This window comes from Burkholderia singularis (assembly GCF_900176645.1).
GTDB lineage: Bacteria > Pseudomonadota > Gammaproteobacteria > Burkholderiales > Burkholderiaceae > Burkholderia > Burkholderia singularis.
The window spans coordinates 1-57,671 of sequence record NZ_FXAN01000051.1 but is presented as its reverse complement, the minus strand read 5'-3'; the positions used below and the strand labels follow the sequence as shown (position 1 = coordinate 57,671).

General features: G+C 63.2%; 45 protein-coding genes and 1 pseudogene (1 of these 46 running past the window's edge). 20 read left to right on the top strand and 26 right to left on the bottom strand.

Translation table 11 applies throughout. The features are described 5' to 3' along the window. The 3 genes in view from BSIN_RS10910 to BSIN_RS10900 are tightly spaced (at most 3 nt apart) and all read right to left on the bottom strand, a layout consistent with a single transcriptional unit that may run on beyond the window. Nucleotides 1–2,018 carry the 5' portion of an Hsp70 family protein gene (locus BSIN_RS10910; protein WP_089340508.1) on the bottom strand. Its footprint begins 850 nt before the window's first position, so 2,018 of the gene's 2,868 nt are visible here — the first part of the coding sequence; the start codon lies at nt 2,016–2,018; its stop codon lies beyond the left edge, outside the window. A 3-nt stretch (nt 2,019–2,021) separates the two neighbouring features. Further along, nucleotides 2,022–3,869, bottom strand: a complete 1,848-nt coding sequence (locus BSIN_RS10905) for an Hsp70 family protein (RefSeq protein WP_089340507.1) — start codon at nt 3,867–3,869, stop codon at nt 2,022–2,024. Next, complete coding sequence (locus BSIN_RS10900) at nt 3,866–4,447, bottom strand: DUF2760 domain-containing protein (RefSeq protein WP_089340506.1); 582 nt, start codon at nt 4,445–4,447, stop codon at nt 3,866–3,868. Before BSIN_RS10900 ends, BSIN_RS10905 begins: the two co-directional genes overlap by 4 nt. A 468-nt stretch (nt 4,448–4,915) precedes the next feature. On the opposite strand from BSIN_RS10900, the gene BSIN_RS10895 reads away from it, so the two are divergent. Continuing rightward, on the top strand, nt 4,916–6,088 hold the full coding sequence (locus BSIN_RS10895; protein WP_089340518.1) for an alpha-hydroxy acid oxidase: 1,173 nt from the start codon (nt 4,916–4,918) through the stop codon (nt 6,086–6,088). Between the two features lie 108 nt (nt 6,089–6,196). On the opposite strand, the gene deoC is transcribed toward BSIN_RS10895, so the two are convergent. Next, nucleotides 6,197–6,874: a deoxyribose-phosphate aldolase gene (gene deoC, locus BSIN_RS10890; RefSeq protein WP_089340505.1), complete on the bottom strand. Its 678-nt coding sequence runs from the start codon at nt 6,872–6,874 to the stop codon at nt 6,197–6,199. A gap of 139 nt (nt 6,875–7,013) precedes the next feature. On the opposite strand from deoC, the gene deoR reads away from it, so the two are divergent. Beyond that, nucleotides 7,014–7,784: a DNA-binding transcriptional repressor DeoR gene (deoR, locus tag BSIN_RS10885; RefSeq protein ID WP_089340504.1), complete on the top strand. Its 771-nt coding sequence runs from the start codon at nt 7,014–7,016 to the stop codon at nt 7,782–7,784. A 22-nt stretch (nt 7,785–7,806) separates the two neighbouring features. On the opposite strand, the gene BSIN_RS10880 is transcribed toward deoR, so the two are convergent. The 3 genes from BSIN_RS10880 to rbsK form a co-directional block, all read right to left on the bottom strand. Beyond that, on the bottom strand, nt 7,807–8,877 hold the full coding sequence (locus BSIN_RS10880) for an aldose 1-epimerase family protein (protein WP_089340503.1): 1,071 nt from the start codon (nt 8,875–8,877) through the stop codon (nt 7,807–7,809). A 2-nt stretch (nt 8,878–8,879) separates the two neighbouring features. Beyond that, entirely contained in the window at nt 8,880–10,226 is a 1,347-nt protein-coding gene (fucP, locus tag BSIN_RS10875) for an L-fucose:H+ symporter permease (protein ID WP_089340502.1), read from the bottom strand. A 69-nt stretch (nt 10,227–10,295) separates the two neighbouring features. Next, entirely contained in the window at nt 10,296–11,222 is a 927-nt protein-coding gene (gene rbsK / locus BSIN_RS10870) for a ribokinase (protein ID WP_089340501.1), read from the bottom strand. A 251-nt stretch (nt 11,223–11,473) separates the two neighbouring features. Here rbsK and BSIN_RS26475 point away from each other — a divergent pair. Together BSIN_RS26475 and BSIN_RS10865 are read left to right on the top strand one after the other, a co-directional pair. Further along, nucleotides 11,474–11,844: pseudogene (locus BSIN_RS26475) on the top strand (IS3 family transposase); the annotation flags it as partial. A 220-nt stretch (nt 11,845–12,064) separates the two neighbouring features. Continuing rightward, on the top strand, nt 12,065–14,029 hold the full coding sequence (locus BSIN_RS10865) for a hypothetical protein (protein WP_256583745.1): 1,965 nt from the start codon (nt 12,065–12,067) through the stop codon (nt 14,027–14,029). A gap of 406 nt (nt 14,030–14,435) precedes the next feature. Here BSIN_RS10865 and BSIN_RS26200 read toward each other — a convergent pair whose 3' ends face one another. Then, on the bottom strand, nt 14,436–14,882 hold the full coding sequence (locus BSIN_RS26200) for a hypothetical protein (protein WP_218192416.1): 447 nt from the start codon (nt 14,880–14,882) through the stop codon (nt 14,436–14,438). A gap of 225 nt (nt 14,883–15,107) precedes the next feature. On the opposite strand from BSIN_RS26200, the gene BSIN_RS10855 reads away from it, so the two are divergent. The 15 genes from BSIN_RS10855 (at nt 15,108) to BSIN_RS10785 (ending at nt 30,459) form a co-directional block, all read left to right on the top strand. Next, nucleotides 15,108–16,217 carry an NAD(P)-dependent alcohol dehydrogenase gene (locus BSIN_RS10855; RefSeq protein ID WP_159935948.1) on the top strand — a complete coding sequence of 370 codons (1,110 nt, stop codon included), beginning with the start codon at nt 15,108–15,110 and terminating at the stop codon, nt 16,215–16,217. Between the two features lie 34 nt (nt 16,218–16,251). Continuing rightward, the gene (locus tag BSIN_RS10850) at nt 16,252–16,689 is read left to right on the top strand and encodes a DUF4334 domain-containing protein (RefSeq protein ID WP_159935946.1); all 438 of its coding nucleotides are present in this window, start codon (nt 16,252–16,254) and stop codon (nt 16,687–16,689) included. 161 nt (nt 16,690–16,850) lie between these two features. Further along, nucleotides 16,851–18,896 (top strand): rubber dioxygenase RoxA, encoded by a 2,046-nt coding sequence (gene roxA / locus BSIN_RS10845; RefSeq protein ID WP_218192415.1) that lies wholly within the window; start codon nt 16,851–16,853, stop codon nt 18,894–18,896. A gap of 136 nt (nt 18,897–19,032) precedes the next feature. Continuing rightward, a complete protein-coding gene (gene ccmA, locus BSIN_RS10840; protein ID WP_256583744.1) occupies nt 19,033–19,653 on the top strand; it encodes a cytochrome c biogenesis heme-transporting ATPase CcmA in 621 nt (206 codons plus the stop codon). A gap of 1 nt (nt 19,654) precedes the next feature. After that, nucleotides 19,655–20,323 (top strand): heme exporter protein CcmB, encoded by a 669-nt coding sequence (gene ccmB, locus BSIN_RS10835; protein ID WP_089340497.1) that lies wholly within the window; start codon nt 19,655–19,657, stop codon nt 20,321–20,323. A 10-nt stretch (nt 20,324–20,333) separates the two neighbouring features. After that, nucleotides 20,334–21,098, top strand: coding sequence for a heme ABC transporter permease CcmC (ccmC, locus tag BSIN_RS10830; RefSeq protein ID WP_089340496.1), 765 nt, complete (start codon nt 20,334–20,336; stop codon nt 21,096–21,098). Then, nucleotides 21,095–21,271, top strand: a complete 177-nt coding sequence (gene ccmD / locus BSIN_RS10825; RefSeq protein WP_083237280.1) for a heme exporter protein CcmD — start codon at nt 21,095–21,097, stop codon at nt 21,269–21,271. Before ccmC ends, ccmD begins: the two co-directional genes overlap by 4 nt. Next, on the top strand, nt 21,268–21,735 hold the full coding sequence (ccmE, locus tag BSIN_RS10820; protein ID WP_089340495.1) for a cytochrome c maturation protein CcmE: 468 nt from the start codon (nt 21,268–21,270) through the stop codon (nt 21,733–21,735). Before ccmD ends, ccmE begins: the two co-directional genes overlap by 4 nt. Continuing rightward, nucleotides 21,732–23,723: a heme lyase CcmF/NrfE family subunit gene (locus BSIN_RS10815; RefSeq protein WP_089340494.1), complete on the top strand. Its 1,992-nt coding sequence runs from the start codon at nt 21,732–21,734 to the stop codon at nt 23,721–23,723. The genes ccmE and BSIN_RS10815 overlap by 4 nt, the downstream gene beginning before the upstream one ends. Further along, complete coding sequence (locus tag BSIN_RS10810) at nt 23,720–24,250, top strand: DsbE family thiol:disulfide interchange protein (RefSeq protein WP_089340493.1); 531 nt, start codon at nt 23,720–23,722, stop codon at nt 24,248–24,250. Before BSIN_RS10815 ends, BSIN_RS10810 begins: the two co-directional genes overlap by 4 nt. Beyond that, nucleotides 24,243–24,698 (top strand): cytochrome c-type biogenesis protein, encoded by a 456-nt coding sequence (locus BSIN_RS10805; RefSeq protein ID WP_089340492.1) that lies wholly within the window; start codon nt 24,243–24,245, stop codon nt 24,696–24,698. The genes BSIN_RS10810 and BSIN_RS10805 overlap by 8 nt, the downstream gene beginning before the upstream one ends. Beyond that, nucleotides 24,695–25,468: a tetratricopeptide repeat protein gene (locus BSIN_RS10800; RefSeq protein WP_089340491.1), complete on the top strand. Its 774-nt coding sequence runs from the start codon at nt 24,695–24,697 to the stop codon at nt 25,466–25,468. Before BSIN_RS10805 ends, BSIN_RS10800 begins: the two co-directional genes overlap by 4 nt. Before the next feature lie 314 nt (nt 25,469–25,782). Then, nucleotides 25,783–27,867 carry a lipoxygenase family protein gene (locus BSIN_RS10795; protein ID WP_256583742.1) on the top strand — a complete coding sequence of 695 codons (2,085 nt, stop codon included), beginning with the start codon at nt 25,783–25,785 and terminating at the stop codon, nt 27,865–27,867. A gap of 284 nt (nt 27,868–28,151) precedes the next feature. Further along, complete coding sequence (locus BSIN_RS10790; RefSeq protein WP_089340489.1) at nt 28,152–29,324, top strand: acyl-CoA dehydrogenase family protein; 1,173 nt, start codon at nt 28,152–28,154, stop codon at nt 29,322–29,324. Between the two features lie 106 nt (nt 29,325–29,430). Continuing rightward, on the top strand, nt 29,431–30,459 hold the full coding sequence (locus BSIN_RS10785; RefSeq protein WP_089340488.1) for a phosphotransferase: 1,029 nt from the start codon (nt 29,431–29,433) through the stop codon (nt 30,457–30,459). A gap of 69 nt (nt 30,460–30,528) precedes the next feature. Here BSIN_RS10785 and BSIN_RS10780 read toward each other — a convergent pair whose 3' ends face one another. The 7 genes from BSIN_RS10780 to BSIN_RS10750 all read right to left on the bottom strand — a co-directional run bounded on the left by BSIN_RS10780 (nt 30,529) and on the right by BSIN_RS10750 (nt 38,754). Then, nucleotides 30,529–31,350 (bottom strand): enoyl-CoA hydratase-related protein, encoded by an 822-nt coding sequence (locus BSIN_RS10780; protein ID WP_369828169.1) that lies wholly within the window; start codon nt 31,348–31,350, stop codon nt 30,529–30,531. A gap of 28 nt (nt 31,351–31,378) precedes the next feature. After that, on the bottom strand, nt 31,379–32,557 hold the full coding sequence (locus tag BSIN_RS10775; RefSeq protein WP_089340486.1) for an acetyl-CoA C-acetyltransferase: 1,179 nt from the start codon (nt 32,555–32,557) through the stop codon (nt 31,379–31,381). A gap of 46 nt (nt 32,558–32,603) precedes the next feature. Beyond that, entirely contained in the window at nt 32,604–33,386 is a 783-nt protein-coding gene (locus BSIN_RS10770; protein WP_089340515.1) for an SDR family NAD(P)-dependent oxidoreductase, read from the bottom strand. A 37-nt stretch (nt 33,387–33,423) separates the two neighbouring features. Next, nucleotides 33,424–35,571, bottom strand: a complete 2,148-nt coding sequence (gene fadB / locus BSIN_RS10765) for a fatty acid oxidation complex subunit alpha FadB (protein WP_089340485.1) — start codon at nt 35,569–35,571, stop codon at nt 33,424–33,426. Between the two features lie 93 nt (nt 35,572–35,664). Next, nucleotides 35,665–36,636, bottom strand: a complete 972-nt coding sequence (locus BSIN_RS10760) for an NAD(P)H-dependent flavin oxidoreductase (protein WP_089340484.1) — start codon at nt 36,634–36,636, stop codon at nt 35,665–35,667. Then, nucleotides 36,633–37,541 (bottom strand): enoyl-CoA hydratase-related protein, encoded by a 909-nt coding sequence (locus tag BSIN_RS10755; RefSeq protein WP_089340483.1) that lies wholly within the window; start codon nt 37,539–37,541, stop codon nt 36,633–36,635. The genes BSIN_RS10760 and BSIN_RS10755 overlap by 4 nt, the downstream gene beginning before the upstream one ends. 7 nt (nt 37,542–37,548) lie before the next feature. Beyond that, nucleotides 37,549–38,754: an acetyl-CoA C-acetyltransferase gene (locus BSIN_RS10750; protein ID WP_089340514.1), complete on the bottom strand. Its 1,206-nt coding sequence runs from the start codon at nt 38,752–38,754 to the stop codon at nt 37,549–37,551. A 302-nt stretch (nt 38,755–39,056) separates the two neighbouring features. On the opposite strand from BSIN_RS10750, the gene BSIN_RS10745 reads away from it, so the two are divergent. Further along, a complete protein-coding gene (locus BSIN_RS10745) occupies nt 39,057–41,648 on the top strand; it encodes a winged helix-turn-helix domain-containing protein (protein ID WP_256583740.1) in 2,592 nt (863 codons plus the stop codon). Between the two features lie 122 nt (nt 41,649–41,770). On the opposite strand, the gene BSIN_RS10740 is transcribed toward BSIN_RS10745, so the two are convergent. From BSIN_RS10740 to BSIN_RS10690, 11 genes are all read right to left on the bottom strand, one after another. Then, nucleotides 41,771–43,387 (bottom strand): GMC family oxidoreductase, encoded by a 1,617-nt coding sequence (locus BSIN_RS10740; RefSeq protein ID WP_256583739.1) that lies wholly within the window; start codon nt 43,385–43,387, stop codon nt 41,771–41,773. A 35-nt stretch (nt 43,388–43,422) separates the two neighbouring features. Next, nucleotides 43,423–44,565: an acyl-CoA dehydrogenase family protein gene (locus BSIN_RS10735; RefSeq protein ID WP_369828168.1), complete on the bottom strand. Its 1,143-nt coding sequence runs from the start codon at nt 44,563–44,565 to the stop codon at nt 43,423–43,425. A gap of 10 nt (nt 44,566–44,575) precedes the next feature. Next, nucleotides 44,576–46,135 (bottom strand): long-chain-fatty-acid--CoA ligase, encoded by a 1,560-nt coding sequence (locus tag BSIN_RS10730; RefSeq protein WP_089340480.1) that lies wholly within the window; start codon nt 46,133–46,135, stop codon nt 44,576–44,578. Nucleotides 46,136–46,276: 141 nt separating this feature from the next. Further along, nucleotides 46,277–47,839 carry a class I adenylate-forming enzyme family protein gene (locus BSIN_RS10725; protein WP_369828167.1) on the bottom strand — a complete coding sequence of 521 codons (1,563 nt, stop codon included), beginning with the start codon at nt 47,837–47,839 and terminating at the stop codon, nt 46,277–46,279. A gap of 234 nt (nt 47,840–48,073) precedes the next feature. Continuing rightward, nucleotides 48,074–49,492 carry a coniferyl aldehyde dehydrogenase gene (locus tag BSIN_RS10720; protein ID WP_089340479.1) on the bottom strand — a complete coding sequence of 473 codons (1,419 nt, stop codon included), beginning with the start codon at nt 49,490–49,492 and terminating at the stop codon, nt 48,074–48,076. A 50-nt stretch (nt 49,493–49,542) separates the two neighbouring features. Next, the gene (locus tag BSIN_RS10715) at nt 49,543–50,478 is read right to left on the bottom strand and encodes an electron transfer flavoprotein subunit alpha/FixB family protein (RefSeq protein ID WP_089340478.1); all 936 of its coding nucleotides are present in this window, start codon (nt 50,476–50,478) and stop codon (nt 49,543–49,545) included. A gap of 53 nt (nt 50,479–50,531) precedes the next feature. Beyond that, nucleotides 50,532–51,281 carry an electron transfer flavoprotein subunit beta/FixA family protein gene (locus tag BSIN_RS10710; RefSeq protein ID WP_089340477.1) on the bottom strand — a complete coding sequence of 250 codons (750 nt, stop codon included), beginning with the start codon at nt 51,279–51,281 and terminating at the stop codon, nt 50,532–50,534. A 42-nt stretch (nt 51,282–51,323) separates the two neighbouring features. Beyond that, nucleotides 51,324–53,723 (bottom strand): efflux RND transporter permease subunit, encoded by a 2,400-nt coding sequence (locus BSIN_RS10705; RefSeq protein WP_089340476.1) that lies wholly within the window; start codon nt 53,721–53,723, stop codon nt 51,324–51,326. Beyond that, the gene (locus tag BSIN_RS10700) at nt 53,720–54,832 is read right to left on the bottom strand and encodes a WD40/YVTN/BNR-like repeat-containing protein (RefSeq protein WP_256583746.1); all 1,113 of its coding nucleotides are present in this window, start codon (nt 54,830–54,832) and stop codon (nt 53,720–53,722) included. The genes BSIN_RS10705 and BSIN_RS10700 overlap by 4 nt, the downstream gene beginning before the upstream one ends. Nucleotides 54,833–54,908: 76 nt before the next feature. Beyond that, the gene (locus BSIN_RS10695; RefSeq protein ID WP_089340474.1) at nt 54,909–56,258 is read right to left on the bottom strand and encodes a DUF1329 domain-containing protein; all 1,350 of its coding nucleotides are present in this window, start codon (nt 56,256–56,258) and stop codon (nt 54,909–54,911) included. 25 nt (nt 56,259–56,283) lie between these two features. Next, a partial coding sequence (locus tag BSIN_RS10690; RefSeq protein WP_143757410.1) for a DUF1302 domain-containing protein occupies nt 56,284–57,671 on the bottom strand: 1,388 nt, incomplete at its 5' end.

Sequence of the window (57,671 nt, the reverse complement as noted above, 5' to 3'; positions counted from 1 at the left end):
AGCTGCGTGCGCAGCCGCCCGGTCTCCTTGCGCTCGACGTTCGCGAGGCGTGCGCCGAACGACCGGTCGATCCATTCGATCGCCTTGTCCAATTGCGCACGCGGGACCGCCGCAGGCGCGCGAGAGGCGTCCTCGGCATCGGCGGCGCGCTCGCGCCGCAGTTGGAATTCGAGGTGCCAGCGTTGCGATGGGTCGTCGGTGGCGATGCAGTGCATGTCGAGCGTGCCGACTTCGGTCAGTGAAGTCGTCAGCCTGACGCGCTGCTCGCGAGCGCGATTCGCGTCGCGCTGCCCGACGACGGCCGCCACCGGCGGCAGGCGGACGAATTCGCCGGCCGTCAGCTCAGCGAGTTCGCCGGGCCGCCACGCGCGATCGGCGACGGTCGACGCGAGATGGAAGCGCACCGGCTGGCCGAGCTGCAGCGCGAACACGCGATCGTCGAGGCGCACCTCGCGGCCTTCGTCGGTGCCGCGCGGCAGCACGCATACGCCGCGCGGTGCGCGCGCGGCGTCGCCGTCGTTATCGCTATCGTCGAGCACGAGAAAGTAGCTGCGCGGCGAGCCGCCGCCGATACGCGGCGCGTGCCCGGCGCGGGCAAGCGCATACGCCACCGCGCCGCGGGCGACGGCCACGTCCGGATGGTCGTTGTTCAGCACCTGCAACGGCTTGCCGCGCCAGCCGCCGAGCACGCCCGCGAGCCGCCCGGCAAGCGTCGTCGAGCGAAACACGCCGCCGTTGAGCAGCAGCGTATCGGGGATCGGCACCGCTGCGTCGGCGCACGCGGCGGCATCGGCAGCCGATGCGTCCGGCGCGCCGAGCGCATCGCGCGATTGGGCGGCCAGCCGGTTCAGGAACGCAGCGATATGCCGCGTGACGGCCGCATCGGCGGCATAGGGCAGGCCGAACTCAACGAGCGCCGCGCGCGAGCGGCGCGGCAGATCGTGCGCGTCGCCGGCCGGGAAAAATCCGTCGACGACGATCCGCTCGGCTTCGGCGCGGCTCAACTGTGCCGTGCGCGCGCCGCCGACGAGCCGCGAGCCCGAGCCGAGCAGCGTGATGCCGACCGAATCGGGCGGCTCGTCGCCGAGCAGACGCTCCTTCGCCGCGCGGCACCGCTCGACAAGCTGCGACAAACTCGCCGCCGACAGGCGCACGCCGTCCTGCGCGATGCGCGTCTCGACGAGACGCGCGAGCGCGAGATCCATGTTGTCGCCGCCGAGCATCAGATGATCGCCGACGCCGATGCGCGTCAATTGCGGCTCGCCGCCGTCGATCCGCACCTTGATCAGCGTGAGATCGGTGGTGCCGCCGCCGACGTCGCACACCAGCACGAGCCGCGTTTGCGCGAGCGATTCGCGCAACGTCGCGCGATGGCGGTACAGCCAATCGTAGAACGCCGCCTGCGGTTCCTCCAGCAGGCGTAGCGCGGGCAGCCGCGCAAGCCGCGCGGCCTCGAGCGTGAGCGCCCGCGCGCCGTCGTCGAACGACGCGGGCACCGTCAGCACGACGTCCTGATCCTCGAGCGGCGCGTGCGGAAAACGGCGGTTCCATGCGGCGCGCACATGCGCGAGGTAGCTCGCGCTCGCGGCCACGGGCGACACTTTGTGCTCGGCATCGGCCGCGCCCCACGGCAGAATCGGCGCGAGCCGGTCGACCGCCGCGTGCGACAGCCAGCTTTTCGCGCTGGTCACGAGCCGCCCCGGCACCTGCGCGCCGAGCGAGCGCGCCAGCGTGCCGATCACGGCGGGCGGCGGGGCGTTCGCACCGCGCGCGGCGTCATTTTCACCGTGCTCGCCGTGAGCATCGGCGTCGCGCCACGGCAGCCTCAGCGCGCCGGGCGCGAACTCGTCCGGCGCAGGGTGATAGCGCGCGGACGGCAGCAGCGGCCGCGCACCGACTTCGCCCGGCGCGACGAGCTGCTCGACGTCGAACACGCGAATTGCGCCGCCCGCCGCCTCGGCATAGGCGACGACGGTGTTGCTCGTGCCGAGATCGATGCCGACGATGAATGGTTTCATCGCTCAGGCGTTCGCGCCGCCGCGCACGTCGAACTCCACCTTCCAGCGTTCGTTCGTGCCGCTCGGCACCGCTTCGAGTTCGAGCGTGCCGGCCTCGGTGACGCGCGCGTGCAGCTTGACCGGCACGATCTCGCCGGGCGTGCGCCCTTCGGGCGGCAGCGTGGCTTCGATCTGCTCGAGTTCCTGCAACTCGTCGGCAGACCAGAAATCGAGCAGCGTGCCGACCTGATCCTGGCGGCGCACCGACGAGCCGAAAAACCGGAATTGCACCGGCTCGCCCACCACCAGGCCGAATTCCTGCGGCGGCAGCGCCGCCTCCGAACCTTCCTCGATGCCGAACGGCGCGACGCAGAGGGCCTGAATCGGCGGCTCGAGCCCCGGCACGGCCGGCATGGCCGATTCGACCGCGACGTAATACGCGCGCGCCGTGCCGCCGCGAATGCGCACACCCTTGCCGCGCTTCACGTAACCGTAGTAGGCCGCGCCGCGCGCCACCGCGAGATCGAAATCGGCGCCGCCCAGCAGGCGGGCCGGCGCCGCGCCCTCGGCCGCGAGCCAGCCGTTGAGCGTGCCGAGCACGCGCTCGACGAGCAGCGATGACTTGAACACGCCGCCGTTGAACAGCACGGCGCTCGGATGCAGAAAGCTTGCCGACGCGGGCTGCGCGTGCTGCAAGCCGTCGAGATCCGCGAGCGCGGCAACCTGGCGGCCGAGGAACGCCGCGAGGTGCCGCGTGATGCCCGCGTCCTGCGCGTAGGGCAGGCCGAGCTGCGTCAAGCCCGCGCGCGTGCGGGCAACGGGCCGCGCCGCCGCGTCGACCTGCGGTAAGAAGCCCTCCAGAATCGTCTGCGTCAACTCGGCGCGAGTCAGCTCGGTGCGAATCGAGCCGCCGATCAGCTTCGAGCCGCGGCTCGGCACGACGAGCGGCACCGCGTCCGCCGACGGATCGCCCAGCAGCGTTTCCTTCGCGCCGCGGCATGCGTAGGTGAGCGCGCGCAACTGCCACGGGTCCGCCTGCGTGCCTTGCGCGGCCAGCTTGCGCGCGACGACATGCGCCAACGCCAGATCCATGTTGTCGCCGCCGAGCAGGATGTGCTCGCCCACCGCGACGCGGTGCAGCTCGAGGTTGCCGTCGCGTTCGACGACCGCGATCAGCGACAAGTCGGTCGTGCCGCCGCCGACGTCGACGACGAGGATGATGTCGCCGACTTTCACCTCCTTGCGCCATGCGCCGCCGCTTTGCTGGATCCAGCTATAGAGCGCCGCTTGCGGCTCCTCGAGCAGCGTCATGCGCGCGCAGCCCGCCGCCTGCGCGGCCTCGGCGGTCAATTCGCGCGCGGCCGGATCGAACGACGCGGGGATCGTGACGGTAATGTCCTGCTGATCGAACGGCGCGTCGGGATGCGCGTGGTTCCACGCGTCACGCAGGTGCGTCAGATAGCGCGCCGAGCTGTCGAGCGGCGACACGCGCGCGACTTCCGGCGGCGCATCGCTCGGCAGGATGCCGGCGCGGCGATCGACGCCCGGATGGCACAGCCAGCTCTTCGCGCTCGACACGAGACGAATCGGCGTGCCCGCGCCGCGGCTGCGCGCCAGTTCGCCGACCGCGAAATCGCGCTCGGCCGCCCACGGCAGCGCGAGATCGCCCGGCGCAAGCTCGTCCGGGTGCGGCAGATACAGAAACGACGGCAGCAAAGACGGCGACTCGAGTGTGCCCGGCGCGACCAATTGCGTGATCGGCAGCACGCCGAGATGAGTTTTCTCGCCGTCGCTGGCCGTGAGATCCACGTATGACAGCGCGCAATGGGTGGTGCCCAGATCGATGCCGATCGAATAACGCGGCTCGTTCACAGTTCCACCTCCGCCGGCGCGATGATCGTCGCGTCGTGTCCGTTGTTGAGCTTGGGCAGCCTCACCGCGTCGACGCGCCAGCCGCGATGGCCGATGCTGCCGTGAAACGGCGGCTTGCCGACGACGTTGCCGGTCAGGCGGATCGCGGCGGCGTCGAACCCTTCGGGAATCGTCACGCGCGTGCCTTCGGCCTCGTCACGCACCGGGCGAATCGTGAAGTGCTCGCGCAGCGCCTTGCGGCAGCCGTCATGGACTAGGCGCGCCGCGGCGCCGATATCCGCGTCGGCGTAACCGGCAATGTCTTCCTCGACGAAATCGATCAGGCGCGCGTCGCGCTGCAGCAGCGCAAGCAATTGCAGCGCGGCGTCCGGGCTGGCTTGCACGATATCGGCGGGCGCGGGCGCAGCCGCGGCGGGTTGAGCGGGCGTGACGGGCGCGGCGTCGGGTGCAGCGGCGTCGGCTTCGCCGTCGCGCAGCCGGCGGGCGCGGCTCGCGAGCGCGCGATCGCCGAGCACGGAAAAGAATAGGCCGAAGGCAAGTGACAGCCTGCCGGCAAATGAAATGTTCGGTTCGGTCATCGGAAAAACTCCATTGGGCCCGTCGGTGACGAGCTATCGCGCCGGCCCCGGAACGAACCGGGCCCGCCGGCGGCGGGCCTCGGTCCGGCCCGCTCCGGCCTCTCGTCCATCCGGGCCGGGCAGCGCAAAACCTCTATTTTGCCTTGATCTGATGCTGAGCCGGTTGCCGCGCGCATCGGCACGCCCGTTCGCGCGGATTTCCACGTCCGCGCGCGGGCGATGCCGGCCGCGTGCATTCGGCTCCCCGGCCCGGATTTCGGCCCGGATCCGCGCAGCGCTACGCGGCGCTGGGCAGGCGGCGGCATGCGGCGCGCTGTCGCATGCCGCCGCGCCGTGCGGCAAAGCGCACGCCGGCAGCCGGCGCGTGCGGCGCGCCGCCGCGCGGCCTTGCGCTTCACGCCGCGGTTTGCCGGCCGCGCCCGATCGGATATCTTCACGCGTATCGAGCCGACACCCCGGAAGACCAACATGAAGAATGCATTGACCATCGACGATCTCAAAGCCTGCGCGCGCCGCCGCGTGCCGAAACTGTTTTTCGATTACGCGGACAGCGGTTCGTGGACCGAGGGCACTTACCGCGCGAACGAGACGGATTTCGAGGCGATCAAGCTGCGCCAGCGCGTGCTCGTCGACATGAGCAACCGGTCGCTCGCGACGACGATGGCCGGCCAGAGCGCGTCGATGCCCGTCGCGATCGCGCCGACCGGTCTGACCGGCATGCAGCACGCAGACGGCGAAATTCTCGCCGCGCAGGCGGCCGAGGCGTTCGGCGTGCCGTTCTCGCTGTCGACGATGAGCATCTGCTCGATCGAGGACGTCGCCACGCACACGGCAAAGCCGTTCTGGTTCCAACTGTACGTGATGAAGGACCGCGATTTCGTCGCGGCGTTGATCGAGCGCGCGAAGGCGGCGCGCTGCTCGGCGTTGATCGTGACACTCGATTTGCAGATTCTCGGTCAGCGGCACAAGGATCTGCGCAACCGCCTGTCCGCGCCCCCGAAGCTCACGCCGCTGCATTTGTGGCAGATGGCGCGTTGCCCGCGCTGGTGTCTCGGCATGGCGCGCACGCAGCGCCGCTCGTTCGGCAATATCGTCGGGCATGCGCGCAACGTGTCGGATTTGTCGTCGCTGTCCGCGTGGACCGCCGAGCAGTTCGATCCGCGGCTGTCGTGGCGGGATATCGAATGGATCAAGTCGCGCTGGAACGGCAAGCTCATTCTGAAAGGCATTCTCGACGAGGACGATGCGCGCGCCGCGGCCGACAGCGGCGCGGATGCGCTGATCGTATCGAACCACGGCGGGCGTCAGCTCGACGGCGCGCCGTCGTCGATCAGCATGCTGCCGCACATCGTCGATGCCGTGGGCCAGCGCATCGAGGTCCATCTCGACGGCGGCATCCGCTGCGGGCAGGACGTGCTCAAAGCGCTCGCGCTCGGCGCGCGCGGCGTGTATATCGGCCGGCCGTTTCTGTACGGGCTCGGCGCGGGCGGGCGCGACGGCGTCACGCGCGCGCTCGAGATCATTCGCAACGAACTGGATATCACGATGGCCTTGACCGGCAAGCGTCTCGTCACCGACGTCGACCGGTCGGTGCTGGTCGATAGGCGCGCAACGCAGGCCGATGGCGCATCGCGTGCGTGACGGACACACTCGGCGCTTAACGACATGCCGAGACACACCGAGGCACGGGCCGGCCGCAGCCGGCGCGTCCGACGCCGATCGAATCGACCTGCGCCGCTCAATAGCCGCTCAATACGCCGCTTCGCTGCCGCCGCCGGTGACGATCGCGACGCCGGAGCTTGTGCCGAGCCGCGTGGCGCCGGCCTCGATCATCGAGATCGCGGCCTCGCGATCACGCACGCCGCCGGACGCCTTCACGCCCACGTCAGGCCCGACGGCACGGCGCATCAGCGCAACGTCCGCAAGCGTCGCGCCGCCGTGACCGAACCCCGTCGAAGTCTTCACGAACGCCACGCCGAGGTCGCGGCAAAGTTCGCAAACGCGCACTTTCTCGTCATCGCTCAGCAAGCCCGTCTCGAGAATCACCTTCAGCGGCACGGCGCCGCAGGCCGCGTGCACGGCCGCGATGTCGGCCTTCACGTCGTCGAGGCGGCCGCTCTTGAGCGCGCCGAGATTGATCACCATGTCGATTTCGCCGGCGCCCGCCGAGATCGCGGCCGACGCCTCGAACGCCTTCGCGGCCGACAGGCTCGCGCCAAGCGGAAAACCCACGACCGCGCACACCTTCACGCCGGTGCCGGCCAGCTCGCGTGCGGCAAGCGCGACGTTGGCCGAATTCACGCAGACCGAGTAGAAACGATGCTCAGCGGCCTCGCGGCAGAGCGTGCGGATCTGCGCGTCGCCGGCGTCGGCCGCGAGCAGCGTGTGGTCGATCATGTGGGCGAGCTGGGCAGGGGAATACGACATGTTTCAGGACTCCAAAGGGCCGTGCGGCAGCGCGCCGCGCGGCAAAGTTGATGTTTTCATAGCGGTTTGTTACAAATACGGCATTTCTGCCGGGCCCGCGCACCCGGCCCGACGAGCGACAGGCGGACAACGGACAGGCATGGAAACCAAGAAAAGCGAGCGGATCAAGACATTGATGAACATGCTGCAAGGACAGAACGCGATCCACCTGCGCGAAGTCGCCGAGCTGTTCGACGTATCCGAAATGACGATCCGCCGCGATCTTGCCGACAACCCGCACGGCCTGAGCCTGATCGGCGGCTATGTCACGCGTCATTTCGCCGCGCAGCGCAGCGACATCGGCGAATACCTGATCAGCACCGAGAACAACCGGCAGATCGAGGAGAAGCGCCGGATCGGCAAGCTTGCCGCACAGTTCGTGAAAACCGGCGACACGATCTTCGTCGATTGCGGCTCCACGACGCCGTTCATCATCGACTTCATTGCGGACGATCTCGAATTCACGGCCATCTGCAATTCGCTGAACGTGTTTGCGAAACTGCAGCAAAAGCCGCATTGCAGCGTGATTCTGTGCGGCGGCGTCTATCATCGCAAGAACATGGTGTTCGAATCGGCCGCGGAGGCAAGCATTCTCGATACCGTGCGGGTGTCGAAAGCCTTCATCTCGGCGGCCGGCGTCAGCGACCGCTGCGGCGTCACCTGCTTCAATTTCCACGAAGTCGACGCAAAACGCAAGGTCATGCAGCGCGCGCAAAACCGCTTCCTGCTCGTCGATCATACGAAATTCGACGAAGTGCGTGCTGCTTACTTCGGCGAGCTGGCCGATTTCAACTACGTGATCTGCGACGGGCAGTTGAGCCGCCATTACGAAACGGCGATTCGCGCGCATGGCATCGCGCTCGTGACGTAACGCGAGCGTGCGGTATCCAGCATCACGCATCGCGACGTGCCATGCAATCGCGCACACCGGCCGCGTCCAGATAACCAGTGACGACCTCGAACACGCGCGTTTGGGCGGGCGCGAGCACGGCGACGTGGCCTTTGCGGCGCTCCGCTTCGTAGCCTTCCGGCTCGCATGTCGACGGCAGCGCGAACGCGGCAACCTGCTGGTCCGCATTGTGCAAGATCCAGCGCGTCGCATACGGAAACTGGTCAGGGCGATAGGCGGTGTGGAATGCGCCGCCGTCCGGATGCACGAGCAGGAAGTGCGCGACGCCGTTCGCATCCGTTTGCACATCCCGCATGAAAAACACGATTTCCGGATCGTACAGCGCGGGGGCATCGAGCGTGTCGAGCCGCTCGGGCGCGCGCGCCAGCGCGGCCATGTAGTCGCGCCACGCGGCGGTCGGCTTCACGTGCGCCGGCACGCTTTCGCGCAGCCGCAGCCCGCCGTTCGGCAGCCACTGCACGAACCGGCCGCCCGGCACATACGCGTGGTTCAAGTGCGCCATGTACATCAGATCCATCGGCACGCCGCCCAGGTTGGTCACTTCCATCCGGATCCGCATGCGCGCATCGTGCTCCCCGATGCGCACCGACGCGCGCGCGACGTAATGGCTGCCGAAGCCCTGCACGTATTCGTATTCGCCCGTCACCTCGACGTAGGCGCCGTGCGCATCGGCACCGACGATCATGCCGGCCCGGTCCATCGGCGCGCAGGGCATCTCGCCGTGCAGCGCGTGCGTGTCGTGCGGGCCGGGGCAGCCGTTGCGCAACATGCCGCTATGAAACATGAAGCAGCCGTATGTATCGATGATCGACGCGGCGCGCCTCGGTTGCCGGAACATATGCTTCATCGTCAAATCGCGGCCGTCGAACGCAGCCGCCCAGATCATCTGGCCGAGATACGGCAGCACGACGATATGCCCGCGCCGGTTCTCGAGCCTCAGCGCCTCGACGCCCGACGGATACGCGAACGCGGTCGCCGTGAGCCCGTCGGTCCGGTATAGCGCGCGCGGCGTGTCGCGGAAGTCTTCGCGGCGCAGTTCGATCTCGCCTCGCATGATCAGGCTCCCGAGGCGTTGCGGGTGTCGGCAAGCGCGCCGGGCATGGCCGCCGGCAGATGGCGCAGGCAATGGAAGCCGTAGCAGACGATCACGACGAAGCACGCGAGCGGCACGACGAACGCAAGCTGCATATTGCCGCCCGTATGATCGGAGATCAGCCCTTGGATCAACGGCACGACCGCGCCGCCGACGATGCTCATCACCAGAATCGAGCCGCCGTACTCGGTATCGTTGCCGAGGCCGTCGATCGTGAGCCCGTAGATCGTCGGCCAGCACGGCCCGAGGAATACGCTGACGCCGACCGCAGCATACACGGCCGTCATGTTATGCACGCTGATCGTGTAGGCGAGCAGCGCGATGCACAGCAGCCCGTAGGCGATCAGCACTTTCGCCGGGCCGATGCGCTTCATCACGAACGTCGCGATCAGTTTGCCGACGAAGAACGCGAAAAACGTCGCGAGCAGGTAGCGCGACGCGTCACGCTCGGAAAGCTGGCCGATCTGCATCGCGAGCCGGATCGTGAAACTCCACACGCCGACCTGCGCGCCGACATACAGGAACTGCGCGAGTATGCCGGCAACGAAGCGGCGGTTGCCGGCAAGGCGCGCCAGCGTGCCGAGCACATCGGCCCGGGGCGCCGCCGCGCGCGGGCCGTTGCCTTTGCATGCCGGGTAGGGCGTGAGCGCGAACACGACGAACACCACCGCGAGCACGGCGATCAGCCATTTGTACGGCTCGAGCGTGGCCTGGATCATCGCGAGCTGATGCACGCGCGCCTGGGCGGCCGACATCGCGGCAAGCTGCGCGTGCGACGCGTCGCCCTCCTTGAAGATCAGGAAGCTGCCCATGTACACGCCGGCCATCGCGCCGAACGGATAAAACGTCTGCGAGATATTCAGACGCCGCGTGCCGGTTTCGCGCGGCCCCATCAGCGTCGAATACGAATTCGCCGCCGTTTCGAGAAACGACAGACCGGCGGCGATGACGAACAAGGCGGCGAGAAACATCCCGTATTTCGCCATCGACGCGGCCGGAAAGAACAACAGGCAGCCGAGCGTGTAGCACAGCAGGCCGACGAGGATCGTCGTCTTGTAGCTGAATTTCTTCACCACGGTGGCAGCGGGGATGGCCAGGAAGAAGTAGCCGAGATAGAACGCGGACTGCACGAACGCCGATTCGAAATCGGACAGGAAAAAAGACTTCTTGAATTGCGCGATCAGCACGTCGTTCAGGTTCGCCGCGGTGCCCCATAGCGCGAACAGGCAGCAGAGCAGCGTGAACGCGAACACGGGGGTGCGGTTCAGATAATAGCCGTCGGGCGAGGGTACGATGCTGGCGCGTTTCATGGGTGTCTCCTTCCCGGGAAGGGTCGTTTTGTCGGTTTTTGTCGGGCTGGTTGGCTTGCGCCGCCGTATTTAGAGACCGGCGTCGCGGATAAAACGCTCGAAAGTCGCGGCGTTCGCGTAAGACTTTTGCGTGCCGAAACCCGTGACCGAGTGCGCGGCATACGCGCAGGCGTAACGCATCGCGGCCGCCACGTCGCGCGATTCGGCGTAATAGCGCGCGAAGCAGCCAATGTATGCGTCGCCCGCGCCGGTGGTGTCGCGCGCGTCGACCGGCACGCCGGGCACATGCCGCGCGCCGTCGCGCGACACGTGCAGCGAACCCTTGTCGCCGAGCGTGACGATCACGTGCTTGAGTCCGCGCTCGATAAGCGACCCGGCCGCACGTGCGGCCGCATCCGGCGAATCGACCGGCATGCCGGATACGATCGCCAGCTCGGTTTCATTCGGCACGAAGAATTCGACTGAGCGGATCCGCTCGAAATCGAGATCGGGCACGGCGGGCGCCGGATTCAGCAGGACCGGGATGCCGTGCCGCGCGCCGAATGCGATCGCGTGATAGACCGTTTCGAGTTCGATTTCGAGCTGCAGCACGATCAAACCGCATTCGGCAAGCTTCGGCGCGGCCGCGTCGATGTCGGCCGGCCGCAGATGGCGGTTCGCGCCCTTGACGATCAGAATGCTGTTGCTTGAATCCGGCTCGACGAAAATCGGCGCGACGCCGCTCGGCACGCCGGGCACCTTGCGCACATACGTCGTGTCGATGCCCGCACGCTCGAGATTGCGGATCGTGTTGTCGGCAAATACGTCGTCGCCGACGCTTGTCACCATCACGACAGGCGCGCCGAGGCGGGCGGCCGCGACGGCCTGATTCGCGCCCTTGCCGCCGCAGCCGAGTTCGAAGCTCGGCGCTTCGAGCGTCTCGCCGCGCGCCGGCATGCGGGTGACGTAAGTCACCAGATCAACCATGTTGCTGCCGATGACGGCGATTGTCTCCATCTGTCTTCCTTGGCTTGGCATGAGGGGCAAGCCGGCTCATGAATGAACCGTTATCTCGATGAATGATAATAAAATCACATTTCATGTGAAAATACAATCATTATTCATCGATCGGATGGCGGTGGCGCGTGGCGGACCGTGCGGCGAATAGGAGAAACCCGCGGATATGCACACGGTGCGATCCGATTGAAGCTTGCCGGGATGACCCGCACGCAGGCTGCATTGCGGCGCGGCAGCGCATGTAGGACGGTGCGGCGACGCGAATGCGCTATGGATATCGGAACATACGCGTGCTGCTCGGCAGGGCCATGAGATCGGCAAGGATCGGCTGTACCGCCTGTATCGAGGCGAAGGTCTGTCGCCGCGTTACAGGCCCAATCGGCAAGCGACGCGCAAGATGCGCCGCCCGGTACGGGCGAAGTCGACGGCGCCCAATCGGGCGCGGCGTTTGGATTTCATCGTCGACCCGCTTTCGAGCGGTCAAAGGTTTCTCGCGCTGATCATCATCGATATCTTCACGCGTGGAGCGCTCGCGATCGACATGGGCCAGCGATGGGGCGCTTCGGATGTCGTTTGCGTATTGGACGAACCGAGAGTCAATCGCAGGGCGCCTCGTGTCATGCAACGGCCCACGATGCGATGCATGCCGGAACGCGCATGGGCTCCCGATGGGAGCCAATTGAGCGATGGCGGGCCTCGTATAACGAGAGTCCGGTTTCCCGGCGGCGCCTATTGTGCGATTTTTCCGTTTCTGATGTCTTTGTTGACAAATTGTGGCGGTAATGTAATTGTAATACTGAGGGGTCTGGATTCGCTATCCTAACTATGAGGTGAAATTGCGAATGCCAACTCAGATTTATGCAAAGCGATTGATTGCGACGTCGGGGCTCTGCGCGCTGATCGGTTGGGCGGCGTCGGCCGGTGCCCAGTCGCTCGGTTTCATGGACGCGCGTCAGACAGCAGGGGACGGCGGCCTCGTCGAGCAAATCGCGAACACCATGGTGTTCCCGAATTTTCGTGGCGATGCGAGAAGCGTGAGTAGTCTGTCGGTAGAGCGTCTTGGGCAAGCCAACGCCGTGCGCTCGATCAAGGTGCTCGTCGAGCGCGACGACAGCAGTGCCAACCTGTTCACGCTGCGCGCGGAAAATGCCAGCATCGCCGCGCGCGTATCGCCGTCGGCGATCGCGGTGACGTTCGGCGACAGCAATCCGTTGTCGCTGTCGCAAAGCACCGAATCGAAGCTTTTATGGCGGCCGATTCCTAAGGACGTCAAATATTTAATGTTCACGGCTTACCTCGTGCCGAAGACGACCGCGCAATCCGAATGGTCCGACAGCGTGATCGTGACCGCCAACGAGGCCGTCATACAAGGCGCAAGCATCGTCGCGGGGCGGGAGATCGCCGATCCGATTCGCTCGGCGCTTTCGCCCTATGGACTCGATGCGTTTGCCCGGTCCGGGATCGATGTGTCGTCCTCTCAGCGCGACAATCGCACGCTGGCGTTCGTCGAACAGCGGACGGTGCCGCTTGCCGACAGTCCGAATTCGCACCATCGCAGCAAGCGATGCTTCGAAGATTTCATTCAGGGCGTCACGTCACTATCCGCGTGGTGGTGGGAACGCCTGTTTGGCGCACCGAGCATTTGCTCGACCCGCACGAGCGATCCGATGCCCGATACGCAGATCGACCTCGTCACAACGCAGCCGTTACCGGTGAACGTCGATCTGAGCGTGTACGAGGCAAACGAGATCGGCGGTGGCAACGTGCCGGATTTCGACGTTGCGATGGGCGTCCTGTTCTGCGGTGATCGGCCGAATATGCGACGGGAAAGCGGACCGGACGCGTGCACGATGCAGGATCGCGAAGCGATCGCAGCTGTCGGGGAACTGCCGCCGACCACGATTCGCTCGCTGCTTCAACAGATCAACGCATACAACGTCGATAGCGCGTCCGGCGCGGCGGCACCGCTTCGTTTGACGACCGGCAACGCCCGGTTGGACGGGTGGCTGCTCGCCGATACGGAGCGTGCGGCAAATGCGCTTAGTACTGCGGAAAATGTCGTTCAGGTATCAGATAGCAGGGCGAAGCCGAACGAACCATCCAACTTGCGGCAACGGAAGAAGAAGGTCGTCAAGGCGAGTTGCGCCGACAACAATGCAACACGAGAAGCGACGGAGCAGGGCTGGGAGTGCGTGAAGAAGGCGAAGCGCAAGATCAAGCGGCAAGACGATGCGATCGCGCTGCCCCCGCAGTTGCAAACCGGTGGCCGCTATTATCTGGCGAGTCGAACGGCCGACGGACGCGAATTCAGTGCGCTTGTGAGTTCGTTACGCCAACAAAGAACGGAGATGCCGGCGGGGATGCGTCCCGACGAATTCGCGTCGCAGACGGCCGCGATCGCGCACGATGGCGCGGCAACCGGGGATAACCTCGGGATCGTCTATCTGAACGACCCGAGAGGCGTGCGCGGACAGCGCTTCGGGTATGGGCTCGAACATATCTGGGCGCCGGGCGGTGGCGGCGGCGACGACGGTCATCGAAACGATTGGCGCGCGTTGTCGGTCGATTCGCGCGATATGCTGACCCGGGTCATCATGGCGGCGCTGACCGATGTCGACGCGCAATATACGCAAACGCGAACGGCGGACGGCAAGGTTGTGCGTACCTATAGCCACTTCACGTTCCGCGACGGCGCTCGTGTGGCCGTGTTCCGCAATGTTCGCATCGTGCTGCGGCAAAACGGCATGGTCGTCACGGCGTTTCCGCTCAAGAAAGCGAAGCGGGAAGAAGTACAACTCTTCATGTGACGATATCGCCATGAAGCGGCTATGAAGCAAAGCGGCTGGCATGTTGTCGGCGATGCGTTCGTCGGGAATGTGCCGGCCGCTGCCACCGTGCCGGCCGTTCGGCCGCCTGGTCGGGCTCGAGCCGACTCGGCTACAGCCTCAATTACGATTGCGAATACTTACGAGAGCTGTCGAGCTTTGACCGGAAACGCTATCAGCTTAACATCCGAATCACACAATAACGATTGATCTAATTGTTTTATGGAGACAATAAAACGGTCATTTCTTATATGGGGAAATCCGGAACAAGAATTTCAGGCCGGACGTTCCCAGTCTCACATATTCCATCGGTCCTTCCTCCGTCGTCGGATCGATCAGCGCATCCCGCCGATCGTGTAGCCGCCGTCGACGAGGATCGATTTGCCGGTCACGAAGCGTGCCTCTCGTCGCTGCAGAGCCAGACGGCCGCGTCGGCCACGTCCTCAGGCGTGCCGATCCGCCGTGCGGGCGTGAATGCGGCGAAGGGACGCAACATCTCGTCGTTGCCGAAGCGGCGTGCCATCGCCGGCCGGTTGGCGAAGAACGGCAGCATCTGGGCGCGCTTGAGCACCTTGCTGTGAATCGTGCCGTCCGGGTCGACAAAGTGAATCTGAATGGGACCTACACATAAAAAGTCTATAATTTGCATTATGTAAAATTTAAGAACCCTTATAAGATCGCATCCATGATGCGACGCGCCATGCTCGAGTTCGGCGTTCCCCTTAGATTTTGATCTCCCATCTGCCGAAGTCACCCACCCAGGGTTGACTTTGATTTCTACGCAGTTTTCCGAATATGCGTCAAACGCGTTCGACTCGCGAGAGGCCCAATACATTTAATGTCGGCGAATTTCGTCGGATTGGACGATGGCGCCCCCAATGCTGTACTGCGATATTGCCGTCACCATGATGAAACTCGACGATTGCTGCGCTCACGATCGGCGCTTACGGCTCAAAGGTATCCTGGCGCGATCACGATACTTCTTCGCAATCCGACCATTACATAATTTGTCTGCAAACCGTGTCATCCTCCAATGGAAAGCCCTCGAGCCGTTGGCCATATGAAGATCCGGGCGGCGATCGCGCGACGCGGGACCCATCGCTTCTCGATTGATGACTGTACGCTCGAAGCCGAACCACATCGGCGCGAGGTTCGGTTGCGGCTGCTCGCTTGCGGCATTTGTCATACCGATCTGGCCGCACGCGACCAGCATTTACGCACTCCGTTGCCAGCGGTGCTCGGGCATGAGGGCGTTGGCGTGATAGAGGCAATCGGCCCCGAAGTCAGCGAACTCCATGTCGGACAACGTGTGCTGGCCAGCTTCGGGGCCTGTGGCGAGTGTTTTTCCTGTATGGCTCGAGCGCCAGCATACTGTCAACATCTAGCACGATTTTGCCTGCAGGGGCGACGGCTTGATGGCAGTTCGCCACTCAGCCAGGACGGCGCCCCCTTGACCGGTCACTTCTTTGGCCAATCCAGCTTCGCGACTCACGCGATTGCGGCTGCTGCAAACTTGGTTCCGCTCGACCCAGATCTGCCCCCCGCACTAATGGCGCCGCTGGCCTGCGGTGTGCAAACCGGCATGAGTGCCATGATCACTATCCTGGCTCCGGACGTGGATTCCGCCGTCGCCGTGTTCGGCTGTGGCGGCGTAGGCCTGGCCGCCATCATGGCAGCGCGTATCCAGGGTTGTCGCCACATCTTGGCCGTGGATCGGCTGGAGGAGCGGTTGGTTCTGGCCCGTGAACTTGGCGCTACCGCCACGGCGCACGACATCGAGGCCGCCGTAGAGCCTGTGGCAGTTTGGGGCGGACTCAGCCATGCGCTGGACACCACCGGGCAGCCTGCATTGATTGAGCGTGCCTTCCTCCACCTGCTGCGCTCGCGCGGCCAACTGGTCTGCGCCGGCGTTGGCCGCCCGGAGGCCACGCTCAACTTCAACCATAACGCGTTGATGCTCAGCGGCCGCACGCTGCGCGGCACGATCGAAGGCGATGCCGATCCGCGCAGTTTCGTGCCACGCATGCTGGATTGGTTCCGTCAAGGGCGGCTGCCGCTACATCGGCTGGTGAAAACCTACCCCTTCGACTCGATCAACGAGGCGGTGGCCGACATGGAAGCCGGACGCGTTATCAAGCCAGTGTTGGTGTTCGATCCCTTCGAGGGCTAGGAGAGACCAAACGATGAGTGCGCAATTAGAACGGATGCTGGCGCGCGGGCACAGTGAGCGCATCTCGCTGCAAGAGCTGGCAGCGTGGTTCGCTGGCCTACCGCCGACAGGCTGCGACTTCATGCAGGGCAATTGGACTGGCGGCGTATTCAACACTGGCCATCCCGGCGAGCTGATGCTTGCGCAGATGCGCTGGTGCGGAAAAAACTTCAACAGCGTCGAGGATGTCGCTCCTATCGTTTGCCGCGACGAACAGGGCCACCGGATCGTTAGCGAGGCGATGGGCGCCGCGCGACTGCGCATGATTTCGGCCCCCGGCGAAAGCGCGCCCACGGCCGCGATGGTCTACGACAAGCACCCCATCATCGATTATTTCAAGCGCCTGGATGACGACACGGTGCTAGGGGTGATGGACCGCAAAGGCGATGCGTTTCCGTTGTACTTCTATTTGCAACGATGGCGCGGTGAGTGATCTGCGCTTGCGCGCCAGACACGGCGCAAGGCGTCCTCAGGGGTTTATACCTATCCGAGTTATCACGCGTGTTGCCAAGGGTTCGGATTTCATCGTTTCAGACGATGCCGCCGCTGATCCGGAATCGCTAGGATAGGTTGCCGGACCAATTTGGGGGAGACATGATGAGCATAGCAAAACAATGGCCATTCGCTATTGCAGGCGCATTCGTCAGCACGGTACTGCCGTGGGGCAACCATGCCGAGGCACAATTGCTTGATCAGGCCGCAATCAGGTCGCCACTGGCGGCCGGTTGTAATGGCCAGCCTGATTCGACACCTGTACCAACCGACCCACGCACCTTGGTCGTGCCTGGAGTAAACACCAATCCGAATGCCGCTGTGCAGTTCAACGCTTTTTTCGTTGATTTGCATAACCCGCCCTCACCCTATGTCAAGCGCCTACCATCGCGGCCGACAACGTGTGGCGCATGGCGGGCAAGCGTCGCGCGTGGCCAGAATAACTTGCAAACGCGTCAGTACTTCCAGCCGATGGCGTTGGCGTCGAGCTACTACAACATCTGGCAGGTATGGGGCTACGCACAGCGCCCGGCGGATTTCGATGATCAAGTCGCCAAGCGATACGGTTTGTACCCGGCCCCGTTCCGCAATCCGTATCCGCTGCCCGGAGAGGACCCTAATTTGACGAATGGCGGCAGCGGCCAGTTGCCGCTTGGTCTGATTCAAGGGAAGGACGACAGCGGCAAGTGGACCGGCATGATTGCGGCCTCGTGCTCGTCCTGCCATGACTCGCGTTTGGGTTCAACGACCGAATCTGCTTTCACTTATGGTCATTCCAACAGTGCGAATGACTCCGGGTTGATTGCATCCGATTTATTGCGCTCGAATATTCTCACCTCACCCGGCGTATTGCTGCCAATTCCATGGAGCGTCGGACGCGGTTCGAGTGATGCGATCGGTCTCGTCACGCTACTGCCGGCCCTGTTCGACATGGACAATCTGATGCTGTCCCCCAGCCCGCTCGAGTATAAGGTCAACAGCCCGGCTGCCGGGATGACCAAGGCGCCGACCTGGTGGACTCGCGCCTTCAAGACGCGGCAATTCTGGGATGGTGCGCTCACCTCCGACAACGTGCATTCCGAAATGGCATTCGGCGTTGCCAACATTTCGCGTACCGCCGCGCAACGACGGAATTTGGAATCTGAGTTCGACGATATCAACAATTTTCTACTCTCGATGTCGCCTGCGCCGTATCCGCAGCCAATCAACACGACGCTTGCCAATCAAGGCGCTGTGATCTTCCACGAACGCAATCTGTGGGCAAATGGCGCTAACGCCGGCATTCCCAAACCGCCGGGTAACGGCTCTTGCGCCAGTTGCCATGGTGTGTATTCGCCGAAATACGTAAACGATCCGAACTACCTCCCCGATCCGCGCCTGAAAGGCGTAGCGGGCGTCGTCACGCCGATTCAGACGATTCAAACCGATCCACAGAGAATGCAACTGATGGCGAGTGATTTTCAGCGGCGTGCATGGGCATCGTCATGGTGGGCCTATAACGAACTCAGCCCCAGCTGGTACGCGTACTACGGCGATAATCAGTTGAATCCCCTGGACATCACGGCGAGTCAGTTGCGTCGCGTGCCCCGCGCTGCCTACGACAACGGAATCGGCCCGCTCTATTCCCCAATCGGGCCGAACCAATGGGCACTGCCTATTGGCTATGTCGCCCCTCCGTTGTATGGCGCTTGGGCGAATGCGCCTTATTTCCACAACGGAAGCGTACCCACGATTTGGGGAGTGTTGAAGCCAAGCGACCGCCCGAATGCCTGGACGCGTCCTTACAGCCCCCCCGGTATCGGAGGCAAGAATCAGGGCTTCGACTACAGTTACGCATCCTATGATTTTCAAAATCTCGGCTGGAAATACACTGCCGTCAATTGCAATAACACTTCGGCGACAAGTCCGTATGTCCCGTGTAATGGTCAGGCAACACCGGATCAACTGTTCTCGGCCTGGAATAATGTCATGGCGAAGTACTTTAATCTGGCTTACCAGTCGCCGCCGCCGATCACCGATCAGCAGATCCAGTCACGCATGATCTACAACAGCAATCTGTACGGCAACAGCAACGCCGGTCACACCTTTACGCAATCACTGACCGACGCAGAGCGTTTGGCATTGATCGAGTATCTAAAGACACTGTAACGGCGTGATGTAGTGGTGTTGCTCTCTTCTCCAGTGGTGAATTCCGCTTGCCGGCCCCTCCGGCAAGCGGTTTTTTAAACACATGTCGATTCAATCGCATTGCGATAGTCCTTGCTCCACAGCGGTCTCGCCACGCTTGACCGCCATAGGGCTTGCCTGCCGACGAGGCAACAAACTCCTCTTCAAGGATCTCGATCTCAGTGTGGGGGCAGGAGAAATCTTGTGGGTGCGCGGGCATAACGGCAGCGGCAAAACCAGTCTGCTCAAGCTGGCGGCTGGCTTGTCGCTCCCCGAGACCGGGCAGATAAGCTGGGGCGGCGTGCCGGTGCGGCAAGCTGACAGTTTTCGACGGCAACTCATCTACGTTGCCCACAGCAACGCGTTGAAGGAAGACCTCACGGTCAGTGAAGCGCTCACGTTTTTGCTGCGCATCCACGACCGACCCAGCGACAACTTGACGGTGCATGCCGCACTGCAAGCGTGGGATCTGCAAAGTCAGCACAACGCGATGGTACGCACGCTCTCGCAAGGCCAGCGGCGCCGTGTCACGCTGGCCCGCCTTACGGCAGACGATAGACCTTCGCTATGGATTCTCGACGAGCCTTTCGACGCGCTCGACACCGATGGCGTGGCGCGTCTCTGCGACACATTGCACAAGCATGCAAGCTGCGGCGGCACGACGCTGCTGACCAGCCACCAAGCCGTGGATATCGGAATGCTACGGCCGAAGGAAATCAACCTGGACCGGTATTGCTGAGATGCACGCGGCTTTTTTCGCCCTTTATCTACGCGATCTGCGGCTGGCCTTGCGCCGACGCATCGAAGCACTGCTGCCGATGGCCTTCATCATTATCGCGGTCAGCTTGTTCCCGTTAGGCGTCGGGCCCGAACCGCGGATGCTGCGCGAGATGGCGCCTGGCGTGGTCTGGGTCTGTGCGTTGCTGGCCTCCATGTTGTCCGTGAGCGGCCTGTATGCCGGCGATTTCACCGATGGCTCGCTGGAGCAGATGCTGCTGTCGGGCCACAGCGGCATTGTGATCGCGTGCGCCAAGGTCGCCGCACATTGGACGCTGACCGGGCTGCCGCTGATCGTGACTGCGCCGGTGATTGGCCTGATGCTCGGCATGAGCCTGCCGTCCTTGCTCGTGCTGAGCACAACGCTGCTGCTGGGCACGCCGATATTGAGCCTGCTTGGCTCGGTGGGGGCTGCCCTCACGCTGGGTCTGCGTAGCGCCGGCGTATTGATCATCCTGCTGGTTCTGCCACTGTCCCTTCCGGTACTGATCTTCGGCGCCGGCGCAATCAGCGCAGCCGAAGCGGGGCAATCGCCAAGCGGGCACTATTCGATCCTCGGCGCCCTGCTGATCTTTGCTGCACTGACCGCACCGCCGGCCACGTCGGCAGCTCTGCGTATCTCGCTGGAATGAGGAGCTTACGATGATCCGCTGGTTCACTTTCTCGGCACCTTCGCGTTTCTACAGACTGGCCAGCTTGCTCATCCCCTGGCTGTGGACCACGGCGGTACTGCTTGCGCTGATCGGGCTGTACACCGGCTTGTTCGTCGCACCCACGGATGCCCAGCAGGGAGAAGCCTACCGCATCATCTTCATCCATGTGCCGGCGGCCTGGATGTCAATGGTGATCTATCTGGCGATGGCCGGCTGGGCCGCCGTCGGCTGGATATTGAATGCGCGCATGGCCTCGATGCTGGCGCACGCGCTGGCGCCGACCGGTGCGTTGTTTACGTTCATCGCGCTATGGACCGGCTCGTTCTGGGGCAAACCGGCTTGGGGCACCTGGTGGGTGTGGGATGCCAGGCTAACGTCGGAGCTGATCCTGCTCTTCCTCTTCTTCGGCTACATCGCGCTGACCGGGGCGATCGACGACGTGCGGCGCACCGATAAGGCCGGTGCGTTGCTAGCGATCGTCGGCACCGTCAATGTACCGGTCATCTATTTCTCGGTGCGCTGGTGGAACACGCTGCACCAGGGTGCCACCGTCAGCATGACGGCCGCGCCCAAGATGGCCACCGTCATGCTCGTCGCGATGTTATTGATGATCTTCGCATTCTGGGCGTACACCTTTGCGGTGGTGTTCACCCGAGCCACGGCAATCGTGCTGGAGCGTGAATCACACGCCGATTGGGTGCGCGAGTTGGCGTCGGCATCCTCCTCGAATCTCGGCACGGAGCGATCCGCATGAACTGGCACACTGCATCCGAATTCCTGGCCATGGGCGGCTACGGTCTCTATGTTTGGGGAGCTTACTCGGTGACTGCGTTGATCATGCTGCTGGAACCTCGGGCGGCGGCGCACCGCCGGCGGCGCGCCCTACTGGATGCGGCGCGCGCCCGGAAAGCGGAGTCACGGCCATGAAGCCTCGCCACATGCGTTTGGCTATCGCGCTGGGCATCGCCGCTGCGGTGGGCGTAGGCGCCACACTGGTGCTCAATGCCTTCCGCAGCAATCTGGTGTTCTTCTATTCGCCATCGCAGGTGTTTGCCAAGGAGGCGCCGGCGGGTCGCACCTTTCGGCTGGGCGGCCTGGTGGAAAACGGCAGCGTGCGGCGCGATGGCCTGACGGTGAACTTCCTAGTGACAGACACCGTGCGGACCATACCGGTGCGCTATGAGGGCATCCTCCCAGACCTCTTCAGGGAGGGCAAGGGTGTGGTGGCCCAGGGGCAGATTAGCGGAGATGGCGTCTTCGTCGCTCGCGAGATATTGGCCAAGCACGATGAGAACTACATGCCGCCCGAGGCGGCCGACGCACTGAAGCAAGCTCATCGTATCAACGACAAAGTCGCCGCCACGGTGGTCAAGGAGGCAGGCAGACCATGATTCCCGAGCTTGGACAAATCGCGCTGCTGCTGGCGCTTGCCGTTGCCCTGATCCTGGGCACGCTGCCTCTGCTGGGTGCGGCCCGCGCGAGAGTCGACTGGATGTCGCTCGCTCGCCCTGCAGCGCAGACACATTTCATACTCGTCGGCATTGCCTTCCTGTGCCTCGCGAGCTGCTTCGCACGCAACGACTTCTCAGTGCTCTACGTGGCATCCAATTCCAACAGCGCCCTGCCGCTGCCCTACCGCATCGCCGGTGTCTGGGGAGGACACGAGGGCTCGTTGCTGCTATGGCTGATGATGCTCAGCATCTGGATGCTGGCCGTCGCGCAGCGCAGCCGGCATTTGCCGCAGCCACTCGTGGCGCGCATCCTCGCGGTGATGGGATTGATCAGCGTGGGCTTTCTGCTGTTCATGCTCACCACGTCCAACCCCTTCGTGCGCCTGTCTCCCGTACCGCCAGACGGCAACGATCTGAATCCGCTGCTGCAGGACCCGGGCATGGTGGCTCATCCGCCCATGCTTTACATGGGCTATGTCGGCTTTTCGGTAGCCTTCGCCTTTGCGCTAGCGGCGCTGCTGGGCGGCAATCTGGACGCCACCTGGGCGCGCTGGACCCGCCCTTGGACCACGGCGGCCTGGCTCTCCCTCACCATCGGCATCATGCTGGGCAGCATGTGGGCCTATTACGTGCTGGGCTGGGGCGGCTGGTGGTTCTGGGACCCGGTGGAAAATGCCTCCTTCATGCCGTGGCTAGCCGGCACGGCGTTGATTCATTCGCTAGCTGTGACTGAGAAGCGCGGTGCCTTCAAGTCCTGGACCGTATTGCTGGCGATCATCACCTTTTCGCTGTCGCTGCTTGGCACCTTCCTCGTCCGCTCAGGTGTGCTGTCCTCCGTGCATGCCTTCGCGACTGATCCCCGCCGCGGCCTTTTCATCCTGACGTTCCTCGCCGTCGTGATCGGCAGCTCGCTGGCCCTGTATGCCTGGCGCGCCCCTAAGGTCGGGCTAGGCGCACGCTTTGGCATCGTGTCGCGCGAGACCATGCTGCTCGGCAACAACGTGCTGTTTATCGTGGCAATGCTGTCAGTGCTGTTGGGCACGCTCTACCCGCTGCTGCTCGATGCGCTGGGCATGGGCAAGATCTCAGTCGGCCCCCCCTACTTTGACACGGTCTTCGTACCGTTGATGGCGCCGGTGGTCTTCCTGCTCGGCGTCGGCCCACTGGCGCGCTGGAAAGAAACCGAGTTGCCCGATCTCGCCAAACGCCTGCGCTGGGCCGCCGCGGTGGCGGTAATCGCCGCCGCCGCGACCGGCTGGCTGGCCGGCCGCCTCTCGCTGGGACCGACGTTGGGCTTCCTGATGGCCTACTGGATTGTGGCTTCCGTCGCGACCGACCTATGGGAGCGCGTGCGGCCCACCGGCGGTGTCAAGACGAAGCTCATAGCCCGCCTGCGCCTGTTGCCACGCGCCATGATCGGCATGATGATTGCCCATCTCGGGGTCGCCGCCTTCGCTTTTGGGGTGAGCATGGTCAAGACCTTCGAAGTCGAGCGCGACGTGAGGATGGACGTCGGCGACACCACTGAGCTGGCCGGTTACGTCTTCGCATTCCGTGGCGTCAGGGACATGCAGGGGCCCAACTACGATGGCGTGCAGGGCCTGATCGAGGTCACGCGCAATGGTCGTCCGGTGGTGCAGCTGCGGCCCGAAAAACGTATCTACCGCGTACAGCGCACCCCCATGACCGAGGCGGCGATCGATCCCGGTCTGACGCGCGATCTCTATGTCTCGCTGGGCGAACCGATTCACGGCGGCGGCACCTGGATCGTGCGCGTCTACGTCAAGCCTTTTGTCGACTGGATCTGGGGGGGCTGCCTGCTGATGGCGATCGGCGGCGCCCTGGCTGCCAGCGACCGCCGCTATCGCGCCCGCTCAAAGGCCGATCAGCGTCGGACCGCCTGCGCAAGTTCGGGAGCCGACGCATGAAAAGCCTGCGCTTCCTCTTACCACTCGTCGTGTTCGCGATCCTCGCGGGCTTCCTGTGGCGCGGCCTGCGACTAGACCCCCACGAGGTGCCTTCGCCACTGATCGACAAGCCAGCGCCGCGCTTCGTGTTGACGCGGCTGGATGATCCGTCCGCCCTCGTCCGGCGCGACGACATGTTGGGCAGAGTCTGGATGCTCAACGTGTGGGCCTCGTGGTGCGTCGCCTGCCGCGAGGAGCATCCTACGCTGGTAGCCTTCTCACGCACCGGGGCTGTCCCCATCATCGGCCTGAATTACAAGGACAAGCGCGCCGACGGCGTTGGCTGGCTGAGCCGGTTCGGCAACCCTTACGAGGCATCGGCCTTCGACCAGGACGGACACGTGGGCATCGACTTCGGCGTCTACGGGGTACCCGAGACCTTCATCATTGATAAGCGGGGAGTAATCCGCTTCAAGCAGACTGGCCCACTCACGGCTCAGGTCATTAACGAGCGTGTCCTTCCCTTGTTAAGGCAACTCAATGGCTAGGCTTCTCGCCTCAGTGCTTCTGGGCCTGCTATCCCTGGTTTCCAGCGCCAAGGATGCCACACCGGCCGCTGACGATCCGACTCTGGAAGCGCATATGCTGCGTATCACAGGCGAGCTGCGCTGCCTGGTATGTCAAAACCAGACCATTGCCGATTCGCATGCGGATCTTGCGGAAGACTTGAGAGAAGAGGTACGCGTGATGTTGCGCAAGCACGAAAGCGACGAGCAGATCGTCAAGTACATGACGGACCGCTATGGCGACTTCGTGCTCTACCGTCCGCCGTTCAAGGCCACCACCCTGCTGCTGTGGCTCGGCCCCGCCGCGCTTTTGCTGATCGGCGCCACGAGTCTGTTCTTGGTGCTGCGTCGGCGCGCCCGAATGAGCGACGACTGCTTTGAGCCCGACACACTCGACGAGCGCGGCGCCGCGCGGGAAACTCAGTCATGACGGCCGCCTTCTATTTGAGCGCTATTGCGATGTGCCTGTTGGCAGCCGCGCTACTGACGCGGCTTTCATGGTGGCCCTTCGATCGCGCTGAGCGGAATGCGTCCGGCAAGCAAGCCCGCGAGACGCGATCCGTGGCGTCGCCTGCCCTGGCCGTCGCACTGGCGCTGTTGCTCTGCGTCGTTGCGGGCGGCGGCTACTACTGGATCGGCTCGCCCTCCAGCCTCCCCCTCGGCCCGAATAGTTCATCCCCGCGAGTCTCGGGAAGCGATGGCGCCGCTCCCCGCTCGACGCTGCCAGATCAGCTCCTGGTCGACCAGTTGGCCGAGCGCATGAAGAACCGACCTAACGACGCCGAAGGCTGGTGGATGCTTGCACGCGCTTACGCGAACCTGGGCAAGCATGCTCAAGCCGTGGAGGCTTACAAACAGGCAGCCAAGCTGCGGCCAGACGATGCCTCAATGCTCGTTGACTACGCCGAATCACTCGCAATCGCGAACGGTCGCAGCCTCGAGGGAGAACCGGCCAAACTGATTGCCCGTGCGCTCGAGATCGATCCGAAGAATCCCAAGGTGCTCGCTTTCGCTGGAGCCGTGGCCTTCAACCGCAGCGACTATAAGAGCACGTTGCAGTACTGGAACACGCTGCTGCAAGTGGAGCCGGCGGACAGCCCGCTCTCGCAGAAGATACGCGGCGCCATCGTGCGAGTTCGCCAATTGGCCGGACTGCCGCCGGACGCGGACGTCGCGCCGGTTGCCTCCCGTCCCAAATAGCCGGCAGGGCCGCCGCATCGTAAGGTGTGTTCTGTGGCATGCGATGATCTCGTGGATTTTGATGCTGATCTCGATCGGGATGGATTGCCAGCACGTTCGCACAACTGGAATTTGCGCTCGCTCGGTAGCAGTGCGCTCGAGCAGACGAGTGGATTTAGAAACCCCGAATCGATTCGAGAATCTGTTTTCCGGAAAATTCTCTCGTTAATCGGGAAAGGTTGATCGCATTAGACAATTTGCTTTTATTACTTAGGTATCCAAATTTACAAGATTGGCACAGTCGCAAACGCAGGTTTCAGGATGGGATTCCAAATATGAACCGAAGAGATATGGTGAAGGCTACGGCCGTTATAGGTGGTAGCACCGCAGTGACGCTTGCGGTCCGGGCGGAGGTGCTTTCCGGATTGAGTAACTGGCTCTGTTCCGCAGCCTGCAAAGTGTCCAGTCCGTCGAGTCCAGTAGCCAGCCAAACGGTGGCTGCGGCGGCAGGATCAACTTTAGTGCCGACCCTGCCTCAATATGACACGCCTCAAGGGCGGCTCGCGCGGGCTACCTATACGGAAGTTCAAAAACTGAACTATGTCTGGACAGAAAATTTCCCCAACTCGGCGAATATTCCGATGGCGGCAACCGTAACGGCTGAGGATTTGCCAACCGTCGAGTGGCAACTGCTGGCAGCCGAAACCCTAGTCAAGATTCTGACCAACTTCCTGGCGGCAGCTCCCAGCAGTGCCGTATCGCTCTGGCAGAACCAGTTGAATTCGATCACTGCCAGTATTGCCTCGGTGCAATCGAGCTATAGCGCGCTGCTGGCCAATCCCGGCGATTCGGCTGCGTTGGCGAAGATCTCGACGCTCCAGTCGACACTGCTGACGACGCTGCAAACGATCCATACTCTGATCCAATCGATCATTACGCAGTTGAATCTGCTCTACGCAGCCCAGGACAGCAACCGCAACGAAACGAACTATAAAGCGCTGTTCGCGACCATTCCGTTACCGGACATTGCCAATACGTTTCATCAAGACAGCGTATTCGCACATCTGCGCGTCGGGGGCCAGAATCCCGCGTTGATCCAAGGAGTCTCCGGCCTTCCGTCGAAGTTCCCGTTGACCAATACGCAGTACCGACAAGTCATGGGACCGTCGGACGACCTCGGCACAGCGGCACTTGAGCATCGACTGTATCTGCTGGATTACGCCGCGCTCGGACAGGTCGCCACGTCAGGCCCCGTTTCCAAACTCTTGACCGGGACCGGCTATTCATACGCGCCGATCGCACTATTCGCGATTCCGAAGGGCGGAACGTCGTTGGTACCGGTCGCCATCCAGTGCGATCAGGACCCGTCCGTCAATCCGATCTTCCTTCCCGCGGACCCGAGCAATGCATCGGCATACTGGGCATGGCAGCAGGCCAAGAGTGTCGTGCAGGGAGCCGAAGAGAATTATCATGAGATGTTCGTGCATCTTTCACGCACGCACTTCGTAAGCGAAGTCTTCGCGATGGCAACCCATCGCAATCTCGCGAATACCCATCCGCTTTATCTCCTGCTGACGCCCCATTTCGAAGGTACGCTCTATATCAACGAAAGCGCGTCACTCATTCTGCTTCCGCCAGTTCCTCTCGGGTTCATCAATACGCTGTTTGCCGAGACCATCCCGCTAATCGAGCAGGGCGTGGCGGCAGATCGGTTGGCATTCGATTTCTACCAACATATGCTCCCGACCGATCTGGCAAATCGCAAAGTGGACAATCCAGCCTTTCTGCCCGATTACCCTTATCGGGACGACGGCCTGCTGATCTGGAATGCGATCGCCGCGTGGGCCGCGGATTATGTGGACGTCTATTATCAATCCGATAGCGATGTCACCGGCGATTATGAACTCGCCGCATGGGTCAACGATGTCGCCAACAACGGACATGTCAAAGGTTTTGTACCGATCACGTCGAAGCCGCAGTTGGTGAACGTGCTGACGCTCGTCATTTTCAACGCGAGCGCGCAGCATGCAGCAATCAATTTTCCGCAGCGCGATCTCTGTACGTATGCGCCGGCGCTCTCGGCCTTGCTGTCCGCACCGGCACCAACCGGCACGAACGGACAAAGCCAGGATAGCTGGAACAAGATGTTGCCGCCAATGATCGCCGCGATCGAACGCGTCGCGATCTATGAGTTGCTCGGCGGGATCTATTACCGCAATCTCGGTGACTATCGGAGCAATGTCTTCCCGTACTTACCGCTCATCACTGATCCTAGGGTCACGTACAGCGGCGGCCCGCTGCAGCGATTTCAGCAAGCACTTCAGCAGGCTGAAGCCACGATTAACAATCGCAATCTAACGCGAGCCACGCCTTATCCGTACTTGCTGCCAAGTCGAATTCCCGCCAGCACCAACATCTGACTGATCGCCTCGTCCAGCCAGAAGTGACGACGTTTCGTAACAGCAAAGCCGGTTTTCTTATGTGCTGGTCCGCATCACGTTCATCGTCGAATCCGACGATTCGAAAAGACCCGCTTCCTCCCTATACTCGCTGGCATCCTCCCGCAGCGGATCAGTCGACGCATGCACGCAAGGCTGGATGCGACCGGTGCCATGCCTAAGATGTGTTTGAACCATCTTTCGGCCGCACACATACAAGGCCCGTAACACGGTGCGAACAGAACCCCAGGCATTCCATCCTCATCATGAACTTCGAGCTTTCACCCGAACTAATCGATCTACGTGATCGAACACGCCAGTTCATTGTCGAACAGGTTATCCCGCTGGAAAACGATGCGCGGCAAGACGCGCACGGGCCAAGCGAGGCATTGCGCGATGAACTGATCAATCGCGCCCGGCATGCAGGTCTGTTGACACCGCACGCGTCGGTCGAGATGGGGGGATTGGGATTGAGTCATGTGGCCAAGGCCGTGGTGTTCGAGGAAGCCGGATACTCGTGGCTCGGCCCAACCTCGCTCAACATTCACGCCCCCGACGAAGGCAACATCCACCTGATGGAAACCGTGGCGTCCGACGCGCAGAAGGAGCGGTGGTTGCGGCCGCAAGTTCAAGGCCGCACGCGCTCGTGTTTCGCGATGACCGAACCGCAGCCAGGCGCCGGCGCGGATCCTTCGATGCTGACCACGACGGCAATACGGGACGGCAACAGCTACCTTGTCACCGGGCGCAAGTGGTTCATCACCGGTGCCAGCGGCGCCGATTACGTCATTATCATGGCTCGCATGGAAGACGGATCGGCCACGATGTTTCTGGCCGACATGAACCGCGAAGGTATCCGTCTGGAGCGCAGCATGGAGGCGATGGACCGCTGCTTCACCGGCGGACATGGGGTGTTGACATTCGATCGCGTGCGCATTCCCGCGACCGATGTGCTGGGTGAAATTGGCAAAGGTTTTTTGTATGCACAGGTGCGGCTCGCGCCGGCGCGTCTCACACATTGCATGCGTTGGCTCGGACAAGCGCGCCGCGCGCACGACATCGCCACGGAATACGCGCGCAAACGCCGAGCGTTCGGCAGGCTGCTCGGCGAACATGAAGGCGTGGGCTTCCTGCTCGCAGACAACGAAATGGACCTGCAGACTGCCCGACTGCATATCTGGCATACCGCGTGGCTGCTCGATCAGGGACATCGCTGCAGTTTCGAGTCGAGCCGAGCCAAGGTGGTGTGTTCGGAGGCGCAATGGCGAACGGTCGACCGCTGCGTACAGATTCTCGGCGGCCAGGGCGTGACTACCGAAACGGCGGTGATGCGCATCTTTCTGGATATGCGGGCATTCCGCATCTATGACGGTCCGAGCGAGGTACATCGCTGGAGCATGGCGCGTAAGATCGTCGACACAGCGGGGAAGCCATCGTGAAATCGTCGATCTTCGAAGCATCGTGGGCCATCGGTCGCATCATGCCGCAGGCCAGCTCGCAGGAAACAGAGCGCTGTTTCATACAACTTCGACTGACGAGTCCGCAATGACGCAATCGCACTTTTTCTCAGCGATGGATGCCTATCTGCACGATCATGGGTTCGCGGGACCGGGATCGATTGTGATCACGCCGCTATCAGGTGGTCAATCGAATCCGACTTTTCGCATCGATTGCGCGCGAGGCCGTTACGTCCTTCGTAAAAAGCCGACGGGCCACCTGGTGGCATCCGCTCACGCGATCGACCGTGAGTACCGCGTGATGAAAGCACTGCAAGAAAGCGCCGTTCCGGTGCCCGAGATGCTCGTGTATTGCGAAGACACATCGATTATCGGCACGCCCTTTTTCCTCATGGAATATCTGGATGGCCGGGTTCTGGTTGATCAATCGCTGCCGGGCATGATGCCGGCGCAACGGCGGGCGATTTACGCAGAAATGAATCGCATCATCGCTGCGCTGCATCACATTGACGTTGCGGCAGTCGGTCTGAAGGATTACGGTAAAACCAGCAACTATTTCGCGCGGCAGATCGCCCGGTGGTCGAAACAGTGCCGCGAGTTGACGCTACCTGTAAGCGCCGCCATGACCAAACTGATGGATTGGCTGCCCGAGCAAATACCTGACGGTGACGAGACAACGCTCGTGCATGGCGACTATCGGCTCGACAATCTCGTGTTCCATCCAACTGAACCGCGCGTACTCGGCGTGCTCGACTGGGAACTGTCGACGCTCGGCCATCCGCTCGCCGATTTCTCATACCACGCGATGAGCTGGCAAATTCCGCCACGTATTTGGCGCGGCATCGCCGGTTTGAATCTGGCGGAATTGGGCATTCCCGCCGAAGCGGATTACATCGGTCAATATGAAGCCGCGACGGGCCGTCAAGCGCGCGAGCACTGGGATTTCTATCTCGCGTACAACTTGTTTCGGATGGCCGCGATCCTGCATGGCATCGGCGCGCGCGCCGTACTCGGCAATGCGACCGCCGTGGACGCGATAGACACGGCGGCCAAAAGCGCGCCATTAGCGGAAATCGGCTGGGCATGCGCCCAGCGGTACGACGCCACACGTCGCTGATCTGGGTGCGACTCCGTCATGGGCGCCCGTCGACCGCGGACATCCGGCCGGTTGCCGCGCGACTCAGGCTCATGCCGACCTGGCCTTGAAATCCGGTTCGCGCCGCTCAATGAACGCACGCACGCCCTCGGCAAACTCGGGCCGATCGATCAGCTCGCGCTGGCGTTCGGCCTCGTAGCACAACTGCTCGGCGAGGCTGTGCCTGTCTGCGGCATCCTGCGCGCGGCGCGATTCCAACACGGCATGCACAGGCTGTGCCGCCAAGCGCCGCGCCACCGCCAGCGCCTCGGTCAACAGTGCTTCGTCATCAACGCACGCCCACACCAGTCCCCACCGCTCCGCCTGCTCAGCCGACAGGCGATCACCCAGCAACATGAGCCCGGTCATGCGTGCACGGCTGACCAGCCGGCTCATGAACCACGTGGCACCCAGATCGGGGACGATGCCCAGCCTGGGCAGGGAAGGCAAGTAAAAATAGGCCGAACGCGCGGCGATCACCACATCGGCCGTGAGCGCTAGACCCATGCCCCCGCCCACCGCGGCGCCATTGAGCGCGCATACCACCGGCAGGGGCAGCTCGCGCAGTTCCTGCACCAGACGGTTCGACTGCTCATGCATGATGTCGGCGGTCCGCTGGCCCAAGGTACGGCCATCATGGTCACCAGCGTCGCTTGCGTTGGCGGAGCGCATGCCGGAAAGGTCCACGCCTGCGCAGAATGCCTTGCCCTCGCCGGTGAGCAGCAATGCGCGCACGCTGGGATCAGCACGCAGCACGGCCAGGCTTTCGCGAAGCTCGGCCTGCATCGTCACCGTCAGCGGATTCATGCGCGCGGCGTTGACGATGCGGACGATGGCCACATCGCCGTCGCGTTCAAGGCGGATCTCACTCATCGTCATACTCTCCTCCAGATTCACGCGGTCAGAGGCACTCGACGATGGTCACGTTGGCCAGCCCGCCGCCCTCGCACATGGTCTGTAGGCCATAGCGGCCGCCGCGCTGATGCAGTGCATGGACCAACGTCGTCATCAGCTTGGTACCCGAGGCGCCCAGCGGGTGGCCCAGCGAGATAGCGCCGCCATTGACGTTCAGGCGCCGCGGATCCGCACCCAGCACCTTCAGCCAAGCCAGTGGCACCGGCGCGAACGCCTCGTTGACTTCGTACAGGTCGATGTCGCCGATAGTCAGACCCGCCCTCCCGAGCGCACGCTGCGTCGCCGGCAACGGCGCTTCCAGCATGATTACCGGGTCGTGACCCATCACGCTCATGTGATGCACGCGCGCTAGCGGCTTGACACCCAGCGCCTTGAGCCCGCGCTCGTTGACCACCATCACGCCGGATGCGCCGTCGCAGATCTGCGAGGCGCTCGCCGCAGTGACGCGCCCCCCCTCGGCAATCAGCTTCACGCCAGCAATGCCCTCGCGCGTGACGTCGAAGCGAATGCCCTCATCCACCAGGTGCGGCTCGTTCAGATCCCCGGCTTCGGCGCTACGCGCGGCCACCGGTATGATCTCCTCCTCGAAGCGGCCGGCCTTCACCGCGTCGATGGCGCGCTGGTGACTCTGGTATGCGTATTCGTCGAGATCGTCACGGGAGAAACCATAGTTCCTCGCGATCGCCTCGGCGCCAGTGAACTGACTGAACTCCACGTCCGGATAACGATGCTTCATCGCCGGGCTGACATAGAAGCCAAACCCATTCTTGGCCGGCAGCGCGATCGACAACCCCATCGGCACGCGCGACATGCTTTCCACGCCAGCGGCAATGACACAATCCATCGTGCCCGACATCACCGCCTGCGCAGCGAAATGCAAGGCCTGCTGGGACGAGCCGCACTGCCGGTCTACCGTGGTCGCCGGCACCGACTCGGGCAGGCTGGACGCGAGCACCGCACTGCGCGCCACGTTGGAGGCCTGCTCGCCAATCTGGCTGACACAGCCCATGATCACGTCGTCGATTAACGCGGGGTCGGCGCCGGTACGCGCTATCAATGCGTCGAGCACCTGTGCAGCCAAATCGGCCGGGTGCCAGCCGGAGAGGCGGCCGCCACGGCGGCCACCCGCCGTGCGCACGGCCGCTACGATAAAGGCTTCCGTCATGTCAGTTCCTTGTCGAAGACTGGAAATCGGCGATCCGATATGGCATTCATCGCGGCGCCATGCGGATGGCCCCGTCGAGTCGCACGCTTTCGCCATTGAAATAGCCGTTGGTGATCATCAATTCGGCCAGCGCCGCGTATTCGGCCGGATCGCCGAGCCGCTTCGGGAATGGCACCGAGGCGGCCAATGCGGCCTTCACATTCTCAGCCGCGCCTTGCAGCAGCGGCGTGTCGAAGATGCCCGGCAGGATGGTGTTGACGCGCACGCCTTCGCCCATCAGGTCGCGGGCGATGGTCAGCGTCATGCCGACGATGGCGGCCTTCGAGGCCGAGTAGGCCGCCTGCCCCATCTGCCCATCCTCGGCTGCCACCGACGCCGTGTTGACGATCACGCCGCGCTCGCCATCGGCCAACGGTTCCAGAGCGAGCATGCCGGCCGCCGACTTGGCAATACAACGGAAAGTGCCGACGAGATTGATCTGGATGATCCTGTCAAAGGCCGGCAGCGGGAAGTGCCGGATCTCGCCACTAGTCTTGTCGCGGCTGGCGGTCTTGATGGCGTTGCCGGTGCCAGCACAATTGACCAGCACGCGCTCCTGGCCGATCGCCGCGCGCGACCTCGCGAACGCGGCATCGACCTCGGTGTCGCTAGTCACGTCGACCCTGCAGAACACGCCGCCGAGCTCGCGCGCAAGCGCTTCGCCCTGCTCGATATTGAGATCGAACAACGCAACCTTCGCGCCTTGCGCCGCGAGACGACGTGCCGTGGCAGCTCCGAGGCCGGAAGCACCGCCGGTGATGACGGCGCTGACGGAGGAATCAATTTTCATACCGAACATCCTTATGGTCGTGAAACGCCGCATTCAGTCATGCGTAGTAGCGCAGGCCCTGCGCGGCCATCTCGCGCATGCGCGGCGTCGGCGTGTAGGCAGGGCCGAGGCTCGCGTATTTGCCGCATAGTGACACCACGCGCTCCAAGCCCAACCAATCGGCATATTTGAGCGCGCCTCCCAGGTAGGCTGGAAAGCCGATGCCCAGCATCAGCGCCATGTCGAGTTCGGCCGGCGTGGCCACCACCCCCTCCTCAAGCGCGTGCGCGGCCTCCACCATCATCGGCAGCATCATGCGCTCGATCACCTCCTCGTCGGCGAAGTGACGTGGGCCCGGCGGCTGCAAATCGGCAATCAGCGCTTGCGCATCGGGCGCAACACGTTTGCTGAGCTTGCCGGCGGCGTCGGGCTCATACCGGTAGAAGCCCAGGCTGGTCTTCTGACCGTAGCGACCATGCTCGACCATCCGCTTGACGGCATTGCGCGCCACCGGCAGCATGCGGTCCGGGTAGCCGGCGCAGATCACGTCGCCGACGTGGGCACCCACGTCCATGCCCACCACATCCTGCAGATAGGCCGGCCCCATCGGCCAGCCGAAAGCCTCCATCACGCGGTCGACCTCGGTAAAGTCTGCGCCGTCGGCCACCAGTTGCAGGAACGCGCTGACGTAAGGCGTAATGATGCGGTTGACCAGAAAACCCGGGCAGTCCCTCACGACGATGGGCGTCTTGCCCATCGCCAGCGCATAGCCCACAGCGGTGGACACGGCGGCCTCGCTGGTTTTGCCGCCTCTGATCACTTCGACCAGCGGCATCGCCGGCACGGGGTTGAAGAAATGCATGCCGACGAAATTCTCGGGACGTGCCATCGCCTGCGCAATATCGTCGATGCGCAGGCTGGAGGTGTTGGAGGCGATTACCGTGTCGCAACGCACCGCGCCTTCGAGTGCGGCCAACACCCGACGCTTCACGTCCAGGTTCTCCACCACGGCTTCGATCACCACATCCACCGTCTCGAAGCCGCTGTCGTCGAGCTGCGGGTGAATGGTGGCGAACAGCGCGTTAGCTCTCTGCTGCGTCAGCCGGCCGGCTTTCACCTGCTTGGCCAATTGCTTGGTCGCCTCATTCATGCCCAATTCGAGCTGGGTCTGGGCAATATCCCTCAGGCGCACCGGGATGCCGCGCAACGCGCTGGTGTACGCTATGCCGCCGCCCATGATGCCAGCGCCCAGCACAGCGGCCTGCTTTATCGGGTGGGCGCTCTTCGCATGCTTTCTGAACAGCTTCTTTAGCGCCTGATCGCTCAGGAAGGCCTGCACCAGCGCGCCGGCCGCCTGGGTCTTGGCGACCTCGCCAAAAGCCTCGGCCTCGAGCTTCAATGCATCGGCGCGAGTACATAACACCGCGCGACTCATCATCCGCACCGCCATCACGGCGGCCGGCTGATGCTTGGGGCTTCGGCGCGCGACGTCGGCAAGCGCCGTCTCGAACCACGTGCGCAGTTCGCCTTCAGGCTGCGGCAACGGCCCACGCTTGCGCTCCTGCTGCGCACGCCAGTCCCGCTCACCAATAGCCGCGCTGCGCAGCAGCCTTAATGCGGTGTCGCGCAAAGCCTCGGGTTCGCAGATTTCGTCCACGACGCCCGCCTTTTGAGCTGCGACGGCAGATGACGGTTTGCCGCCTGCGACCCAGTCAACCGCCGTCGCCGCGCCTGCCACGCGCGACAGCCGCACCGTACCGCCGAAGCCGGGGAATAAACCGAGCTTGACCTCGGGAACGCCAATCTGGGCGGTCGTGGACATGACGCGGTATGCAGCGGCGAGTGCCAGTTCCAGGCCCCCGCCCAATGCGAAGCCGTTGATTGCCACCACGCTCGGAAAAGGCAGATCCTCGAAAGCGACGAAGATCTGATTCTTGGCCAGCACGTCGCGAGTCATGTCTTGAGCGCTTTGCTTGAACATCTCGCCGAATTCGGTGATGTCGGCGCCGACAATGAACACATCCTTCGCGCTCGTGACCAGTACGCCGCGCACACCGGGCGCCGCAGCCAAAATCTCGGTGGCCTGGCGGAATTCGTCGACCGTGCGGCCATCGAGTTTATTGATGGCATCGCTGTCGCGGTTGAAGCACAGCTCGACGAAACCTTCGTCGAGCACCTTCAATTGAATGCTTTCGCCCTGGAACAAGAGGATCTCCCTGCTTGATTTCATAGGTAGCCAGTCTAAGAAGGCCACCGCCGGCCGGCCATCGTCGCAAGCGACGAAATAAGCAAACCTTACCTAGCCAGCCATGAGCGACATCAAGCGCAACCGCTCGCGGCACTCCGTCACCATGCGCTGCAGCAGTTCGGCGCAACTGGGCACGTCATCGATCAGTCCGATGCATTGGCCCGCGGTGATGACGCCACCGTCGATCTCACCGCTTTGCAGCGCGGCGCGGCCGCGCGAACCGAGCACCAGCGGCCGAATATCCTCGAACTCACAGCCACCGGGTCTACCCTCGATCGCGCACACCTCGTCAGCGATGGCGTTGCGAAACACGCGTGCGGTGTTCTTCAGCGTGCGGAAGACGAGCCTGGTGTCGCGCTCGTCGCCGCGCACCATCGCCTGCTTGATGCTGTCGTGAATGGGAGCCTCACGCGTCACGCAGAAGCGCGTTCCCATGTTCACTCCCTCGGCTCCCAGCGCCAGCGCGGCAGCCATGCCCCGGCCATCTGCGATGCCGCCGGAAGCGACGACAGGGATGTTCAATGCACGCGCCGCCACCGGGATCAGCACGAGGCCGCCGACGTCGTCCTCGCCTGGATGACCCGCGCATTCGAACCCGTCGATGGAGACAATGTCCACACCATTACGCTCGGCGGACTGAGCATGACGTACCGTGGTGCATTTATGCACGATCCGGATACCGTGCGCTTTAAAGCGGCCGATGAATTCCTTGGGGCTGTTGCCTGCGGTCTCGACAATCTTGACGCCGCCGTCGATGATGGCGTCCACATACTCCGCATAAGGGGGCGGCTTCACCGAAGGCAGGATCGTGAGATTGACGCCGAAAGGCTTGTTCGTCAGCGAGCGTGTGCGTTCGATCTCGCGGCGCAGGTCGCCCGGCGTGGGCTGCGTCAACGCTGTCAGGATGCCCAGGCCGCCGGCATTGGACACGGCCGCAGCCAGTTCCGCCACGCCCACCCACATCATGCCGCCTTGGATGATGGGGTACTCGATACCGAGCAGCTCGGTCACACGGGTCTTCATGCTTGGCTTCCTTGCGGTCGACCGCGCACTGGCTCGCGCGCGGCGGAATCGGTGACGAGGCGGCCGAAGAACTTGGCTTCGAGCGCCAACGCACTGTCAATGGGCAACTGCGTGCCTTCGTACACGGCCGACAGCAGCGCCAGCGGCGCAGGCGCCAGGTCCTGCGTGTCGCGGCGCAGGCGTGCCAGGCCGATCCCGAAACTGGCGGCCGCATGCGGTGCCAACGCGCCAGCGCCGCCGGGCACGCGGTAGCCCTTCACGTCCCAGGGCTGCCGCGCACCGGGATGGGCGAGCACCCAGCGGCGCGCCGCCTCCACCAATTGCTCGTGCGGCACCACCGCATCCACCAGGCCCAGCGACAGCGCCTCGGCGGGCACCACGGCGCGCCCCGTGAGCATGAGCGGCAATGCACGCTCGATGCCGATGTAGCGCGGCAGCCGCTGCGTGCCGCCACCTCCCGGAATCAGCCCCGCCTGTACCTCCGGCAGTCCGACCACGCAGCGATCGTCGTCGGCCAGTACGCGGTAGTGGCATGCCAAGCAAAGCTCGAAGCCAGCGCCCAGCGCCAAACCGTTGATTGCTGCGGCCACCGGCTTGCCGCAACGCTCGATCCGCCGAAAGGTGGCATTCACTGGAGCGACCAGCGCCGCCACTTGTGCGGCCGTGACGCCGGCATCGCAGCCGGCCAACAGATCGTCGACGCGTGCGCCAGTCATGAAGCCATTGCTGCGACCCGACGTAATCACGGCGCCGACGATGTCCTCTCGCATGGCCAGTTCCTCCACCGCCGCTGCGAGATCGACCGCGAAACCCGCGGTAAAGCAGTTCGCCTCATGGCCCGCAACGGACAGCACAACCATGGCCACGCCATCGGCGCCCGTCTCGAAATTCAAGTTGCCCTGCATGCCTGCCTCACACCCTTTCAATCACCATGGCTGTCGCCTGCCCTGCGGCCGCACAGAGTGTCACCAGCGCGGTTGCCAGATTCCGGCGCTCCAGCTCGTCAAGCACAGTGCCCAGCAGGATCGCGCCCGTCGCGCCCAACGGATGACCCAGCGCGATGGCGCCGCCGTTGACATTGACCCGTTCGGGGTCCAGATCGAAATGCCGCATGTAGGCCAGCGGCACTACCGCAAAGGCTTCGTTCACCTCGAACAGATCGATGTCGCGCACCGTCATGCCGGCGGTTTGCAGGATTCGCCGGGTGGCCGGCATCGGACCACCCAGGCTCAGTAGCGGCTCGGAAGCACAGCTCGCACTGCCAACGATGCGGGCGCGCGGCGCGATGCCGTAACGAGCGCCGAACGCGCGGCTGCCAAGCAGCACGGCGCAAGCGCCGTCGACGATGCCGCTCGAATTACCACTGGTATGCACATGCTCGAATCCAGCAAGTTGCGCATAGCGCCGCAACACGATCGAGTCGAAGCCCTCGGCCCCGATTGCCGCGAAAGCCGGCTTAAGCTTCGCCAGGTCAGCGGCTGTGGTGTTCGGGCGGATGGTCTCGTCATGCTCCAGCAGCAGTTCGCCGATCATGTCGCGCACTGGCCGCAACGAGCGCGCGAAACGGCCCTGCGCCTGCGCCACGGCCGCGCGACGCTGACTCTGCGCTGCGTAGGCGTCAAGCGCCTCGCGTGTGTGGCCGCCCAGCGCCGCCATCAGATCGGCCGCCACGCCGTTGGGAATGTAAGGATGATGCCGCCCGATCTCGGGGTCGGTGTAAGCCGCGCCACCGTCGCTGCCCAGCGCCACGCGTGACATTGATTCCGTGCCGCCGCCGATCACCGCTTCGGCCTGGCCGGACGCAATCAGTGCATGACCGTATTTCAGCGTATCGAGCGCCGACGTGCAGAAGCGGTTGAGCTGATAGCCCGCCACGCTGTCGCCATAACCCGCAGCGAGCAGCGCATAGCGTGTCAGGTCCGCGCCCTGTTCGCCCACCGGCATCACGATGCCAAAACCAACGTCGTCGATGGCGTCTGCATCGAAGCCGTTGCGCTCGCGCAGGCCAGCCAGCACGCCGGCCGCCAGCCGCACCGGCGTTACCTCGTGCAGCGCCCCATCGGGCCGGCCTTTGCCTCGCGGCGTGCGGACATGATCGTAGATATATACGTCGTTCATGCGATGCAGTATAAAAACGTGCGGCGCCGCGCACATCGTCGGAAGCGACGGAAATCACCGATAGACAAACCGTTGGTCGCAGGATATATATCGATTAATTGAGTTTTTGTCTGCCCGACGATCGAGATGTGCGTCCGCGTGATGTCCACTTTGTCGTTCGCGATGGCCGTTCTAAGCGCCTATTGATGTCAGCGACTACCAGCCCTCTCGGCTCGGCACTGTGGGCCAAGCTCAGCCCGCCGAACGCCTTACCGACCCACATGTTGCGCTCACGGGTATGCGAGCGCATTTGCCATGCAGGCATGGCCAAACTGGTGGTGGTGCATGCGCCCGCCGGATTTGGCAAAACCACGGCCATGCTGCAGAGCTGCGCACGCTTCGAGGCAGAGGGAATCGGCACTGCCTGGCTCACGCTGGACCGGGCCGACAACGACGCACCGCGCTTTCTTGCTGGCCTGAGCCGGGCGGTAGCGCGTATCGCCGGTGACGATGATTTCGGCACAGCGACGGCTCACGCGATGGAAGCGCTGGAGCACTACCCCGCACCGTTCGTGCTGTTTTTCGACGACTTCGAACTGCTCCAGGAACCCGCCGTGCTTGACTTGGTGCGCGAGATTATCGACCACCTGCCGCGCCTGGGACTCCTCGTGATCGGTTCGCGCGTGCTGCCCGACCTGAGACTGGGCCGGCTTCGCGCACGCGGCCAACTCGTCGAGGTGGATGCTAAACACTTGCGCTTCAGCGTCGAAGAAACCGCCGAGTTCTTTTGCCGTCGCGGCATGCCGCTGGCGCCGCGGGCGTTGGCTCAGTTGCATGACAAGACCGAAGGTTGGGTCGCGGCGCTGTGGCTAGCGTCGATAGCGCTGGAGCGTTACGCGACGGACGACGAGAGCGGCGATTTCGTCGCTCGCTTTTCCGGATCGCACCGCGCCATCGCCGACTACCTCGCAGAAGACGTGCTCGCGCATCAAAGCGCCGAGGTACGCGAGTTCTTGCTGCGCACCAGCATCCTGCGTCAATTGACCACGCCGCTGTGCCAAGCGCTCGATCCGAGCGCGAACTGCGCACGCGTGCTCGGCGAGTTGGAGGTCGCCAATGTCTTTCTCACGCCGGTACAGAGTTTCTCGGGCGACACGGAGCCGGCTTGGCGTTACCACCGTCTATTCGCGGACTTCCTGCAAGCCCAACTGCATAGGCAGCATCCGGACGAATTCGCGCGGCTGCACCTGTTGGCCTCCGGCTGGTACGAGGCTGCCGGCCGGCCCGTGCCGGCCATCGATCACGCCATCGACGGCGGCGACCTCCCGCATGCGTTGAACCTGCTGGCACAGCATGCCGAAAATTTTCTTTCGCAGGGCCGCTTGCGCTTGATGGCTCGCTGGTTCGCGGCCATCCCGGAAGCTGCATTGCGTGGACACCCGCTGCTACAGGTCATAGCCGCATGGGTGACGTGCTTCACACAAGGCGCAGGCAAGGCGATGGCACAGTTGGATCGCTCAGAGGAATGGCGCAGCGATTCCGCCGACGTACATGCCCACCTCAACGCGCTGCGACCGCTACTGCTGGCCATGTTGGACCGCTACGAGGATGCCTATGCAATCGGCCGTGACAGCATGCGCCGGCTGCCCAGTTGCAAGCCCTTTGCCGACAGCGTTCTCATCAACACCATGGCCAGCGTGGCTTCGGTCATGGGAGAAAGCTCTGAAGCCCACCGCCTGCTCGACGCCGCGCGCGCCGGCCGCGGCACCAGCGACTTCGTGCGCGCCTACACCGAGGCGATGGAAGGTCTTCTCGACCTGCAGGAAGGCCAGCTGCGCCAAGCTACCGCACGCTTGCGCATGGTGCTGCTCAGCGATGCGCACGGCAACGGCTATCAGCATTACAGCGGCAATGCTTGGGCCGGTGTGCTGTATGCGTCGGCCATCTACGAAACCAATCAGCTCGAGGAGGCCGAGCACTGGCTCAACATCTACCTGCCGCTGGCACGGGACGTCAGTCTGCCCGACCATATGATCGCCAGCCACTCGATGCGGGCGCGCATTGCGTTCTTTCGAGGCGACATCGACGCGGCCGTGCGTGTGCTGACAGAGCTGGAGTATCTGGGCCACCATCGCCATTTGCCTCGCGTCGTGTGCAGCGCTAGGCTCGAGCGCGCACATATCTTCATGCTGCAGGGCAAGGCCCAGGACGCGCGTGAAGAATTGGAGCGCGCCAATGACCCTGAACTATGGGCGCGCGTATCGCATCAGCGTCTGCCTGCGCACGAGACCGACGATATAGCCATCGGCAACCTGCGGTGGAACATCCGTTTCGGCGATGCGCAGGCGTCCTTGCCGCACATTGCCCATGAGCTGGCCGAGGCCGAGGCCGGTGCATGCCGCCGCCGTGCACTCAAGCTGCGGGTACTGCAAGCAATGGCCTTGCAGCGCTGCGGCGATCTCTCCGGCGCGCTGCAGGGCATAGCCGCCGTCCTGCGACAAGCCTGCTCTGAAGGCTTCATGCGGCTCATCCTCGACGAAGGCGACGCCATCGGTCTGCTGCTACACCGGCTGCATGCACGGCGCGCCAACGACGGCGCGCCGCATGGCGGGGACCCTCTCTTCGACGACTACCTGCAGCGCCTGATTGCCGCCGCCGGCCCAACGCCGCTGCTCGAAGCCGAAGCCGTTGCAACTGCCCTCCCCGCCGACGTGCTGGCCGAACCGCTGACACACAAGGAAACCCGTGTGCTGCAATTGCTGGCCGAGGGCTACTCCAACAGCGCATTGGCCGAGAAGCTGTTCGTCTGTGACAGTACCGTGCGTACACATCTGCGCAACATCAACATGAAGCTTGGCGCGAAGAACCGGACGCAGGCGGTGGCGATCGCGAGGAAGCTGTCGATTATCCGGTGATCCGGCTGACGTCAGCGGGCCGCTGGGTCCTTGACACCGCCACCGAAGAGTTCCCCCCGACGTTCGGCGCTGGAGAATGTACGCCGCACCGCCTAGTGGAAATGGTACGGCAAAAGTGTCCCCTATCCGTCGATTCCGCGCTCGGCCGCACGGATCAGATCCACCGCCTTCTCCGCAATAGCGATCACGGGTGCGTTTGTGTTGCCACCCACCAGCGTCGGCATGATCGACGCATCGACCACCCGCAGTCCTTGCAAACCACATACGCGCAAACTCGAATCGACCACTGCGGCTTTGTCGCTTCCCATGCGGCAGGTGCCGGCCGGGTGATAAACCGAGTCTACGCGCTCGCGCAGCACGGCGCGGATCTGCTCGTCACTCTCGACTCCGGAGGTAAAGAGATCGCTACAGCGCCATTGCGCCAATGCCGGTGCGTCCATCAGCCGGCGCGTCAGCTTGAAAGCGGCGACCAATGTGTCCAGATCGTCGGGGTGCGACAGAAACTCGGGATCGATGCGGGGCGGTTGCAAAGGATCGCCGCTATACAAGCCCACGCGCCCACGGCTCGCGGGCCGCAGCATGCAGACATGGCAGGAGTAGCCATGCGACACATGCAACTTGCGGCCATGATCGTCGCCTATGCTAACGAGAAAGTGCAATTGCACATCGGGCGCCGCCAGGTCGGGGTTGGTCTTGAGAAACCCGCCAGCCTCGGCATAGTTGCTGGTGATGGGGCCGCGCCGCTCGCGGCGATAACGGGCCACGCCGCGTGCGATGCGCAGCAGACCGCTGGGCATGAGACTCATCAGGTCGGGATGGCGCCGCGCGCGATAGCTGAAAATGAAATCCGGATGATCCTGCAGGTTCTCGCCGACACCCGGCAGATCGTGCAGCACCCGAATACCGCACGCACGCAATTGCTCGCCTGGACCGACGCCAGACAACATCAGCAACTGCGGCGACTGAAAGGCACCCGCGCAGAGGAGCACTTCGCGGCGCGCCCGCAGGGTGTACCGCCGGCCGCCCTGCAGGCATTCCACGCCCACCGCTCGCCTACCCTCGAACACGATGCGCAGTACCTGCGCGCCGTTGCGCACATGCAAGTTGCCGCGGATGCCGAGATGGGGTAGCAAATACGCGCGTGCGGCACTGCAACGCTCGCCGTTCTTCTGCGTCACCTGAAACGGGCCAACCCCTTCCTGCTCAGCGCCGTTGAAGTCGTCATTCAACGGCACGCCGCATTGCATGGCCGCTTCGAGGAAGTACTGGGGAAAGGGGTTGTCGGTACGCAACCGAGCTACGTTCAGCGGGCCACCCTGACCGTGGAAAGCGTCGTCAAACTGTTCGTTGTGCTCGCTGCGCCGAAAATATGGCAGCAGCTCGTCGTAGGACCAGCCAGGGTTGCCCAGTGAAGCCCAATGGTCGTAATCGGAGCGATGGCCACGCGTATAGATCATTCCGTTGATGGCTGAACTGCCGCCCAGCGCCTTGCCCCGTGGCTGGTAACCACGCCGTCCGTTCAGGCCGGGCTGCGGCACGGTCTTGAATGCGTAGTTGCAAAGCCGCGTCGGCAACATCGCCACCAGCGCCGCCGGCGTGTTGATGATCCAGCCATCGCCGCGGCCTCCTGCTTCCAGCAGCACCACATTGACGGTGTCGTCTTCACTCAGGCGGCCCGCCAGTACGCAGCCAGCCGAGCCACCGCCCACCACGATGTAATCGAACGCGTCCCCGTCCATCCCTGGTCCTCTCGACGCTACCGGCATGACAACGGTTAAAGCGCCCGCGAGATCACTTCCTTCATGATCTCGCTGGTGCCGCCGTAGATGCGCTGTACCCGCGCGTCGGCGTACATGCGGGCGATGAGGTATTCGTTCATATAGCCATAGCCGCCGAACAATTGCAGGCATTCGTCGACCACCCTGCCTTGCATCTCGGAGGCCCACAGCTTGGCCATCGAAGCGGTGGCGGTATCCAGCGTGCCGGCGACCAATTGTTCGACACAGCGATCGACGAAGGTCCTGCCGACCTTGAGCTGGGTTGCAAGCTCCGCGAGCTTGAAACGCGTGTTCTGCAATTCGGCGATCGGCTTGCCGAAAGCTTTACGCTCTCGCGTGTACTGCAGCGTGGCCTCGAAAGCGCCTTCGGCACCCGCCTGCGCAAGCACCGCGATGGTGAGCCGCTCGTATGGCAGGTCACTCATGAGTTGATAGAAACCCTGACCCTCCCGGCCGCCCAGCAGGTTGGATACAGGCACCCGAACATCGTCGAAGAACAGTTCCGACGTGTCCTGTGCCTTAAGCCCGAGCTTGTCGAGCACGCGGCCTACACGGTAGCCCTCGCAGTCTTGCGTCTCGACGATGAGAATCGAGGTGCCGCGCGCGGCCTGAGCCGGATCGGTTTTGGCCACCACCAGCACCACGCCGGCAAGCAACCCGTTAGTAATGAAGGTCTTGGAGCCGTTGATGACATAGACGTCGTCGCATCTCTCAGCGCGAGTGCGCACGGCTTGCAGGTCGGAGCCAGCGCCGGGCTCGGTCATCGCGATGGCGCCGACCAGCTCGCCGCGGGCCATGCGCGGCAGCAGGCGGCGCTTTTGTTCGTCAGTACCGTGGTTGAGCAGGTAGTGCGCAACGATGCTATGCACCGAGCTCCCCATGCCCGTGAGACCGCGGCGCGCCATCTCCTCGCAGAACACTGCCTCATGGCGGAAATCGCCACCGGCACCGCCCCACTCCTCGGGAATGTCAGCGCACAGAAAACCCAGCTCGCCAGCCTTGCGCCACAGCGCGTGCCCGACATTGCCGTGGCGACGCGCAGCCTCGTCGGCAGGGATCATCTCGGTTTCGATGAATCGAGCGACCGAATCACGGTAAAGGTCGATGTCTTCATCGGCCCACAAACGACGGAAATCCACGGTTATGTCCTCAGTTGATGCGCCTCGCGCGACCCGCCCAGAACGACTCGCGCAGGATGAACTTCTGCAGCTTGCCGGCCGGCGACAACGGCAGCTCGCTGCGGAACTCGATACTGCGCGGGCACTTGTAGCTGGCAATGAGACCGCGACAATGCGTGATCACGCTATGTTCGTCGAGCTCGGCGTCCGGACGCAGCACGATTACCGCATGCACACGCTCGCCCCATTGATCGTCGGGCACGCCGATCACGGCACACATCGAAACCTGCGGCAGCTGGGCGATTGCATTCTCGACCTCGGCCGAATAGACGTTCTCACCGCCGGTGACAATCATGTCCTTCAGGCGGTCGACCACATAGAGATACCCTTCGGCGTCCATGTAGCCGCCGTCCCCGGTATGCATCCAGCCGTCCCTCAGCGCGAGCGCAGTCTCCTCGGGCTTGTTCCAGTAACCTTGCATCACCATCGGCCCGCGTGCGCTGATCTCGCCCACCTCACCGGGCGGCAGCACGCGGCCTTCCGTATCCACGATACGCACCTCAGCGATCGGCACTGGCCGGCCGGCAGAACGCAGGCGCCTGGCCTGGTCAGGACCAGGCAGGTGGTCGGCGGGCAGCAGCACCGAAATGGTCGGGGCCAATTCCGTCATGCCATAAGCCTGGCAGAACTCGGCCCGGGGCAGTGCCTTCATGGCCTGCGCCAGCAGTGCGGCGTCGATGGGCGCTGCGCCGTAGAGCATCATTTGCAGGCTACTCAAATCGAACTCCGCAAAGCGCGCATGCTCGATGAGTCGCTTGATCATCGTCGGCACCATGAAGGTCTCGGTGACACGCTCGTCCTGGATAGACTGCAGGATGGTCGGCTCGTCGAACATCGGTATCACCACCTGCGTCATCAAGCGCTGCATCATCTGCAGCGAAAGCCCGCAGCCGGCGACATGGAAGAACGGCGCGACCACCAATCCCACCTTTTTGCCGCTTGGCCGCGGCACCGCCGCCACTGCACTCAGCGCATTGATGTAGAGGTTGGCGTGCGAGAGCATCACACCCTTGGGCATACCGGTGGTGCCGCCGGTGTACATCACCGCCGCGAGCTCATCGCCACCGTGCGATGCGTCGTCCATGGGTTCGGACTCGGCCACGATCTGTTCGTAACCGACCATGCCGTCGGGTACCTCGTCGTCGCCGCAGTACACCAGCGTCCGTAGCGATTGGGATAGCTCGCGCAACGCACTGGCCTGGGCCGAGAAGAACTTGTCGACCAGCAGGATTCGCGTATCGCAGTCGTCCAGCGAATAAGCCACCTCCTTGGCGCTCCATCGAATGTTGACCGGATTGACGGCACCGCCACCCCACCACACTCCATACAAGTACTCGACGTAGCGGGCCGAGTTAAGGCTCAACATGCCCACTCGGTCACCCGGCCGCATGCCGAGATTGCGCAATGCTGCGGCCAGCCGCGTCGCACGTTCGGTGAACTGGCGAAAGGTGACGCGCTGCGCGCCGCAAACCACGGCGGTCGCCTCCGGGCACTCTCGCAGCGCCTTGTGCAGGGATTGGGTGAGATACATCTTTGTTGCCTCCTAGTCTTGCCTACCCTTTTTCTTCACTCGGTTGCTCGCGCCCGCGAAGTGGCTCCCCTCCATCCTCCATGCGCGATCCGGACACCGCCCCATCGGTACGCCGAAGGCGCCGCGCAGACGCATCATCTGTCAGACCACCCGGCGATCATGGTCTCGCCAATACGGCTCGCGTAGTGTGTGCTTCATGACCTTGCCGGCCCCGGAGACAGGCAAGGCATCGACAAACTCGATGCTGCGCGGACATTTGTAGCCAGCGATGACCGAACGACAGTGCGCCTGCAGTTCCGCGGCTTCCACCCATGCATCCTTGTTTCTCACCACCACTGCATGTACCGCCTCCCCCCACTCGACACTGGGGACACCGATCACCGCCACGGCAGCCACTGCGCAATGCCCTGCCAGCGCATTCTCTACTTCGGCGCAGTACACGTTCTCGCCGCCGCTGACGATCATGTCCTTGAGGCGGTCGACGATCGTGATAAAGCCCTGCTCATCCATGCGCGCCGCATCGCCGGTATGCAGCCAGCCAGCCCGCAACACCTCTGTGGTAAGCCCGGCCTGGTTCCAGTAGCCCTGCATCACACAGGGACTGCGCACGACAACCTCGCCGACCTGACCGCGCGGCACGTCGCGGCCGTGCGCGTCAACGATGCGCACGTCCACGCCGGCCAGCGCTCGCCCGGCCGTAGTCAGCTTGCCGAGCTTGCGGCCTTCGGGCGTGTGATATGTGCTGGTGAGATAGCTCACCCCGGCCGACAGCTCGGTCATCCCGTATCCCTGCACGAATTCGGCCTCGGGAAGCAGCGCGAACGCGCGATCGAGCAATGCTTCCGAAATGGGAGATGCGCCGTAGCCGACCCAGCGCACGCTGGCCAGATCGGCAGCGTGAATGCCCGGATGGTCGACCAGCATTTGCAACATGGTCGGCACCAGCATCAGATGGCTGACGCGCTGCGTCTTAACCGCCTGCAACACGCCATCGGGTGTGAAGGTGGGCAGGAACACCTGGCGGCAGGCGTTCATCAACCCACGCAGCGCGAACGACAATCCGGCCAGATGGAACAACGGCGCGCTGTGCAGCAGCGACTCGCCGCCCGTAAACGGCACGGCCAGTAGCGAGATGAGTGAATTCGTGACGAGCGCCTCGTGGCTCAACATCACGCCTTTGGGCCGCCCGGTGGTGCCGCCCGTGTAGAACACGCCCGCGAGATCGCCGCCGTTGCGCAGCGCGTCGGCCATGGGGCGCGCGTCAAGCAGGAGATCGTCCAGCCGCAGCGCGCCTTCCGGCACGCTTTGCTCGCCGAAATGCACCAGCGTGCATAGAGCGCTCGACGTGCCGCGGATCGTCGCGCACGACGGTGTGAACGCATCGTCGATGAACAGCACGCGGGTGTCGCAATCGTCCAGTGAGTCGACAATCTCGGCCACGCTCCAGCGCGTGTTCACGGGGTTTACCACGCCGCCAGCCCACCAGATCGCGAGCAGGAGCTCGAAGTAGCAATCGCTATTGAGAGCCAGCAGTCCGACACGCTCACCGCTACGCACGCCCAACGCGTACAGTACACCGGCCAGATGCGCGACTCGTTCATACAGTTGCCGGTAAGTCTGGCGCCGTGCGGCGAAACAAGTGGCTTCATCGTCCGAATGCTGCTGCAACGCACGGTGAAGGGCCTGGGTGAGGTGCAGCTTCATCCCCGCACCACCTCCAATGTCTGAAGCACGCACGCCATCATCTTGCCGCCCACGCCTCTCAGCCCTTCGATCGGACCTGCCATCGCTTATCTCTCCCTGTACGGCGCGGTGCCGCGTCGCACCTTGATCTTGCGCTATCGTGGGATCGCCGGCATCGTCGAAAGCGACGAAATCCGATCAGGCCGCCACTGCCCTGTTCAACACGGCCGGCACGGCTTGCGCGTCCCGATTCAATCAAACCTTGAGCATGAATTTGACCAGCGCGGCGGAACGCGCACCGTATGGCGGCGAAAGCAGACGGCGGCCGTTCAAACGCGGCTGCACCAGAATCGGCTTCATCTTTGAAAAGGTCACAAATCCGTCGTAACCGTGGTAAGCGCCCATGCCGCTTTGCCCGACACCGCCGAACGGCAGCGACCCGCACGCTGCATGCATCAGCGTCTCGTTCACCGACACACCGCCCGAAATCGTTTCACGCATCACACGATCAATGATGCGCTGCGACTCCTCGAACAAGTACAGTGCGAGTGGACGCGGATGCGCATTGACATACGCAATCGCATCTTCCAGCCTGTCATAGGGAACGAGCGGCAGCAGCGGCCCGAATATTTCCTCCTGCATCACGGCTGCGTGATCTGGCACACTCGTCAAGATGGTCGGCGTGAAGCGACGCGGCACCTGGGTTTTCGTACCGTCTGCCAGCGGATGGAGTTGCGCACCGGCATTCTGCGCCTCGTTGGCGAGTTGCTGAAGACGGGCGAAATGGCGATCGGAAATGATCGAAGTGAAGTCACGATTGTTTGCGAAGTCTGGATACAACCTGGCAACGACGGCACTCGCTTGCTCGATGAATGCACGTTCCTGCCCATTCGGCAACAGCACATAGTCGGGCGCAACGCACGTCTGGCCGGCATTGAGCAGCTTGCCGCTCATGATCGAATCGACGGCCGCGTCGAATCGCGCGCCAGGGCCAATGATCGCTGGCGACTTGCCGCCGAGTTCGAGTGTGACCGGCGTGAGATTGTCGGCCGCCGCATGCAATATATGACAGCCCACATTCGTTGACCCGGTAAATACCAAATGATCGAACGGCAAGCTTGAGAACACTGCTCCGATGCCCGCATCGCCATTCACCACGGCCACGTGATCGCGTGCAAAAGTCTTGGCGATCAGCGTCTCGAACAGTGCCGAAAAGCGCGGCGTCAATTCGGACAACTTGAGCATCACCCTGTTACCTGCGGCAAGCGCGCCGATCAGCGGCGTCACGCCGAGCAGCAACGGATAGTTCCACGGCGCGATGATGCCGATTACGCCGAGCGGCTGCGGCATCAACCACGCCTTGGCCGGGAGCATCCATTTGTTCATCGGGCGCTTGCGCGCCTTCATCCACCGCTTGCCATGCTTGAGCGCATCGTTGATCTCCTCCTTCGACAACCAGAACTCTGACATCTGGATTTCCAGCTTCGCGCGATGGCCAAAGTCCGCATGAATGGCTTCGGCGATAGCGTCCTGGTTGTCGAGCAGCATCGCGCGCAACAGGCGCAAGTGCTCGGCACGCTCGCGCCATTCCGGGTAAGGCGCCCGTTGGTAGGCAGCCCGTTGCTCCTGCAAAAGCGAAACGAGCGTTGCGAACTCATGCGGTTCATTCTTCATGTCGACTCCTCGGCAAATGCGTGACCGGCTATCAGGCGGGCATGCTGTAACTAGTCCAAAGCAGCCGCCAGCTCCGGCACCACGATATTCAGGTCGCCCACCAAACCATAATCCGCCACTTGGAATATCGGCGCCTCCGGGTCTTTGTTGATCGCCACGATCACCTTGGAATCCTTCATACCGGCCAAGTGCTGGATCGCGCCCGAGATGCCCACGGCGATGTACAGTTGCGGCGCGACGATCTTGCCGGTCTGGCCAACCTGATAGTCGTTTGGTACGAAACCGGCATCCACGGCGGCACGCGAAGCGCCGAGCGCCGCCCCCAGCTTATCGGCAAGCGGTGTCAGCACCTTGGCGTAGTTCTCGCCCGAACCCAGGCCGCGACCGCCCGACACGACAGTCTTTGCAGCGGTCAGCTCCGGGCGATCGCTTCTGGTCACTTCACGAGCGACGAATTGCGAAATGCCGGCATCGGCCACCGGCGTCAGACTCTCGATAGCGGCCGAACCGCCGGTGGCGGCGGCCGGATCGAATGCCGTGCCGCGCACGGTGATCACCTTCACCTTGTCATCCGACTGCACCGTGGCGATCACGTTGCCGGCATAGATCGGACGCTCGAAGGTATCCGGGCTACAGATCTTGGTGATGTCGGAGACTTGCGCAACGTTCAACCTTGCAGCCACACGCGGCAGGATATTCTTGCCATAGGCGGTGGCGGGCGCCAGGATATGGCTGTAGCCGCCGACAACGGCAAGCGTCTGTTCGGCAACGTTCTCGGCCAAGCCATCTGCAAAATGGGATGCATCGGCCACCAACACTCTGGTCACGCCCGCGATGCGCGCAGCGGCTTGCGCCGCCGCGCCGCAATCTGCGCCGGCCACCAGCACATGGACGTCGCCGCCGCATTGCAGCGCAGCCGTCACGACGCTCAGCGTCCCGGCCTTGATGGTTTGATGGGTGTGTTCAGCAATAACGAGCGCGGTCATCTTGATCTGCCTGTTCAGTGTGCTTCGGAGGTATGCGTGTCGTGGATGACCGCCTATAACACCTTGGCTTCCGTCTTGAGCTTGGCCACCAACGTGGCCACGTCCGGCACCTTCACGCCAACGCCGCGCCCGAGCGGCTCGGCAAGCTTGAGTGTCTTCAGATGCGGCGCCACGTCCACGCCCAAGTCTTCCGGCTTGATCGTTTCCAGCGGCTTCTTTTTTGCCCTCATGATGTTCGGCAGCGTCACGTAACGCGGCTCGTTCAGGCGCAAGTCGGTCGTGACCACGGCCGGCAGCTTGACCGACAACGTCTCCAGACCGCCGTCCACTTCCCGCGTCACCGAGGCCCAGCCGTCGGCAATCTGCACCTTGGAGGCAAACGTGGCTTGCGGCAAACCCGCCAGCGCGGCCAGCATCTGGCCTGTTTGATTGGCGTCGTCGTCGATCGACTGCTTACCCACGATGATCAGTTGCGGTCGCTCCTTGTCGACCAGTGCCCTAAGCAGTCTGGCCACGGCGAGCGGTTGCAGATCCTCGTCAGTCTCGATCAGGACGCCGCGATCGGCTCCGATGGCCATAGCGGTACGCAACGTTTCCTGACACTGCGAAACGCCACACGAGACGGCGATCACCTCGTCCGCCACGCCTGCTTCTCTAAGGCGGACCGCCTCCTCCACGGCGATCTCGTCGAATGGGTTCATGCTCATTTTGACGCCGGAAAGATCGACACCGCTGCCGTCCGACTTCACGCGAACCTTCACATTGAAGTCGACAACGCGCTTGACCGCGACTAGTACTTTCATGTCCGTTCCAATAAGAATCCCCAATAAGGCGTTCGCCGGACCTTAGCGCTCGCCATCGATCGCCAGCGCCGCAGCCGTTGTCTGATGCGACCGGCGTCCCAACCCTGTTAATGCCGCCAGCGCCGGAATCAGTACCACCGCGCCCACCATGTTCCATAAGAACATGAAGGTCAGCAGCAGCCCCATGTCAGCCTGGAACTTGATGTCGGAAAAAATCCACGTCAGCACGCCAACCGCCAGCGTGACGCCGGTAAAAGCGATCGCGAGACCGGTTGTCTTCATTGTCTCGAAGTAGGCCTCTCGTAACGGCAGGCCCTGCGCCAGAAATAGCTCAAGCCGGTTGTACAGGTAAATACCGTAGTCCACGCCGATGCCCACGCCCAACGCGATGACCGGTAGCGTGGCCACCTTTACACCGAGCCCCATCAGAGTCATCACGGCCTCGCACAGGATCGACGTAATCACGAGCGGTATGAGCAGGCACAACATCACGCGCACCGAGCGGAACTCCAGCAGCAACAGCGTTGCGACGATGCCGTACACCAGCAACAACATGGGTCGCCAGGCTTGTTCGACCACCGAGTTGGTGGCCGCCTCGATGCCGGCATTGCCTGCAGCCAACAGGATTTTGGCGTGGATGTCGGGGTACCGCGCGTTGAATGATTCGACCGTGCGCACCACCGCCTTCAACGTCGTTGCCTTATGGTCATCCAGGTACGCGATGACGGGCAGCATCGAGCAGTCGTTGTTGTAGAACGCGGCCGGAATACCCTTGTGCGCAGCATTCGAGATGTAGCGGTTGCGCGTGACCGTGGCCCACTTCAGGTTACCGCCATAGGTGCCGGCGATGATCTGCTTCATCCAATCGAAAAGCGACAACGTGCCCTGCACGCCGGGCGTCTCCTCCAGCGCCCACTGCAACCTCGACACCACCGCAGCGCTCGGATAGGCGCCGCACGCATCGGGCGGCGTGGTGACCATCACGACGAAGACATCGGCACTGGTAGCGTAGTGTCGGGTGAAGAAAGCGACGTCGCGGTTATATACAGAGTTTGGCCGAAGCTCGGGGGCCCCGGGGTCCAGATCGCCGACCTGCAGTTGACGACTCAGCGTGAGGCCGCCCGCCGTCATCATGGCGGCCAGTCCCACGACCAACCAGGCACGTCGCGGTTGCGCGAGCGTCGAAATCGCATGTGCCAACCGATGCCGCCCCTGCGCGCGGCGCTGCGCCGCGCGCAGACCGGCGCGCGAAATGCCGGCATACGACATCGCAACCGGCAGCAGGAACATCTTGGTGAAGATGATCACCGCCACACCGATACTGGCGCTAATGGCCAGTTCCCGGATCACTCCGATATCGATTGTCAGCAAGGTGGAAAAACCCACCACGTCGCATAGCAGCGCCACGGTGCCCGGCACGAACAGCAGGCAGAAGGTGGCACGGGCCGCCGCCATCTTGCCGGCCCCCTGAACGGTTTCGCTCGCGAAGGTATTGATGTTCTGCACCGCATGCGACACGCCGATCGCGAAAGTAAGAAAAGGCACGAGGATCGAATACGGATCGAGGCCGAACCCGAGCGCATGCATCAAACCCAGATGCCACACCACCGCTAACAGACAGCAAGCGATGGTCGCCAGTGTGCTGCGCCAGCAGCGCGAATAGGCCCACAGTAGCAACGTGGTTAGTACCACGGTGACCAGGAAAAACATTCCGATCGAGGCAGTGCCCTGGATCAGTTGGCCAACCAATTCGGCGAAGCCGACGATATGGATGCGAACGCCTTTGCGCTCGTACTTGGCTCGCAGTTGCTTTTCGAGCCGCTGCGAGAAACGCTGATAGTCCAGCTTCTGTCCAGTATCCGGATCGTTTTCGAGCAGCGGCGCCACAATCACACTGGACCGATGATCGTTGGCCACCAGGCTGCCGACCAGCCCGGCCTTGGCGACGTTCTCGCGCACGATATCCGCATCGCGCTTGGCGCCCAGGCTGCCATAGTCGGACGGAACCACCTTACCCGAACGTAGCCCATCCTCCGCAGCCTCGAACCAAAGCGTGTTCGGTGTCCATAGCGAGCGCAAGTTGCCGCGATCGATGCCGGGGATGTAGAACACCTCGTCGGTAATCTCGCGCAGAACTTCGAGATAGCGGGAGTTGTAGATGTCGCCGTCGGTCGCCTCCACCGCGATGCGAATGGTGTTGCCCAGTGGCCTGAGTTCGTTCTCGAAGCGCAGGCTGTTCAAGATGAACGGGTGGTGGGACGGCACCATCTTGCGAAAACTCGCATCAGGCTGCAACAACGTGGCCTGCCACAGCAGCACCGCCGAAGCCAGCGCAAAAAACATCAGCCACAGCGGCCGATGATCGAATAACATCCGCGCCGCGAAAGCCTCGATACGCGCAGTCCAGCCGGGTTTTTTTGGGGGGGGCTGCACCGTCGTCATTGTTGGCTTCCTTGCGACGCTAGCGGGTGGATGCGGACCCCGCCCAGTCCTACCGTCACGGCTGATAGTTTGGCACTCGCACCGATCAGGGCGAGGCCGCTAAGACGACGCTGCGACAGGCGCGCGCCGACAGGACGGAACGCTTGAGCTTGGTCGCTACTGGTCAGCAGTTGCCCATCCTCGTCGACCAATAACGGGATGCCGTTGCTGCGCACGACACCGGCAACGAGAGTTTTGTCGGTGCCGCTACGCACCGCCGTCCAGCGCTGGCCGCCATCGACCGAGCGGAATGCATGGCCCTTGAAGCCGTAAGCCAACAGCACGGAGCCGGGCAGCGCAAGCACACCGTATAGGTAGCCGTTGTAGCCGGTATGGCCGCGCGACCAAGTATGACCCCGGTCACGCGAACGGAACACAACACCGGCTTCTGCGGCGATCAGCACGTCGCCGTCGGAGGTCAGCGTAATACCGTTAAGGTGCAGGCCCTCGCCGTTATCGAGCCGGTCACCGATATAGTCCCAATGCTGTCCGCCATCCCCGGTTTCGAACAACTGGCCAAACGCACCGACGGCAAAACCGTTCGCGGCATCGAAAAACCGCACACCCAGCAGAGGGCGCGACGGCCCCGCCGCAATCGACTGCTCGGCGGAAGCGACGGCATCCTCGGCCTGCTCGCGCCGTTTCTCGTCGACATTCGGTACAGCACGCAGCCGCTCAAGCGACGCGCGCGCGGCGGCCAGCATCTGCGCATCTCCCTGCCTGCCGTCGAACTGGCGTCGCCAAGTGGCACCACCGTCCAACGTGGCAAGAATCACGCCGTCATGGCCGACCGCCCAGCCGTTGCGCTCATCCGCAAACGCAACAGCGGTAAGCATCACCGAGGTCGGCGACGGCGACTGCGCCCAACTGACGCCCCAGTCATCGGAATGCACAATGAGACCCATATCACCAACGGCCACCAGCCGCTTGCCGGCCTGGGTCACGTCGACGAGCAGCTTGCGGGCACCGTTGCGGGTGGCTGGAGCCGGTGTGTCCAGCAAATCAAGCGGCGTCGCCGTCGGTGTGACCGTCTGCCCGAGCGCCCACGCACCACCGGACAGCGCCAGCACAACAAGCAAGGCAGTCTGTGCTGCACGGCCTGCAAAGCGGGTCGCGAACGTGCACTCCGAGTTCCGCATGGTTGCCTCAGTTGCCCACGCGACGCAGCGCGTCGGGCGTGAAGGCAGACGGTTTCAGTGCCACATTGAACTGAATCGGCTTCTCTTCGTTGGTGAGATTGCTGGTGACGTAGCGGCGCGCCTGGAGGTCGTACTCCGCGATGCCTGCCACGAAATAGGCCGGCGCATCGTAGTACTGAGCACCATGCACTTCCATCACGCGCCACAGCTCGCCACGGCCGTCGTAGAGGTCGGCATGCACGATCTGCCAGCTATCCTCATCGACGTAGTACACTCGCTTGCCGTAGATATGGCTCTTGCCTTTCTTAAGCGTCGCCTCGACAACCCATACCCGGTGCAACTCGTAGCGCAGCAGATCCGGATTGATGTTGGTGGGCTTAACGATGTCCTTGTACTTGAGGCTCTTGTCGGTAAGCTTGCTGTTGTTGTACGAGACGATCATTTCGCGCTTGCCGACCAGCTTCCAGTCGAAGCGATCGGGCGAGCCGTTGAAACCGTCGTAGTCGTCCACTGTCGACAGGCCGTCAACGCCGGTACGCGGCGTGTCGTAGGCCACCTCCGGCGCCCGCAGCACGCGACGCGAGCCAGGGTTGTAAAGCCATGCGGCGCGTGGCTGCTTCACCTGGTCGATGAAGTCGTGCGCGAGCAAAGCCTCGCCCGCGATCGACGACGGAGCCTCCCATGTGGTGAGGAAGTAGAACAGCACGTTCGGCACGTCCTTCATACCGTTACCGAAAATGGTTTCCTCATGGCGTCTGACCGGCGTGAAGCTACCGTTGGTATCCACCGGGAATTCCGTCGTATAGCGGATCATCGTGCGGCCGCGATAGCGAAAGGCGTGATTCCAGATCACCTCCACGCCAGTGGTCGGCACCGGAAAAGGCACGGTGCTGCTTTCCACGCCGGTGACTGAATTGCCTTCGTTGGCGATATCAATCGTGCCGGCTTCGGCCTTGACGGCGTTGTAGACACTTTCCGGATAAGCCGCCGAGCGCCGCGTCGGATAAACCCTGATCTGGTAGCTCGGATAGCGCTTGAGCAACGCGAGCTGGCCGGGGGCGAGCTTGTCCTTGTACTGGCCGGCGTTCGCAGCAGTAATCGTGTAAAGCGGCTTATCGGCGGCAAAGGGATCGATCAATCCCTTGGCTGGGTCGAACCCCGCGGGGGGTTTGGCGATACCGCCATCCCAGGCGGGAATCGTGCCGTCCTTGTTGCCGGCTCGCTCTGCGCCCACGGGTGTAAGTTCTTTGCCGAGACGAGCGATCTGGTCGGCCGGTGTCTTGGCCGCGCCTATCTGCGCTGCCAGTGCCAGCAGCGCGACACTGGCCAAGCGAACAGGGGTAGTGATACGGTACATGGATTCTGTCTCCGGTGTAGAGCGCTCAGAAGCTGGCCGTCAGCACGGCCGCAACGAAGTCGCGATCATGAAAGCTGTCGAAGCGGGCATTGGGATTGAAATGCGTGTAGCTCAGGTCCAGTGTGTATTTTTTGTTTACCTCGAACTTCACGCCTGGGGTAATGGCATAACGCCCTTGGCTGAAAACGCCGTCGGCCGACCAACCCTTCACGTCTTCCGAGATGAACAAACGCGGCTTGACCACCACGTTCGGGATCAGGTTCGGATACTCGAGTTCGATCATCGCGCGCACGCCCCAGGCGTTGCTGGTGAAATAGCCGTCCTGCGTGCAGTTGCCGGCATTGGTCGCCGCCGCCGGGCAAGCGCCGCCAAAGCTGGCGTGCTGCGCGGCGCCGAACTCGAAGCCTCGCCCGTAGCGTAGGCCGGTGTAGGGATCGCCGATACCGTTCCAACGCTGGTAAGCCGCTTCTGCGACGAAGGAGGCGCTCGCGGCGCCAAGCACGTGGGAAAACACCTTTGTCGTCGAAAGCTGGATCTGCAATTTGTTCTTGCGTTCGTAGCCGGGCATGTCCTTCGCGGCGGTGCCGCCAAACACGCCGGCCGCCGGCCCATTGTCAAGCGCCAGACCGAGGAAGCTATCGACCGGGTTCAATTGAACCGGGAAGCCCTTGGTGAAGGACAGCTCAGCGCTGGTCGACCAGCCGCCCAGCACGGTGGACGCGCTTAGCCCCAGCACCTTGATGTTGTTGGCCGAGTAGTCCCAGTAAATCGACGCGTTCTGCGCCATCAGACCCGTGATCGCCGGTGGCAAGCCGTAGACCGAACCAGCCGGATGCTGGATGGCGTCTGGCTGCCCCGCCGCGCGGCGCACAGCAGACAAATTCGGCACTTTAGGAGCGTAGTTGACAAAGTAGGCGCCAAACTCAGTGTCGATCGACTCGACCATATCCTTGAAGGCGATGCCGAACTGGCCGCTATTGCTCGGCGTCTTGTCGGGTAGTCTGGAGAACTGATAGTTCGGTATGCCGCCCCAGGCCTGCTGCGAAGGGGACGTGCCGTTGCCGTCCACGAGGATGGAACCTGGCGTGCAGTTCAGCGCAGTGGCCGGGGACCAGTAGGTGCCACAACCGTCGATGGCGCTACGTCGCCACTGGAACTGGTAGAACGCCTCGATCGATTTGCCACCGCCCAGCCCCAGGTTGGCCGAGATCTGCGGCACCGGCAGGATCGCCTCCTTCAGCAGCGTGCCGGGCTGACGCAGCGCGGTCACGTCCAACACTTGATATTGGTTGACGCCCGGGATAAACAAGCTCTCGCCGAAGTTTGTCAACGTCGGACGTAATTTCCCCAGAAGTGTCGAAGTAAAATTCCCCCACCCTGTTCGGACGGTGATCAGCCGGCGATGTGATCGGA

Bases quoted from the DNA above. Each gene is read 5' to 3' on its own strand.
- roxA (WP_218192415.1), top strand. From the start codon at position 16,851: ATGATGAGCATAGCAAAACAATGGCCATTCGCTATTGCAGGCGCATTC.
- BSIN_RS10800 (WP_089340491.1), top strand. From the start codon at position 24,695: ATGACGGCCGCCTTCTATTTGAGCGCTATTGCGATGTGCCTGTTGGCA.
- rbsK (WP_089340501.1), bottom strand. From the start codon at position 11,222: ATGGAGACAATCGCCGTCATCGGCAGCAACATGGTTGATCTGGTGACT.
- BSIN_RS10855 (WP_159935948.1), top strand. From the start codon at position 15,108: ATGAAGATCCGGGCGGCGATCGCGCGACGCGGGACCCATCGCTTCTCG.
- BSIN_RS10895 (WP_089340518.1), top strand. From the start codon at position 4,916: ATGAAGAATGCATTGACCATCGACGATCTCAAAGCCTGCGCGCGCCGC.
- BSIN_RS10810 (WP_089340493.1), top strand. From the start codon at position 23,720: ATGAAAAGCCTGCGCTTCCTCTTACCACTCGTCGTGTTCGCGATCCTC.
- ccmC (WP_089340496.1), top strand. From the start codon at position 20,334: ATGATCCGCTGGTTCACTTTCTCGGCACCTTCGCGTTTCTACAGACTG.
- BSIN_RS10695 (WP_089340474.1), bottom strand. From the start codon at position 56,258: ATGTACCGTATCACTACCCCTGTTCGCTTGGCCAGTGTCGCGCTGCTG.
- BSIN_RS10720 (WP_089340479.1), bottom strand. From the start codon at position 49,492: ATGAAGAATGAACCGCATGAGTTCGCAACGCTCGTTTCGCTTTTGCAG.
- fucP (WP_089340502.1), bottom strand. From the start codon at position 10,226: ATGAAACGCGCCAGCATCGTACCCTCGCCCGACGGCTATTATCTGAAC.
- BSIN_RS10880 (WP_089340503.1), bottom strand. From the start codon at position 8,877: ATGCGAGGCGAGATCGAACTGCGCCGCGAAGACTTCCGCGACACGCCG.
- BSIN_RS10780 (WP_369828169.1), bottom strand. From the start codon at position 31,350: ATGAGTGAGATCCGCCTTGAACGCGACGGCGATGTGGCCATCGTCCGC.
- deoR (WP_089340504.1), top strand. From the start codon at position 7,014: ATGGAAACCAAGAAAAGCGAGCGGATCAAGACATTGATGAACATGCTG.
- BSIN_RS10775 (WP_089340486.1), bottom strand. From the start codon at position 32,557: ATGACGGAAGCCTTTATCGTAGCGGCCGTGCGCACGGCGGGTGGCCGC.
- BSIN_RS10900 (WP_089340506.1), bottom strand. From the start codon at position 4,447: ATGACCGAACCGAACATTTCATTTGCCGGCAGGCTGTCACTTGCCTTC.
- BSIN_RS10760 (WP_089340484.1), bottom strand. From the start codon at position 36,636: ATGAAGACCCGTGTGACCGAGCTGCTCGGTATCGAGTACCCCATCATC.
- BSIN_RS10795 (WP_256583742.1), top strand. From the start codon at position 25,783: ATGAACCGAAGAGATATGGTGAAGGCTACGGCCGTTATAGGTGGTAGC.
- BSIN_RS10750 (WP_089340514.1), bottom strand. From the start codon at position 38,754: ATGAACGACGTATATATCTACGATCATGTCCGCACGCCGCGAGGCAAA.
- BSIN_RS10785 (WP_089340488.1), top strand. From the start codon at position 29,431: ATGACGCAATCGCACTTTTTCTCAGCGATGGATGCCTATCTGCACGAT.
- BSIN_RS10705 (WP_089340476.1), bottom strand. From the start codon at position 53,723: ATGACGACGGTGCAGCCCCCCCCAAAAAAACCCGGCTGGACTGCGCGT.
- BSIN_RS10805 (WP_089340492.1), top strand. From the start codon at position 24,243: ATGGCTAGGCTTCTCGCCTCAGTGCTTCTGGGCCTGCTATCCCTGGTT.
- BSIN_RS10740 (WP_256583739.1), bottom strand. From the start codon at position 43,387: ATGGACGGGGACGCGTTCGATTACATCGTGGTGGGCGGTGGCTCGGCT.
- BSIN_RS10725 (WP_369828167.1), bottom strand. From the start codon at position 47,839: ATGAAGCTGCACCTCACCCAGGCCCTTCACCGTGCGTTGCAGCAGCAT.
- BSIN_RS10850 (WP_159935946.1), top strand. From the start codon at position 16,252: ATGCTGGCGCGCGGGCACAGTGAGCGCATCTCGCTGCAAGAGCTGGCA.
- BSIN_RS10745 (WP_256583740.1), top strand. From the start codon at position 39,057: ATGGCCAAACTGGTGGTGGTGCATGCGCCCGCCGGATTTGGCAAAACC.
- BSIN_RS10755 (WP_089340483.1), bottom strand. From the start codon at position 37,541: ATGCAGGGCAACTTGAATTTCGAGACGGGCGCCGATGGCGTGGCCATG.
- BSIN_RS10770 (WP_089340515.1), bottom strand. From the start codon at position 33,386: ATGAAAATTGATTCCTCCGTCAGCGCCGTCATCACCGGCGGTGCTTCC.
- ccmE (WP_089340495.1), top strand. From the start codon at position 21,268: ATGAAGCCTCGCCACATGCGTTTGGCTATCGCGCTGGGCATCGCCGCT.
- BSIN_RS10865 (WP_256583745.1), top strand. From the start codon at position 12,065: ATGCCAACTCAGATTTATGCAAAGCGATTGATTGCGACGTCGGGGCTC.
- deoC (WP_089340505.1), bottom strand. From the start codon at position 6,874: ATGTCGTATTCCCCTGCCCAGCTCGCCCACATGATCGACCACACGCTG.
- BSIN_RS10710 (WP_089340477.1), bottom strand. From the start codon at position 51,281: ATGAAAGTACTAGTCGCGGTCAAGCGCGTTGTCGACTTCAATGTGAAG.
- BSIN_RS10715 (WP_089340478.1), bottom strand. From the start codon at position 50,478: ATGACCGCGCTCGTTATTGCTGAACACACCCATCAAACCATCAAGGCC.
- BSIN_RS10790 (WP_089340489.1), top strand. From the start codon at position 28,152: ATGAACTTCGAGCTTTCACCCGAACTAATCGATCTACGTGATCGAACA.
- ccmD (WP_083237280.1), top strand. From the start codon at position 21,095: ATGAACTGGCACACTGCATCCGAATTCCTGGCCATGGGCGGCTACGGT.
- BSIN_RS10815 (WP_089340494.1), top strand. From the start codon at position 21,732: ATGATTCCCGAGCTTGGACAAATCGCGCTGCTGCTGGCGCTTGCCGTT.
- ccmB (WP_089340497.1), top strand. From the start codon at position 19,655: ATGCACGCGGCTTTTTTCGCCCTTTATCTACGCGATCTGCGGCTGGCC.
- BSIN_RS26200 (WP_218192416.1), bottom strand. From the start codon at position 14,882: ATGTATTGGGCCTCTCGCGAGTCGAACGCGTTTGACGCATATTCGGAA.
- BSIN_RS10730 (WP_089340480.1), bottom strand. From the start codon at position 46,135: ATGTATCTCACCCAATCCCTGCACAAGGCGCTGCGAGAGTGCCCGGAG.